The organism is Mesorhizobium sp. RIZ17 (genome assembly GCF_051127865.1).
GTDB classification, from domain to species: domain Bacteria; phylum Pseudomonadota; class Alphaproteobacteria; order Rhizobiales; family Rhizobiaceae; genus Mesorhizobium; species Mesorhizobium humile.
Map to the genome: position 1 here is coordinate 4,022,648 of NZ_CP147861.1, position 56,108 is coordinate 4,078,755.

The window sequence follows — 56,108 nt, forward strand, 5'->3', positions numbered from 1 at the left end:
AAGGCGCCCCGGTCTACCGAGACGGCAAAAGGGTCGGTGTGGTGACCTGCGCCATGTATTCGCCGCTGGTCGAGAAATCGATGGGCATCGCCCGACTCGACGTCGACTGCGCGGTCAAGGACACCAAGCTCGAGATCCGCAACAAGAGCGGGTCGATCAAGGCGACGGCGCAGCCCTTGCCGTTCGACGATCCGAAAAAGACCAAGCGCACAGCGAAAGGCTGAGGCATCATCATCAACCGGGAGGGGTTTTGAGGTACCAGAGCATGATCCCGAAAAGTGGGAACCGGTTTTCGGAAAAGATCATGCTCCAACAAAGGGGTTAGAGCAGGGTGCCGATTCTACGAAACGGCATCCTGATCTAAGAAAGAATGGCAGCCAAGACGATCATCAGCCGGCCCATTTACGGAACGCTCTCTCCGCAGCCCGGCAAGCATCATCTCTTCATCGCCGATGCGGAAGGCGCGCTGGCGATCACCGACATGGCCGGCAAGGCGCCGCCCGGCTTTTTCGACGGCGCGGAAATCGTCTTCATTCCGGGACCTGAGGGCAAGCACATCGCTGCCCTCGAAACGCTGAAGCCGGCGCAGCTCCACATCGCGCCGTCCTTTGCAAGCCTGCTGCCGCGGCTGAGGCAAACGCTGACCAATGCGCATATGGGGCTGCGCCTCTATCTTGCCGGCACCGAGGGCCTGATCGGCCAGGCCATGCAGGCGGCGCTTGAAGCCGGCATCGACCACACGTCCATGCAGACCGAGCATCGTGGCTCGCTGGCGCGCCGCATGCAATGCGTGCACTGCAAGGGCATCACCGAGAATGTGACGACGCAGCCGGCCACTTGTTCGCATTGCGGCCTGCTGCTTTTGGTGCGCGATCACTATTCGCGGCGCCTCGCCGCCTTCCAGGGCGTATGCATCAACGCCGAGGATCGCTCCGACATTCCTCCGATGGAGGAGGCCTTCCCATGAGCACCGGCACCACCAAGCTCGACGTCGTCGTCAGCGACGTCGTTCCGGTCAACGATCTCGTTACCCGCTTCCATTTCCGTCGCCGCGACGGCGAGCTGCTGCCGACCTTTTCCGGCGGCGCCCATGTCGTGGTAGAGATGCGCGACGGCGACCGCACTAGGCTCAATCCCTATTCGCTGATGGGCTCGCCGCTCGACACGCGCGAGTACACGATCTCGGTGCGACGCGACGATGTCGGCCGCGGCGGCTCGCTCTTCATGCACCGGCAAGTCAAGCCCGGCCTGGAGATGGTGATCAGCTATCCGGTCAACCTGTTCTCGCTCGATCTGAGAGCCAAAAAACACCTGATGCTGGCCGGCGGCATCGGCATCACGCCCTTCATGGCGCAGACGTCGCAGCTGGCGGGATCCGGTGGCAATTTCGAATTGCACTACACCTGCCGCACCGCTTCGCTGGGCACCTATGCCGATGTGCTCAGAGAGCGCTATGGCAACCGGGTCAGGCTCTATCACGACGACCGCGAGGAGCGCATCGATCTCGACCGGCTCCTGTCCTCGCAGCCGCTCGGCACGCATCTCTATGTCTGCGGCCCGGCCGGCATGATCAACTGGGTGCGCGACCGCGCCGCCGCGCTCGGCTGGCCGCCGGAGACGGTGCATTTCGAGCATTTCGCGGCCCCGCAGCCCGGCGCGCCATTCGACGTCGAGTTGGCCGTCAGCGGCAAGACGATCCGTGTCGGCGAGCAGCAGAGCCTGCTCGAAGCTATCGAAGCCGCCGGCGTCGACCCGCCCTATCTGTGCCGCGGCGGCGTCTGCGGCCAGTGCGAGACCAATGTGATCTCCTTCGACGGCAAGTTTATCCACAACGATCACTGGCTGAGCGAGGAAGACCACCGTTCCGGCTGCAAGATCATGCCTTGCGTCTCGCGCTTCGAGGGCAAGTCGCTGGTCCTGGAAAGATAGGAGGCGTCAATGGGCATCACCTTTCGCAAGGAAACATTTCGCGACGATTTCAGCTTCAGGAACAGTCCGGAGCACATCAGGCGCTTTCCCTTCCCGTTCAACGAAGACGCCTACATGTATGCGGTCAACATCGAGCCGCATGTCGTCGGGCCGAAGGGCAGCGTGCTGGAAAACCTGATCGACGTCGACGAGCACTATGTCGCCGAGATGCAGGACCGCGCGCTGGTGCTGGCCGAGGATCCGCTGCGCTGCCAGTCGCTGCCCCATATGACGCTCGCAGGCTGGGACCTGCTCGAGCTTCTGATGGAGCAGCAGGCGCTCGGCTATCCCGAACATTTCACGCTGACGCGCGATGGCGACCGCTGGCGCTGGATCAACCGTCCGCTCGGTATCGACGACACCTTCACCTTCGGCGACACCTCGACGCTGCCTTACGGCCCCATGGAATACATCACCCGCCAGAGCCAGGGCGATTTCTGCATCCTCGACCAGCGCGACGGCAATCTGTGGATGGATGCCGGCATGGTCACCACCCAGGCCGACTGGTCGCTCGACTTCGACATCGGCATGAACTTCTTCGAATGGCACGCGCCGGTGCCGCTGGCGCACGAGAAAGGCATCTTCACCCGCGCGCTGAAATTCCTCACCAACATCCAGCAGGGCAAGCCGGCCCGGCGCCTCAACTGGACGATGACCATCAATCCGCGCCTCGACACCAGCCCCGAGAATTATCACAAATGGGGCCCTGACCGCGCCACCGTCACGCCCGAGAATGTCGGCGACAAGGTGCATCTGCGCGTCGAATTGCAAAGCTTCTGGCGGTTGCCGCGCTCCAACGGCATCGTCTTCCCGATCCGCTGCTACCTGATCAAGATGGACGAGCTGGTCACGCAGCCGAAATGGGCGCGCCGCCTGCATCGCGTCATCCGCGACCTGCCGGAAGAACTGGCCACTTACAAAGGCCTGACCCGCTACCGCCCGACGCTGGTCGAATGGCTGTCGAAGCTGGACGACGGCAGCCCGACGAGCCCGGGTTTTGGGCCGGATTAAAAGCTTGGGTTCCTCGCCCCCGCAAAGCGGGGGAGAGGTGTCCGCGAAGCGGACGGAGAGGGGGCCTTCGTAGGGCGCTCCCCTCTCCGTCTCGGCTTCGCCGAGCCACCTCTCCCCACTGCGTGGGGCGAGGAACCAAGCGGCTCACCCGGCGCTGTTCTGCGGATAGCAGATGATCGACAGATAGCGCATTGGCAGTTGCGTCAGCTCTTCCGGGCCGTGCGGCGCATCCGCGTCGAAGAACAGGCTGTCGCCCGGCTTCATCGGATAGAGGTTGTTGCCGTGCCGGTAAACGACCTCGCCTTCGAGCATGTAGAGGAACTCCATGCCCGCATGCTGGAAGGTCGGGAACACGTCCGAATTCTCGGTCAGCGTGATGAGATAGGGCTCGACGACGACGCCGCTGGTGTTGGCGCCGATATGGCCGAGCAGATTGTACTGGTGGCCGGCGCGGGTGCCGCGCCGCTCGACATCGACGCCTTCGCCCGCCTTGACGAAGACGGCGCTGTGTTCTTCCTCGAAACGGCGGAAGAAGGCGGTCACCGGAACGCCCAGCGCCCGGGACAGCGCCTGCAATGTCGTCAGCGATGGCGAAGTGATGCCGTTCTCGATCTTCGACAGCATGCCAAGCGAAATGTCGGTGGCGGTAGCGAGATCGGCGACGGTGATGCCGAGCTTCTTGCGGAAGGCACGCACCTCATGGCCGATCGCCACTTCCAGCACCTTTTCGCGCGTGTCGCGGATGGCGTGCGGGTTCTGCGTCAGCGGCGTGCGGATGGTGCGCCCGTCCGCCGAAACGCGCTTCGGCGGCGTCTTGCCTTTCGCTGCCGCATCGGTGGACCTGGTGCCGGAATTCCTGTTCGCCATGTCGCCTCCGACTCTCGCGGATTTATTTCACTCAAGGTGAACATATTCGGTGGCGATGCAAGAGCGCAACCACGACGGCAAGCCACTGTATGTCGCAGGGATCGCCGGCTTGAATGCGAGCGCCACGGCTTTTGCGCACAAAAACCGTTTCACGCAAAGCGCGTTGCCGCAGATGTTTGTTGACAGCACCGAAGACCCAATTACTGTCACTGTCAGTGAAATTTGTTTCGCTGGGGAAATCAAAAAAGGAGGCCCGCAATGAAATCTCGTGTTGCCGTCATCGGCGCCGGACCGTCCGGTCTGGCGCAGCTAAGGGCCTTCAAGTCGGCCGCCGACAAGGGCGCCGAGATCCCGGAAATCGTCTGCTTCGAGAAGCAGTCCGACTGGGGTGGCCTGTGGAACTACACCTGGCGCACCGGCCTCGACGAGCATGGCGATCCGGTGCACGGCTCGATGTACCGCTATCTCTGGTCGAACGGCCCGAAGGAATGCCTCGAATTTGCCGACTACACCTTCGAGGAGCATTTCGGCCGGCCGATCGCCTCATATCCGCCGCGCGCCGTTTTGTGGGACTACATCAAGGGCCGCGTCGAGAAGTCGGGCCTACGCGACTGGGTGCGTTTCAACAGCCCGGTGCGCATGGTGACCTATTCCGACGAGACCAAGAAATTCACCGTCACCGCGCATGATCGCAGCAAGGACGTCACCTACTCGGAAGAGTTCGACAATGTCGTTGTCGCGTCCGGCCATTTCTCGGTGCCGAACGTGCCCTTCTTCGAGGGCTTCCCCACCTTCAATGGCCGCATCCTACACAGCCACGATTTCCGCGACGCGATGGAATTCAAGGGCAAGGATATCCTCATCATCGGCCGTTCCTACTCGGCCGAGGACATCGGTTCGCAATGCTACAAATACGGAGCCAAATCGATCACTTCCAGCTACCGTTCGAAGCCGATGGGCTTCAAATGGCCAGAGAACTGGAAGGAAGTACCGCTGCTGCAGAAGGTCGTCGGCAAGACGGCGCATTTCAAGGACGGCACCACCAAGGATGTCGACGCCATCATCCTGTGCACCGGCTACCTGCATTCCTTCCCCTTCCTCACCGACGACCTCAAGCTCAAGACCGCCAACCGCATGTGGCCGCTCGATCTCTATGAAGGCGTCGTCTGGGAGAAGAACCCGAAGCTTTTCTACATCGGCATGCAGGACCAGTTCTACACCTTCAACATGTTCGACGCACAGGCCTGGTATGCCCGCGACGTCATCATGGGCCGCATCAAGCTGCCGTCGGCCGAGGCGATGGCCGAGCACGGCGCCAAGTGGCGCGCTCGCGAGGAGACGCTGGAGGACGCCGAGCAGATGATCTGGTTCCAGGGCGACTACACCAAGGAATTGATGGACCAGACCGACTATCCGGGCTTCGACGTCGAGGCGGTCAACCAGACCTTCATGGAGTGGGAGCACCACAAGATGGAAAACATCATGACCTTCCGCGACAACGCCTACCGCTCGCTGATGACCGGCACCATGGCGCCGGTGCATCATACGCCCTGGCTGCAGGCGCTGGACGATTCGATGGAAAGCTATCTCGAGGTGAAAGGCGTCGCGGCCGAGTAGCGCGGCGCACCTTCGTCCACGTTCGTTAAATCAGCAACGTGGGGTGTCTTGCGGGACACCCCATCGGTCTACCAGCAGACGTAGCCGCCATCGACGATCAGGTCGAGGCCGGTCACGAAGCTGGACGCGCGGCTGGCCAGGAACACCGTCGGCCCGACCATTTCCTCCGGCGCCGCCATGCGCCCCATCGGCGTGTCGCGCTTGAAGATCTTTATCTCCTCCGCCACTTCGGGACGCTTGTTCATCGGAGTCAGCGTGTAGCCCGGGCTGACGACATTGACGCGCAGGCCGCGATCGGCCCACTCCATGGCCAGGCTCTTCGACATGTGGATGACGGCGGCCTTGGAGGAGTTGTAGTGCGCCTGCGTCAGCCCCCGGTTGACGATGGTGCCCGACATCGAGGCGATGTTGATGATGGAGCCTGTGCGCCGGGGCAGCATGACGCGTGCTTCGGCCTGACAGGACAAAAACACGCCCGCGACATTGACGTCGTGCACCTTACGCCATTTTTCCAGCGGCATAGTCTCGGCCGCTTCCGATCCAGCAATGCCGGCATTGTTGACGGCAACGGTCAGCGCGCCGAGTTCGGCCTCGACGCGGGCGATCGCCGTCGCCAGGTCGGTTTCGGACGTCACGCTGCCCGTCAGCACCAGTGCTTTGCGGCCGTGCGCCTTGATTCTCGCAGCCGTCTCCTCAAGCCCGCCGTTCGAGGCATGACCGAAGCAGGCGACATCGGCGCCGGCCTCCGCAAGCCCGATGGCGATCGCCTGACCAATCCCGCTGCCGGCGCCCGTCACCAGCGCCACGCCGCCGTCCAGTTTGAAAAGATCCATCGCACCCTCCCTATGCGGCGAGGGTATGCGCAGTCGTGCCCTGCGATCAACCTCTTCAGAAATCGCAGGCCTTCGGGCGACGGTCGGCGGACCAGTCCTTCAACAGTACCAGCCTGAACTTGCCCTTGATCGGCTTGCCCTCTTCCAGATCCGTGGAGGCGGTGGCCTTGCCGGTGAGATAGTTGATGTCGCAATCGCCAAGCGTCGTCTCGACGCCGCTCGACGTCTGCTGGTTCCAGTCCCAGTTGCGGGTGTAGCCGCCGACCAGGAATTTTCCCCGGCGATAGACGATCGTCAGCGTCTCTTCCGTCGACTTGATGGCGCCGCAGCCGGAGCAGGAGGTGATCGCCAGCGATCCCTTGCCCTTGGCTTCAAGGTCGACGACCTGGTCTTCCGTCAGCCTTTTCTTGACAAAATCCGGTTGGCGTGGGGGATCGGGCTTTTCCACGTCGAGATAGATGTAGAGATCGGCGGGGCCGCCGGCCTCCTGCAGGATGATCGCCCGGTCGGTCTTGCCGTCCTGATCGATGTCGAGCTTCAGCTCGAAGGCGGGAGCATTCTGGGCAATCGCCGGCGTCGGCGTCGCCGGCAAGGCGACGAACCAGGGCCAAACCGCATGATGGAATGCTTTCCTCATAAGCAGGTATCCGCCGCGTGGCGCAACGTAGCACCGCCACGGACGGACGCAAACGCGAAACTCAAGCCGAGCCGGGTCTTGGCCAGTCGAGCATGAAGGCTCAGAAATAGCCGTCCGACGCCGCGGTCGCTTCCTTGGGGATCTCGACGCCGTCGACCAGGATCTTGTCGACGAGCTCGTGATGGAAGCACACCAGGCCCTTGATGCGCTCGGCCTCGTGCACCGGCTCGGGATAGTACCAGACGAGGTTCTCGTGCCGCTTCTTAGGCGTCGTCACATGGTAGTAGTTGGAGATGCCCTTGTAAGGGCAGCGCGAGATGTAGCGGCTGGGCGAAAACATATCGAGGCGCGAGTCCGAGATCGGCAGATAGTGGCGCACCGGATGTCCGGTCTCGAACAGGAACACGCCGCGCCGTGAATCGGCGACCTGCTCGCCGTCGAGGATCACCTGCACGCGCCGCGACGAAGGCAGGCAGTCGACGCGGCGGAACGGGTCGCGGGCGTGGACGAAGATCTCCTCGTCCTCTTCAAACCAGTGTGTCATCTTCGGCCAGTAGAAGGAGATGTAGTCGCCGATCGGCGGGCAGCCCTTGACCGGATCGAGGTAGCGCCAGGCGCCGTCCTCGACCAGCGTGATGCCGGTGTTCAGCGAGTAATGCGTGGCGACGCCCTTGAACGGGTCTTCCGTCGTCGTCCGGCTCGGCAGCAGGAACTCCTCGCGCACGTCGCTCATCGGGAAGTAATAGACCGGCAGGTGGTCGCTCTCCTGGAACACCAGCGCCTTGGTGGTGTCGGCGACGATCATCGGCCCGACCTGCACCCTGATCCGCTTGGGCGAGGGCATGGTGAAGGCGACATAGCCCGGCTCGAATTCATACTGCACGATGGTGTCGAGCACCGGAAAATGCGGCCCGCGGCCGCGCAGATGGGGCTTGCGAATGGTCGTCGTCCTCTTCTCGCCGTTTGCCGCCGGGTTCTTTCGCGCAGCCATGGTCATGAGGCCACCGATACTCGATCGAGCAGCAGGCCGGCGGCGATCGGCGGCACGCCGCTGACATTCTTGCGCACCGGCACCAGGAGGTCCGGGAAATAGCTGAAGATCACCGGCGTCTCGTCGAGCAGCAGCTTCTGGATATCGGAAGCGGCCTTGCGCTGGGAGTCGAGGTCGAGCGCCTTGAGATAGCCGGTGACCATCCCGTCATAGGTCGCGTTCTTGAAATGCGCCGCGTTCCACGGACCGTCGCTGACCAGCGGGCTTTTCAGGAAGACGTTCGGTACGCTGCGATGCGCGTAGTCGGTGATGCCAAGCGGGCTGTCCAGCCAGTCCGACTGGCCGAACACCGCCTTGCCGTAATATTTGTCCTGGTCCTCGATGTTGAGCGAGATGCGCGCGCCGATCTCCTTGGCGAAGTTCTGGAAGAGCTGCGCATAGCCGGGGATGTCGGAATAGCGCAGCGTCGTCAGCGTCATGTCGAAACCGTTGGCCAGGCCCGCCGCCTCCATTAGCTGCTTGCCTTTGGCGATGTCCCTGGTGCGCTGCGCCACCGTCTTGTCGGTGACCGGGAAGGCCGGCGCGAACGGGCTGTCATTGCCGGTCGCGGCCATGCCGCGGCAGAGACCGTCGACCAGTTGGGAACGGTCGATGCACAAGGCCAGCGCCTGGCGCACGCGCTTGTCGGTGAAGGGCGCCATGTCGCAGCGCATGTGGAGCTGGCGATGCGCGGTCGAGGCGACGCGCAGCACGGTGATATCAGGATTGCCCAGCACCACCTGGCTGACGTCGAGCGGGATCGCGTCGAGCACGTCGACTTCGCCCGCCTGCAGCGCGAGAATCCGCGGCTGCACGTCGCCGTAGAACTTGAATTCGAGCCGGTCGGGCAGGGCCTTCTCGCCCCAATAGTCGGGATTGCGCACGAAGCTCGCGCCGACCTTCGGCGTGTAGCTTTCGAGCCGGAACGGACCGGTGCCCTCAAAGGTCTTCTCGTAGTCGCCCTTGTAGCTCGCCGGCAGGATGACGGCGTTGTAATTGTCGATCGACACCGAATAGGGGAAGGAGCCGTTCGGCGCGTCGAGGTGGAATTCGACGGTGTGGTCGTCGACCTTGCGCGTGCCGCCCTTCGACAACAGGCCCTTGAACACCGAGAGCGCATTAGATGTGCCGCTCGGATCGGCAAGGCGATCGAAGGTTGCCACCACGTCGTCGGCTTTAAAAGCCTCGCCATTGTGGAATTTCACGCCCTTGCGCAGCTTGAAGGTCCAGACGCTGCCGTCGGCATTGGGCGACCAGCTTTCGGCAAGCACGGGCTTCAATGTCAGGTCCGGCTGCGTCACGCACAGGAACTCGGCCGTCTGGAAGACGAGCTGGTAGCTGCCGCTGTCGTAGAAGGTGACGGGATCGATGGCGCCGCCGGGCACGGCGATACCGGCGCGCACGGTGCCGCCGGGCTTGCCTTCGGCGCGCGCTTGCGGAGCGCCGAGCCCGACCGCCGAAGCGATGCCGCCGAGAAAGGGCAGCGACAGGCCGAGCACGCTGCCATGGCGCAGGAATTCGCGCCGGCCGATCCTGCCGGCGAGCAATTCGTCGATAGCGGAATTTTCGATTGCGCTGAGGGTTTTGCGGGCGGCGTCGATCGTCCTGAAATGCTTCGGCATGGCGGCATTCCTTGTTTTGTCGCGGGGGCCTTGGCATTTAGGCCATTGTTGACCTCGACCGAAAAGCGATATTTTTTGATTGGAGCCATCGGAAATTTCGATGACGAGCCACTGAAAGGCGAAAGCCATGGACACCGAGAATCTGCGCAGTTTCCTGGAGGTCGCGGCGCATGGCAGCTTCACCGTTGCCGCGCACCGACTGAACCTTGCCCAGTCGACCGTCAGCGCGCGCATTCGCGGCCTGGAGGAACAGCTGGGCCGCAAGCTGTTCGTGCGCGACAGCGACGGCGTCACGCTGACGCCGGCCGGCCGGCAGTTCCTGCCCCACGCCTCGACGATCACGCGTACCTGGGAGCAATCGCGCCAGGACATCGCCGTTCCCGATGGCTACGAGACGCTGCTGAGGCTCACCGCGCCCGCCTATCTTTGGGACAGCATCACTTCGCCCTGGATCGACTGGATGCGGGCGAAGCGGCCGAATGTGGCGCTGCGTCTGGAAGGCAGCTTCCCGGACCTGGCGATCGACCAGATGGCAGAAGGCCTGCTCGATATCTGCATCCTCTATCTGCCCAAGCCGCATCCCGGCGTCGTCTATGAGAGTTTGGCTGTCGATCAGATCGTGCTCGTCCAGCACACGGCGCAAGCCGGGCCGTGGATGGACAATTACATCCTGATGGACTGGGGGCTGGAGTTCCGCGTCGAGCACGACCGTGCCTTTGCCGGCATGGTGAAGCCGGCGATCTCGGCCGGGCTGGTGTTCATCGGCCTGCAGCACGTCCTGTCGCAGAAGGCGGCTGCTTACCTACCGCTGAGTGCGGTAAGCAGCCATATCGAGCGTGGCGAGTTGCGGCGCGTCGAGGATACGCCGGTGTTCCAGCGCCCGATCTACCTTGCCTATCCCGAGAACCCTGCCTCTTCCGACGCGCTAGACGTTGCGCTGACCGGCCTGCGTACGCTCGCCAGGAACCTGTCCGGCGATCAGGCCTTCGCGGAAAGCGACCGCGCCTTCAGTATGGCAGGCGTGTCTCCCGAAAGTGGGAACCGGTTTCGGGACAAAGACATGCCTAAAGTCATAACCTAAAGCGCATGGAGCGATCTGAAAGATCGCGACGCGCTTTAGGCGCGGCGGCATTTTGATCACGCCGGCTCCACGATCTTCGGCTTCTGCAGCCTTGCCAGTTCGGCGTAGGGGATGTGGCAGCGGATCGTGTGCCCCGGCTGGGCCTCGGTGAGCTCGGGCTCTTGCGTTTCGCAGATGGCGCCGATCTTGCGCGGGCAGCGTGTGTGGAAGACGCAGCCCGTCGGCGGATTGGCCGCGCTCGGGATTTCGCCGTCGAGACGGATGCGCGAGCTCTCGGTGCGGTCGAGTTTCGGCACGGCTGACAGCAGCGCTTCGGTGTAGGGATGATGCGGGCCGGAAAACACCGCTTCCGACGGTCCGAACTCCATGATGCGGCCGAGATAGAGCACGGCGATCTTGTCGGAGAGATAGCGCACCACGCCAAGGTCGTGCGAGATGAAGATGTAGCTGACATCCTGCCTCGACTGCAGGTCGGCCAGAAGGTTGAGGATCGCCGCCTGCACCGAGACGTCGAGCGCCGAGGTCGGCTCGTCGCAGACCACGATGCGCGGATCGCCGGCGAAGGCGCGCGCGATCGCCACGCGCTGCTTCAGGCCGCCCGAAAGCTGCCGCGGCTTGACCGCGAGATGCCGGTCGGTAAGCCGCACCGAACGGACCAGCTCTTCGAGGCGTGTATCCAGCGTCTTGCCGCTGAGCCCGCCCAGCCGCTTCAGGGCGCGGCTCAGGATATGGCGGATCGAATGCGATCGGTTGAGCGCCGAATCCGGGTTCTGGAAGACGATCTGCACCGCCTTGACCTGGTCCTCCGAGCGGCTGGCGAGCCGCGGCGCCAACTGCTTGCCTTCGAGCTCTATCGAGCCGCCATCGTCCGGCGCGACAAGGCCGAGCAGGAGCCTGGCAAAGGTGGTCTTGCCGCTGCCGGATTCGCCGACCAGGCCGAGCGTCTCGCCGGGCCTCAGGCTGACCGAGACGTCCTTCACCGCCCGCAGCGGACGGCCGTGGCTGGCATAGGTCTTGTTAAGCCCCTCGACCTGCAGCACCGGTGGCGCCTGCTTGGGTGCTGTGGCAGCGATCTCGGCGGGCGTGGCGCGCGGCAGCGACTGCGCCTTGTCGTGATAATGGCAGCGCGACAGCCGGCCGTCGCCGAGTTCGTAGAGCGGCGGCGGCTCGGCGCGGCAGCGCTCGGTCGCCAGCGCGCAGCGGTCGGCGAAGGCGCAGCCGACGATGTTGGCGCCGATGCCCGGCAGGAAGCCCGGGATGGTGTCGAGCCGGCCCTGGTCCTTGCGCTGGCCGCCGCGCGGCAGGCAGCGCAGCAGCGCCACCGTGTAAGGATGGCGCGGATCGTTGAAGACGTCCTTCGTCGAGCCTTCCTCGACCAGCATGCCGGCATAGAGCACGCCGACGCGGTCGCACATGTTGGAGACGACGGCGAGATTGTGGCTGATGAACAGGATCGAGGCCGACAGCTCGCGCCGCAACTGGCCGATCAGGTCGAGCACTTCGGCTTCGACCGTGGCGTCGAGGCCTGTGGTCGGCTCGTCGAGGATCAGCATCGAGGGGTCGTTGGCCAGGGCCATGGCGATCGCCACGCGCTGCTGCATGCCGCCGGAAAGCTGGTGCGGATAACGCTGCATGACGCTCGCCGGATCGGAGATCCGCACGCGGTTCAGCATGGCGACTGCCTTGTCTTCAGCCGCCTGTCCGGTGACGCCGGCAAGCTCGAAGATTTCGGTCAGCTGCCGGCCGATGCGCAGCGACGGGTTGAGCGCCTTGCCGGGGTCCTGGTAGACCATCGACACGCTGTCGGCGCGAGCGCGCCTGAGCGCTTCGGCGTCGAGCTTCATCACATCCTTGCCGTCGAGCGCAATCGAGCCGCCGGTGATGGAGCCGTTGCGCGGCAGGTAGCGCACCACCGAAAGCGCCACGGTGGATTTGCCGCAGCCGGATTCGCCGACCAGCCCATAGGCCTCGCCGGCCTTGATGGTCAGGTTGACGTTGCGCAGCACCGCGCGGTTGCGGCGGCCGACGCGATAGGCGACCGAGAGGTCTTTCAGTTCAAGTGCGTTCTTGTCAGTCATTGAACGCTCCATGCACGCCGTCGGCCACCAGATTGACGCCGATCACCAGCGAGGCGATGGCCAGGGCGTCGAACAGCACCGTCCACCAGAAGCCGCCGCCGATCATGCCGTAATTGGAGGAGATCGACAGGCCCCAGTCCGGCGAGGGCGGCTGGATGCCGAAGCCCATGAAGGAGAGCGTGGCGACCGCGAAGATGGCGTAGCCCAGCCGCACTGTCGTCTCGACCAGGATCGGCGGGATGACGTTGGGCAGGATCTCGACGAACATCGTGTGCAGCGCGCCTTCGTGGCGCAGCTTCGCCGCGGCCACATAGTCGAGCTCGCGTTCGGCCAGTACCGCCGAGCGCACCGTGCGCGCGATGATCGGCGCGAAGCTCAAGCCGATGACGACGATGACGGTGATCTTGGACGTGCCGAGCGCGACGATGGCGAGCAGCGCGATGATCACCACCGGGATCGCCATGAAGGCTTCCAGCACGCGGCTGACGATGTCGTCGACGATGCCGCGGAAATAGCCGATGACGAGGCCGAGCGCGGTGCCGGCGATGGTCGCCAGGATGGTCGCCAGCGGCGCCACCGTCAGGATGTCGCGCGAGCCGACGATGACGCGCGAGAACACGTCGCGGCCGAGCTGGTCGGTGCCGAACCAGTGATCGGCCGCCGGCGGCGTGAGCGCGTCGATGATGTCGCTTGCCAGCGGATCGTAGGGAACGAAGTGCTGGCCGAACAGCGCGCAGACGACCCAGAACAAAAGGATGAAAAGCCCGGTGAGGAAGGTGCCGGACCTGGAGAGCGAATGCAGCACCTCACCCCAGGGGCTCCGCTGTGTGGTGTCAGGCGCCGGTGCGGGCGCCGGCAGGCTGGCGGGAGTGTCCGTCGCGCTCATTGCTCTGCTCCCAGCCGGATACGCGGATTGAGCACGGAATAGAGGAAGTCGGCGATCAGGGTCGCCACCGCATAGACGATGCCGATGGTGAGGATGCCGGCCTCGAGCATCGGAAAATCCTTGCCGCGCGCGGCAGTGAAGATCAGCGAGCCGATGCCCTGATAACGGAACAGCGTCTCGATGACGACCAGGCCGCCGATCAGATAGCCGGTCTGGGTGGCGATCACGGTGATGGTCGGTAACAGCGCATTGCGCAGCACATGGCGCCAGATCACCGTTCGCCAGGGCAAGCCTTTCAGCACGGCGGTGCGCGTATAGTCGGAATCCAGCGCCTCGATCATGCCGGAGCGTGCCATGCGCGCGATATAGCCGAACAGCACCAGAAACAGCGGCAGCGCGGGCAGGATGAGATGGTAGAGCTGGGTGAGGACACCGGCGCCCTTCGGCCAGGCGGCGGCGATCGGCAGCCAGCGCAGCCAGACCCCGAAGATCAGGATCAGGATGATGCCGGTGACGAACTCGGGCAGCACCGTGACCGACAGGCCGCCGAGGCTGATGATGCGATCGAGCGGCCGGTTGAAATTGAGCGCGGCGATGACCCCGCCGAGGATGCCGATCGGCACCACCAGCACGAAGGCGACCAGCGCCAGCTTCATCGAGTTGCCCAAGGCGTCGATGACGAAGGGCGCCACCGGCGCGCGGAAGACATAGGACGTGCCCATGTCGCCGTGGAGAAAATTCCAGATCCAGCTTCCGTACTGGACGAGCAGCGGCCGGTCGACGCCGAGCGAATGGTTCAGCGCATCCACCGCGCGCTGGTCGGCGAACGGCCCCAGGATGGCTCGCCCGACATTGCCGGGCAGCACCTGGCCGCCAAGGAAAACCATGACGCTGAGCAAAAACAGCGTGACGAGCGACAGTGCCAGGCGCCGGACGAGGAAGACGAGGATGGCGAATACTCCTATAGGAGCCGGCTCTCCATGGAGAGCCGGCTATTAGGGATAAGCTTGTCCGCTCTCGTCAGCCTTTCGACGCCTTGTCGAGGAACAACTGCGACATTGCGGTGGGCTGCACGCCCGCCACGCCTTTCGCCGTCGCCGTCAGATAGTCGTAGAAGTAGCCGAAGACCACCGGTGTTTCCTCGAGCAGCAGCTTCTGGATCTTGCTGGCAGTGGCCTTCTGCGCCTCGAGGTCGAGGGCAGCGATATAGCTTGCCGCCATCTGGTCGTAGTCCTTGTTCTTGAAGTGGGCGGCATTCCAGGTGCCGTCGCTCTTCAAAGGTGCCGCCAGATAGACGTTAGGCACGCCCCGGTGGCCGTAGTCGGTGATGCCCATCGCCGAATCCAGCCAGTTCGACTTGCCGAACACCGCGTCGCCGTAATAGGCGCTCTGGTCGAGGATGTTGAGCTCAAGCTCGATGCCGATTTCCTTGACCCAGTTCTGGATGAGCTGGGCGTATTCCGGGATTTCCAGATAGCGCTCGGTGGTGAGCGTCATCTTGAAGCCCTGGCCGACGCCGGCCGCTTCCATCAGCTGCTTGGCCTGGGCAATATCCTGCTTGCGTTGCGGCACGCTGGTGTCGGTCGAGGGGTAGACGGCGGCGAACGGGCTGTCATTGCCGAGCGCCGAGCGTCCCTTCATCAGGCCGGCGGCGAGCTTCTCGCGGTCGAGGCAGAGCGCGATGGCGCGGCGCACGCGGGCGTCCTTCGTCGGGCCTTCGTCGCAATGCATATGCAACTGCTGATGCGCCGACGACTTCAGGCTGATGATGTCGACATTCGGGTCGTTGAGCACGGCAACGCCCGCCAGCACCGGCATCTGGTTGATGATGTCGATCTGGTCGCCCTGCAGCGCCAGGATCTGCGGCTGGATGTCGGTGAAGAAGGTGAATTCGGTACGGTCCGGCAGAGCCTTCTCGCCCCAGTAATCGTCGTTGCGCACGAAGGAGGCGCCGACCTTCGGGGTGTACTTCTCCAGCTTGAACGGCCCGGTGCCGTCGAAGCTCTGTTCATAGCCGCCCTTGTAGCTCGCCGGAATGATGACGGCGTTGTAGTTGTCCGACGACACCATGTACGGGAAGTTGCCGTTCGGCGCGTCGAGATGGAATTCGACGGTGTAGTCGTCGACCTTCTTGGTGTTGCCCTTCTGCAGGATGCCGGTGAACACCGACAGCGCGTTCGACGAATTGGCCGGGTCGGCGAGCCGGTCGATGCTGGCCACCACGTCTTCGGCCTTCATCTCGCCGCCCGAGTGGAACTTCACGCCCTTGCGCAGCTTGAAGGTCCACACCGTGCCGTCGGTGTTCGGCGACCAGCTTTCGGCCAGCGCCGGCTTCAGCACCAGGTCCGGACCGTCGACACAGAGGAATTCCGCGACCTGCTGCATGACGAGCAGGCCACCGGCGTCGGCGATGGTCACCGGATCGATCGCCGCTGCCGGCACGCTGCTGCCGACGCGGATGGTGGCGCCGGGTGCGCCGGCGCGAGCGAGCGAGGGTGCTGCGCCGAAGCCGGCGGCCATGCCGATGCGGCCGAGCAGCGGCAGCGACAAGCCGAGCAGGCTGCCGTGGCGCACGAACTCGCGGCGGCTGATACGGCCGTCGACCAGGCCGTCGATGAGGTGGTTTTCGAGCGGCGTCCGGCCGCGCCGGAGGAGATCGAGAATGCGATAGTTCTTGCTCATGGGTCTAAGCCCTTTCCCCAGTTGTTGTGGTTGGCGGGTGCATTCCAGTGAACGAGTTGCGTGGAGTTCTCCGGTCCAGGCACTCAGTATCGGTCGATGTACAGTAGCATGCGGCTCCGACCGGTCCATCCGCTCGTTGGGACGGAAAAGTCAGATTTTCTTGATGGATTGTCTGTCGGCCGGGCGACCCGTGGCCGCCCTTTTCTCGATAAGTCCTGTTTGCTTTTCGACATCCTCCTAATTCAGCGGCAGTCTGCGGTAGGTCCCGGGTTTTTCCGGGTCGTGATATTTGTTGCAGGGGCCGTTTTCGACGAAGTCGCGATGGCAGGCGGCAAGCCTTTCCTGCGACAGCGTGACCCCGAGGCCGTGGCCTTCGGGCACCCGTACGACATTGTTCTTCGGCGCGAACGGGCCTTCCTCGATGATGTCCATCGGCTGCATGCGAAACAGCGACTGGTTGGGCTCCCTGATCCAGCCGAGCGCGGCGCACAGATGCAGGTAGCAGGCGCTGCCGATGCCGGTGTCGCCGCTGTAGCACCAGTAGTCGATGCCGGCATGCTCACAGGCGCCGACGAAGCGCAGCATGCGGTTGATGCCGCCATGCGCCGTCGGGTTGCCGACGAAGGCGTCCGGCACCTTCAGCTCCATGGCACGCGCTATATCGATGTTGTGGGTCGAGAACGGGATCGAGGTGTGGCGGCGCAGTTCCCGCATCTCCTCGATGGTCGCCACTGGGTCCTCCCAGTTGCGCACGCCGAGCTCTTCCAGCGGCCGCGCCAACTGCCTGGCGGTCGCCAGCGAATAGGCCTGGTTGGAATCGATGCGGATCATCGCAGCGTCGCCGAGCTTCCTGCGGATCAGCTCGACCATCTTCAGCGACAGCTTCGGATCCTGCGTCGAGAACTTGCCCTCGAAGAAGGTCGTGCCGTGGCGCTCGTGGAGTTCGACGCAGTAGTCGGCGACCTCTTCCGGCGTCTTCTCGCCTTTGACTGTCGCTCCGTCGCCGCGCAGCGAGAAATAATCGGTGAAGGGGATGTCCTTGCGCACCGCGCCGCCGAGCAACTGATAGAGCGGCTGCTTCCAGGCTTTGCCGCGCAGGTCCCACAGCGCCATCTCGATGGCGCCGAAGGCCATGATGCGGGTGCGGTCGTTGATCGATTGCACGCCGCTCCAGAACGGCAGGCAGACTTCCTCCGCGCCGGCGATGTCGAAGGCGTCGCGCCCGGCGAGCCTCGGCGCCAGCACGTCGTTGATGACGGCGGCCGCGCCCGGCGTCGGCGCCTCGCCGATGCCGACAAGCCCGTCCTCGGTCTCGACCTCGACGATGGTCGGCGAGAAGCCGTCGAGCTCGCCGAACACCCAGACATAAGGGGCTTCCAGCCTGTAGTTGATCGGTGTCGCCTTGACGCGCCTGATCTTCATGTCAGCCGATCTCGAAGAAGGGTTCGCCGAGCAGGCCCGGGTCGACATCAATGCCGAGGCCTGGGCCGTCGGGGATGCCCATGTGGCTGCCGGTCACCGGCGGAGCGTTGGTGGCCGTGCGCACCGTCACCCATTCGTGGAAGGCAATCGCATGCAGCCGGCGCTCCGCCGGCGTCGACAGCGACAGATGCGCCATCGCGGCGGTATCGATCTCGGCGCCGCCTGTATCCTCGACCGTGATCATGAAGCCGAGATCGACGGCGACATCGCGGATCAGCCGTGTCTGCGTCACGCCGCCGAGCCGCGATATCTTCAGTGTCAGCCCGTCGGCAGCACCTCGGCGATGGATCTCCAGCATCTCGCCCAGCGAGGTGACGGATTCGTCGAGAACCATTGGCTTGTCGAGCATGCGGCGCACCGACATGTTCTCGTCGAGCGTTGTGCAAGGTTGCTCGAACGTGTAGTCGATGCCGCGCGTCGCGTCGGCGAACTGCCGCGCCTGATAGGGCGTCCAGCCGGCATTGGCGTCGCAGAAGATCACCGTGCCCTTCGGCACGGCGGCGGCCACCGTCGTCACCCGCTCGATGTCGTCATGCACATTGCCGCCGACCTTGACCTGCAGCCGCCGGCAGCCTTCGGAAATGATCCGTTTGGCAAGTGCGGCCATCTGATCGAGCGTGCCGTGGGTGACGACCCGGTAGGTCTCCGCCATATCGCTTTCGCGGCCGCCGAGCATGGTCACCAGCGGCACGTCGGCGGCGCGGGCGGCGAGATCCCAACACGCCATGTCGAGCGCCGACTTGATGTAAGGGTGGCCCTTGAACACCGTGTCCATCAGCCGGCCGATGCCGGCAAACCCACGCGGATCCTGGCCGATGAGATGCGGCGCGATCTCCGGCACGCCCGCGCGTGTTCCCGCCGGAAACGCGGCCGAATAGAAATTGCCGAGCGGCGCCATCTCGCCCCAGCCGGTCACGCCGCTGTCCGAAGTGATGGCGACGATCACCGCGTCGAAGCAGTCGGCGACGCGTCCCTTGGACATGCGGTAGGACCCATCCACGAAGGGCTGCACGACATGATAGGCCTTGATGCTCTTGATCTTCACTGTGCTGTCGTCCGCTTGTCTGTCAGTTCTTCGATGCGCGCTTTTCGAGGCCGCGCGCGTAGGCAAGAAGCTCTTCGAAATCGAGGTCGATATGCTCGCGCGCATGGCGCTGGGCGGCGCGCATGTCCGCGCCTTTGAGCAGCGCCACATAGGTTTCGTGCACGTCCTCGGCCGGCACCGGCTCGTTGCGCGCCCGCTGATGCAGCGCGAAATACATCTGCAGCCGGCTGGTCAGCCGCTGCCAGGTCTCCAGCAGCACCGAGTTTTCGGCCCACTCATAGATCAGCCCATGCAGTTGCAGCGCCGTTTCGATCTGGCGCGTGGTGTCCTTCGCGCGCGTCGCCTGCTTCACCGCTTCATGGCGGCGGTCGAGCTCGTCGAAGAAGCGCTGGTCGCGCAGCGGCCAGGTCCGCTCGATGGCGAATTCGTCCAGCACCTGGTTCAGCGAATAGGCATCGATGATGTCCTTGGCGGTGACCTCGATGACGAAGGTCCCCGCATAGGGGATGCTGGTCAGTATGCCTTCCTGCACCAGCTCGCGCATCGCTTCGCGCAATGGAGCGCGGCTCACCCGCATCTGCTCCGAAATCCTGAGCTCGTTGAGCTTCTGCCCCGGCTCCAGCTGTCCCGTCAGGATGGCCCGCCGCAGCAGGGCGACGATCTCCGCCCTGCGCGTCGTATCCGCGATCGGACTGAAATCCAGCTTTGCCATAAGTCGACTCCGAGAGGAATTCCTGCAAGACAAGCAGATTGTCGACAATCTAACAAGAGCTGATTTCCTTGAATTCCGGATTTTGAACCGGCAGCTTCATGCCGCTCGTCCGTAGAACCCGATCCGCTCCTCATCGGTGAACATGACGCCTGGACGTTCATAGTAGGAGAACACCGCGATCATGCGTTCGCGGTTGCCCTCGACGGTGGTGACGCGATGCGCGGTATTCTTGCCGCGAAAAACGTTCAGCGTGCCGGCCTTGATGCGCAGGATCTTTGCCTCGGGATCGCGCCCCTCGAGCAGCTTCGCCACACCGTCATAGTTCGGATCGTCGTCCGAGCGCAGGTCGGTGCGGTATTCGAAATCGCCGCCGATATCCGGCGCCTGCAAGAGCAGCGTCGTGGTGAATTCCGAGCGGTCGAAATGCCAGTTGAGTGCCTCGCCGGCGCGATAGCCCATGACATTGGCGCGGGCCAGCGGATCCTGCATGACATGAAGCTGCGGCTTGTCCATCGTCGCCGCCAGGAACCGCACCAGCGGTGCATATTCGTAGATCGACAAAACGGTGCTTCTCGGGATCTGGTCGGCGCAGACCGTATGGCTGATCGTTTCGACCTTGCGTAGCGCCGGATGATCCGGCGAAAGCTCCGGGATCGACGGCTTGAAGTAGATGTTGTGCAAGCGTCTGTGGACATGCGAGCGCGTGTCCATTACCGGCCGGATCTCGGCGACGGCCCGTTCGGCCATGCCGGGACGCAGGAAGCCTTCCAGGTTGAACATGCCGCTGGCCGCGAGCGCGGCCTTGGACTCGTCTACCAGCTTCTGCCACTCAGGGCTGCCTTCGCGGTCGAGCGGATAGCGGTCCAGGTCGAGAATGTTTTCGATCATAGCGTCCTCCAAAAATCCTGTTGTCACTACACGGCAAGGAAATCTTTGCCGCAACGCAGAAAATTGTTAGGCTCTCACAAGAAAAACTTTCGAGGATGGTATGGACAAGCTTCCGCCGTTGAACGCGATGAGAACCTTCGAGGTCGCGGCTCGCGCCGGCAGCTTCACGCTCGCCGCCTCCGAGCTAGGTGTCTCGTCGGCCGCGGTCAGCCAGCAGATCCGCAATCTGGAAGATTGGTTCGGCAAGCAGCTCTTCATGCGCAACGGCAACCGCATCGCGCTGACCGATGCCGGCCACGCCATTTATCCGCAGACGGCGCATGCGCTGGGCGAGATCGCGGCGGTCGGCCGGCGCATGCTGGAAGGCGGCTTGCGCACGTGCCTTGTGGTGAGCGTGCCGTTCTCCCTGGCGGAGCTTTGGCTGGCGCCAAGGCTCGCGGTGCTGCTCGACGGTTTTCCGCGGATGGCGATCGACGTCCGGGTCGAGGATGATCCCGTCGACGTGGTGCGCCAGAACATCGATCTGCGCATCTCCTATGGCGACTATCACTACCCGGCGCTCAAGATGGCGCGCCTCGTTCATGACGACGTCCTGCCGGTCGCATCGCCTGAGTTCTGGCGGCGCCACGGCAACGGTGCCGCCGGCCTGGCCGACGTGCATGAGAGCCACTTCATTCACACCAATTGGGGGCCGAACTATGCCTCGCACCCGAGCTGGGCGGATTGGTTCGCCGCTGCCGGCGGCAGCCGCGCGCCGGACCCCTCGCATGGCCGCCGCGTCGGCCTGTCCAGCCTGGCGATCGGTGCGGCGCGGCTGGGGTTGGGGATAGCGCTCGGCCAGAGGGTGATGGCGAGTGCCGACCTTGAGGCGGGCCGATTGATCGCCCTGTCGTCCGTCTCGGTTCGTCTCGGCCAGCCCTACTGCGCCTTCATGCTGCCGGCCAAGGCGGAACGCGCCGACATCGCCGGATTGGTCGAACTGCTTGCAAGCAATCCCGCGAAGCCGCGCACGGAGTCGGCGTCGGGAGCCGTCTGAACCCTCATGGCAAAACGGCGCCCTCGACGTGGGTGTCGAGGGCGCCGTCGGACCGGAAACTGATGGGGGTTATCAGCTGGCCGGTTTCGGTTGCGGCAAGGGAGAAACCGGCATTCCGGGTCCGATCTTCTGCAGATTGCCCGTGATCACCTGGTCGGTCTCGGAGATACCGGAGGTCACGGAAATCAGGTCGCCGTCGGTAGGCCCAAGCGACACCAGCTTCTGGTCGACGGTGTTGCCTTTGCCGACGACATAGAGGTACTTGCCGAGCTGGCTGGAACCCAGCGCCACTTGCGGCACCATCAGCGTGTTGGGCTGTTCCTTCACATGCAGCCGCACCCGCACATACTGTCCGGGCAGCAGCGTGAACTTGGCGTTGCCGATCGTGGCGCGCGCCGTGATCGTGCCTGTCGAGTGGTCGATCGTGTTGTCGATGAAGGTAAGCTCGCCCTTCTGGCTGGGCTGGGTCTCGCCGGGCAGCAGCACATCGACGGCGATCGGACCGTTGGCCTTCGCCTGCTCGATCTGGATGAGATCGGTCTCGCTCGGATTGAAGGTCACATAGATCGGATCGAGCTGCACCAGCGTGTTGAGCACCGTGCCGGCGACGCTGACCAGCGTGCCGACCGAAGCCTGGTTACGGCCGATACGCCCCGAGAACGGCGCCTTGATCTCGGCATAGCCGAGGTTGAGCTCGGCCGTCCGCACCGTTGCCTGGTCGACGGCAAGGGCGGCTTGCGCCGCGCGCAGGTTGCTGGTGCGCTGGTCGAAGCTGTCCTTGTCGAGGTAACCGGCCTTGGCAAGATCGGTGCCGCGGCCGAGATTGGACTTTGCATATTCGAGCGTCGCGCTATCGCGCTGCACCTGGGCCTTCGCCTGGTCCAGCGCGGCCTGATAGTCATCCGGCGCGATGCGGTAGAGCATGTCGCCCTGCTTGACGTCGCTGCCGTCGGCCGCGGTCTGCTCCTGCAGATAGCCCGGCACGCGGGCCTGCAGCGTGATGTTGCGGATCGATTCCACCCGCGCGGCGTAGTCGAGATAGATCGGCAGCGTCTTTTTCACGACATTCACCACCGGCACCGGCATGACGAAGGCTGCCGGCGCGGGTGCTGCGCCCGCCGTGCCGCCGCTCAAATTGCCCATGTCGAGAAAGTGCACGCTGGCCACCGAGATTGCGCCCAGCGCGACGGCCGACCCTAAAGCGATTTTCCATCTACGCATAATTGATCTCCAATCCTATTCGGCCGCCTGCGCGAGCGGCTGAAGCGCCGGCTCGGCGGTCGGTTCAATTTCCTCCTGCCGAGGGGCGTCGTGATGCCCCGTGGCAGGTTCTTTCCCGCCGCGGCGTTCGCGCAGCTGTTCGATCACCGCGTAGAAGACCGGCACGAAGACCAGCGACAGGATGGTCGCCGCAACCATGCCGCCGAAGACGGTGGTGCCGATCGACTGCCGGCTGGCGGCACCTGCACCCGTCGCGAACATTAGCGGCAGCACGCCGAGGATGAAGGCGAAGGCCGTCATCAGGATCGGCCGCAGCCTCAGCCGCGCGGCTTCCATCGACGCTTCGACGATGGTGAGACCCTCCTCGCGCCGTCGCCTTGCGAACTCGACGATCAGGATCGCGTTCTTCGCCGCCAGGCCGATCAGCATGACGAAGCCGATCTGCGAGTAGACGTCGATCTGCATACCGCGCAGCAGGAGCACCACGAAGGCGCCGAACAAGGCGAGCGGCACGGCGAGCAGCACCATGAATGGCATCGCCCAGCTTTCATACTGCGCCGCCAGGATCAGGAAGACGAAGACGATCGCCAGCCCGAACACGACAGACGCGATCGATCCGGCCTTGAGCTCCTGGAATGTGATGCCGGTCCATTCGTAGCCGAAGTCGCGCGGCAGCACGTTCGCCGCCGCCCGCTCCATGGCTGCCACCGCCTGTCCGGACGAGAAGCCGGGGGCAGCGCCGCCATTGATCAGCGCCGAGGCGTTGTTGTTGTAATGCGGCACGGTCTCAGGTCCGACAATCGGCACAAGCTTGCCCAGCGTGCTCAGCGGCACCATGCCGCCCGACGCATTGCGCACATAAAGCCTGGAGATGTCGGTGGCGTCGGCGCGCGCGTCCTTGTCGGCCTGGATCGTCACGCGGAAGGTGCGGCCGAACAGGTTGAAGTCGTTGACGTAGAGCGAGCCGAGATAGATCTGCAGCGTGTTGAAGACGTCCGGCAGGTTGAGGCCGAGAAGCTTCGCCTTGCTGCGGTCGAGGTCGTAGTTGAACTGCGGCGTCGAGGTCGAGAAGGACGAGAACAGCTGCTGCGGGTTGAGCTCCGGCTGCTTGCGCGCCTCGGCGAGCAGCGCCTGCGTGACGTCGTTCAGCGCCGCGCTGCCTCGGCCCGACAGGTCCTCCACCTGGAACTCGAAGCCGCCGGTGGTGCCGATGCCCGGGATCGAGGGCGGATCGAAGGAGAGCGCGAACGCGTCCGGCATCTGCAGGAGCTTGCCGCGCACCTGCTCGACGAGCTTCGAGGCGCTCTGATCGGGTCCGCGCTCGTCCCACGGCTTCAGGATGGCGAACTCGACCGCCGAGTTCGACTGTGCAGCGCTGGTGAGGAAGTTCAGGCCACTGATCGAGCCGACGATGTCGACGCCGGGCGTGCTCTGCAGGATGTCGCGCGCCTTCTGCGCCACGGCATCGGTGCGCTCGAGCGAAGCGCCGTCCGGCAACTGGATGACGACGAAGAAATAGCCCTGGTCCTCGACCGGCAGGAAGGTCGAAGGCAGCTTCTGCCAGACGAAGTAGGTGGCGACGAGACCGGCCGCGAACAGGCCGAGCATGATCCAGCGCAGTTTGATCAGGATGCGCACGCCATGCGCATAGGCATGCGACAGCCAGTCGAAGCCGGCGTTGAACCAGCGGAACAGCACGAACTGTGTCTCGCCGCGATGGCGCAGGAAGGCGGCGCTCAGCGCCGGGCTCAGCGTCAGCGAGTTGAAGGCCGAGATGCCGACCGAGATCGCCACGGTCAACGCGAACTGATTGTAGAGCCGGCCGGAAACGCCGGGGATGAAGGCGACCGGGATGAACACCGCCATCAGCACCGCGGTGGTGGCGATGATCGGCCCGGTCACCTCGGCCATCGCCGCGCGCGTCGCGGCAAGCGGCTTGAGCCCTGCCTCCAGTTGTCGCTCGACGTTTTCGACGACGACGATCGCATCGTCGACGACAAGGCCGATCGCCAGCACCATGCCGAGCAGCGAGAGCATGTTGAGCGAGAAGCCCAGCATGTACATGATCGCCAATGTCGCGATCAGCGAGACGGGAATGGCGATGGTCGGGATGATGGTGGTGCGCCAGCTTTGCAGGAAGACGAACACCACTGCCACGACCAGCACCAGCGCTTCGCCGAGCGTGATCAGCACGTCATGCATCGAGGCCGACACGAAGCGCGTCGTGTCGTAATGCATGGCGTAGTGGACGCCCTTCGGGAAACGCTGCGACAGTTCCTGCATCTTGTCCTTGACCCGCTGCTGCAGGTCGAGCGCGTTGGAGCCGGGCATCTGGTAGACGGCCAAGACCACGGTCGGATCCTTGCCGAAGAAGGCGGATGACGAATATTGCAGTGCGCCGAGTTCGATGCGCGCGACGTCGCGCAGCCTGACCAGCGAGCCGTTCTGCGAATTGGCGCGCACGACGATGTCGCCGAATTCCTTCGGGTCGCTGAGACGGCCGACGGCATTGACCTGCATCTCGAAGGCGGTGCCTGCTGGCGCCGGCGACTGGCCGATCTTGCCGGCCGCCACCTGCACGTTCTGTTCGGCGATGGCGTTCTGCACATCGACGGCGGTGATGCCGAGATTGGCCAGTTTGTCCGGGTCGAGCCAGACACGCATCGAATAGCGGCGCTCGCCGAAGATCTGCACGTCGCCGACGCCGGGCAGGCGCTTGAGCGGATCGACCACCTGCAGATAGGCGAGGTTGCTCAGCGCCACCGGATCGACCGAGCCGTCAGGCGAGGTGAGGTCGACGATCAGCACGAAATTGGGGTTCTGCTTCTTGATCGTCACGCCGCCCTGGTTGACGATCGCCGGCAGGGAGGACGCCGCTTGGCTGACGCGATTCTGCACGTCGACGGCCGCCGTGCTCAGCGGATAGCCGACGTCGAAGGTGATGGTGATGGTCGAGGAGCCGTCATTCGAGCTCGTCGACGACATGTAGGTCATGCCTTGCACGCCATTGATCTGCTGCTCGAGCGGCGTGGTGACCGTATCGGCCACGACCTGCGCGCTGGCGCCCGGATAATGGGCGCTGACCACGACCTGCGGGGGCGTGATGTCGGGGAACTGCGAGACCGGCAAAAGGAAATACGCGATCGCACCGGCGAGCACCATGATGATGGCGATCGCCGACGCGAAGATCGGGCGGTGGATGAAGAAGTTCACCATGATGCGGACGCCTCGCCGAACGGTTTTGCGAAATGGCGCAGGCGCCGGGCCCGGCCGGAGCCGGAATCCGCCAGGAAGGATGGCGGGATATCTTCGCCCAGCGCCTGTTCGGCCGCGCGCGAGCGCAGCATCCGTTCGAAGGCTTTGGGGTCGATCCCGTCCGCCTTCATCACCAGCCGGATCATCGGATCCCGGATGGCTTCGTCGATCGTCAGGTCTTTGCGCTTTTGCATAGGAGTGGCTCCTTGCTCGGCCCGCATCGATTGACCACGGGCCGATTTTTCTCGAATTCACCGGCCGAAGCCGCATGACAGGCAGGTTTTCTGGCCTATCTCACTCTGGCAGGGCTATCGGAGGGCCTTGTCGTTTGACGACGAGTGATATAGGTGTTACCAGTAAGTAACATGCTGGAAGTTACAGACCGGTAACACCCTAGTCAAGAGGTGGCGACGGTTTTTTTGGAAACGACAAAAGGAGATCATCATGACTGACGGCGTCGCGGAGCGTTCCCGCCCCCGGGATCGAATCCTGGAGACGGCGCAGGACATGTTCCACAAGCACGGCATTAAAGGTGTGGGCGTCGACGCCATCACCGAGGCTGCCGGCACGAACAAGATGACGCTTTACCGTCACTTCGAATCCAAGGACGAGCTGATCATCGAGTGCCTGCGCGCCACGGCGGCGAAGGCTTCAAGGATTTGGGACGAGTTCGAGGCCCAGCATCCCGGCGACAAGCTCGCCCAGCTGCATGCCTGGGTCCAGAAGGCTTCGCAACTGCTCAGCGCCGACAGCCGCGGCTGCGACATGGCCAATGCCGCCGTCGAGCTCACCGAGACCGATCATCCGGCCAGGCGCGTCATCAAGGAACTGAAAGAGGCCCAGCGCGAGAAGCTGGTCGCGCTTTGCCGCGATGCCGGCATCGGCCAGGCGGAGCTCCTCGCCGACACGCTGTCGCTGCTGCTCGAAGGCGCGCGCGTCTCGATGCAGAGCGTCGGCGCCGAAGGTCCGAGCGCGCAATTCGTGCGCATGGCCGAAAGCCTGATCGCCTCATTCCGGGCGCGCTGACTTCCTCTCCCCTCGGGGAGAGGTCGGATTGCCCGAATTGCAAAGCAATTCGACTTGGCAATCCGGGTGAGGGGGCGCTCCGCCTCATTGCGCGCAAAGAAAAAGCCCGCTGCCGGGAGGAGGTGGCAGCGGGCTTCGATTTCGAATACGGCACGGGAGGAGGTGTACCGTATTCAGCGTCGGCATCACATCTGGGAGGAGGAGACGGCCGACACCCAGATGTCTACGAGTTGCCCAACGATTCGGCAATTGCGAAACGTGCATAGCTGCTGTGCAGATTTGCCGGATCAATCATCAGACAAATCCTGGGAATCGCTGTCCGCGCACTACTGCACCGGCACGTTTTCCTTGAAGATCAACCGCGGCTCGATGAATTTCTTGGTCAGGTAGGGCGCCGACGAGGCGATCGAGCCGAGCAGGCGGATCACCGACTGCTCGGCGATCAGCCGTGCATTCTGGTCGATCACGACGTCGGCGAGATCGTCGACGAGATAGCGGCGCGTTTCCTTGGTCAGGTCGTGGCAGATGAAGACCGGCTTCCTGCGCGGCTTGACCTCGAGCAAGGCCTTGGCCACGCCGGACCGTCCGGCGCCGACGCAGTAGATGCCGAGCAGCTCCGGTTCGTTGTGCAGCGCCTTGATGGTCGCGCGGTAGCTGGCGTCAGGGTCGTCATTGCTCTCGGCGGCGCTGGAAACTGTGAGGTTGGGGAACTCCTCGCTCAACACCGAACGAAAACCCATCTCGCGCTCCTCGTGACCGCGATAGGAGCGCGAGCCGACCACCATCGCCAGATGTCCGGTCCGGCCGCCAAGGAACCGGCCCATCAGCAGCGCCGCCGTGCGGCCCGCCACCCGGTTGTCGATGCCGACATAGGCCGAGCGGGGCGCGGCCGGCACATCCGAGATCAGCGTGACCAGCCTGATCCCGGCATCGACCAGCTCGCGCAGGATGTTGCGCGTGCGCGGGTGGTCGACGGCAATGATGCCGACGCCATTGGCCTTCAGCGAAAGATTCTCCACCGCGCTTTGCAGCGCGCCCGGCGAAATGCCGGCAAGGTTGTGGATGCGGCAGGAGGCGACCAGGGGCAGGCGCGCCGCATAATCCTCGATGTGATGGGCGAGATCGGCCATGAAGGCGTTGGACCCGATCGGCAGGAAGAATTCGAGATGCGCTGGCTTCGAGGGCAGCACCACCTGGTCGAGCGTCGGCAGGTAGCCGAGCTGCTTGGCCGCCTCCATCACGCGCTGCCGGTTGGCCGCGCTCGCGCCCGGGCGGTTGTTCAGCACCCGGTCGACGGTCGCGGTCGACAGGCCGCAGCTCTTGGCGATGTCGGCTACGGTGGCTTTCATGGGTCCAGTCATAGGCGCTGATGCAATCCTGTGCCAGCGGCGGGCAAATGGCCGCGTCGCCGATGCGATCCGCCCTTCAGCAGTCAGCCATGCGCTTCCCGGCCATCGGCGATTGCGTCCCGGATCTCCTTGTCCGACATGCCGGTGATGACGCGCTCGACCTCGGCGACGGTGGTCTTTTTCGGATCGATGTCGTCGGCCACCACCTTGCCCCGGCGCATCACCACGATGCGGTCGACCACCTGGAAGACGTGATGGATGTTGTGCGCGATGAAGATGCAGGAATGGCCGGAATCACGGGCGCTGCGCACGAAGCTCAGCACCCCTTGCGTCTCGGCGACGCCGAGATTGTTGGTAGGCTCGTCGAGGATGATCAGGTCGCTGTCGAAATGCATGGCCCGCGCGATCGCCACCGCCTGCCGCTCGCCGCCCGACAGTGAGCCGATCGGCGTCGTCGGCGGGATGTTCTTGGTGATGCCGACCTGCCGCAGAAGGTCGCGCGCCACCGCGTTCATCGCCTCCTGGTCCATGCGGTTCAGGAAGCGCGGCTGCTTGATCGGCTCGCGCCCGAGAAACAGGTTGCGCGCGATCGACAGCTGCGTGACCAGCGCCGAGTCCTGGTAGATGGTCTCGATGCCATGCGCGATGGCGTCGCTGGTCGAGCGCAAAGTCACCTTCTTGCCGCGGATGTAGATGTCGCCGCTGGTCAATGGCACGGCACCCGACAACACCTTGATCAATGTCGACTTGCCGGCGCCATTGTCGCCGAGCAGGCCGACGATCTCCTTTTCGTTGACGTGGAAATTGGCGTCCACCAGCGCCTGCACGCGCCCGTAGGACTTGCGGATGTTTTCCATGCGGATGAGCGGTTCGGCCATGGTTCTAAGTCCCTGCCTGGTGACGGCGCTCGAGCCATGAATGCAGCGCCATCATGCCGAGGATGATCGCGCCGATGAAGATGTTGTAGGCAAGTCCAGGCACGCCGATCAGCACGATGCCGTTGCGCATGACGCGCAGGATCAGGATGCCGAGCACCGTGCCGATGATGGTGCCGCGTCCGCCGGTCAGCGCCGTGCCGCCGATCACCACCATGGCGATGACTTCGAGCTCGTAGCCGGTGCCGCTGTTGGGGTTGGCCGCGGAGGTGCGCAGCGAGGAGATCACGCCGGCCAGCGAAGCCATCACCGCCGACAGGATGAACAGGCCGACCTTGACGCGGCTGACGTTGACGCCGCGCGCGCGGGCGGCGTTCGGATTGCCGCCGGCAGCCTGGATCCAGTTGCCGGTGCGGCTCTGCGTCAGCACATAGCCGAGGATGATTGCCGCACCGATAAACCAGAACAGCGATGCATAGATGCGGAACGGGCCGATATAGAAATCGCCGACCAGTATGTTCGCCAGCCAGCTGCCTTCAGCGCTCCAGGTGCGCTGCGGGAAGCCGTCGGTGACGAACAGCGCCGTGCCGCGCACGACAAGCAGCATGCCGAGCGTCACCAGGAAGGACGGGATCTTGAGCTGGGTGACGAACCAGCCATTGACCAGCCCGATCGCGGCCGCGACCAGCAATGCGATCAGCAGGCCGACTTCCAGCGAGGTGACGCCGCTGTTGTAGAGCGTCCACATCAGCACCGGCGAGAAGCCGAACAGCGAGCCCACCGACAGGTCGAATTCACCTGATGTCATCAACAGCGTCATCGCCAGCGCGATCAGGCCGAGCTCGACGGTGAAGGCCAGGATGTTGGAGATGTTCTGCGCCGACAGGAAGTCGGGATTGATGCCCCAGAATACGACCAACTCGATGACGAGCAGGACGAGGGGGCCGAATTCCGATCTGCCGATCAGGCGCTGGATGAAGGAACGATTTTCCACGAGATACCCGCGATACGATTGGACTGGCCGGGCCTTCGCCTCGACTGGCGGCAAGCTCCGACGACTATAGCATCCAGCGCCGCGCCTAAGGTGGAAAGCGCGGCGCCGGTGAATGCGCGGGACTTATTTGCCGGACAGGATCTTGTCGTAGACGCCGGCGGTGTCCTTCTCATAGAGCGCGCCGGTGATGACGTTGAAGCCCGGAGGAATGCCGCTGGCGGCCATATTAGCCAGCGACAGGGCCACATAGCTGGTCGCCTGCGGGTCTTGCCACTGCGCGGCGTTGACATAGCCGTTCAGCACTTCCTGGGTGGTGTCGAGAGAGTTGCCCCAGCCGACGACCGGGATTTCGCCCGGCTTGACGCCGACCTGGTCGAAGACGCGCTTGATCGAGCCGGTGACGAGGTCGCCGAGGCCGATGATGGCCTTCACCTTGCCTTTGTGCGCGGTGAGATAGTCGGACATGCGGCTGATCACTTCGGCCTGGTCGAGCGTCGCCTCGGTGATCTCATAGGTGATGCCGGCGGGGCCGAACACGCTCTTGATGCCTTCCTCTTCCTGCACGCCGTAGGTGGCGCCGGGCACCTCGACCGGCATCCACACGAAGTCGCCCTTCTTCACCAGGCCCTTGTCGACCAGGTACTGCGCCCAGTGCTTGCCGAAGGTGACGTTGTCTCCGCCGACATAGGCGTTGAAGTTGGCCTTCGGATCGGGCGTGTTGAAGTTGATGATCGGGATGTTGGCCGCCCGCGCTTCCTTGGCCAGCTCGATCAGGCTGCCCGGATCGGGACTGGTGGTGACGATGCCGTCGGCCTTGGCCGAAATGGCGGCGCGGATCGCCTCCTGCTGCGAGGCGACGTCGCCATTGTGGAACGAGGTGTTCACCTTGTTGCCGGTGTCCGTCGCCCATTGCTTGGCGCCGGCCAGGAAGTAGGTCCAGACCGGATCGGCCGGGCCGCCATGCGAAATCCAGTAGAATGTCTTGGCTTGGGCCATCGCCGGAATGGCGATGACCGCGATCAAGCCAAGCACGAGCAGTCTTAGCCGCGAAAGCATTCGATTTCCTCCCATGTTGAAACGTTCCTCCTTGATCAGGCGCGATGCGGCCTTGGGCCGCATCTCTCGCCAGCGCCGACCGGAACGTCTAGAGCATTCTCTTTTTCGGGCGGTGGCAAGCCTCCATCGCCAGTGGATGTTGGGTGAGGCGCGCACGCCATCAGCAATCCCATCAGATTGCATCAGCTGCGGCGATATTTTCCCGGGCACGCGGCACCGTCGCCCTCATGTTGCGTAGACGTTGGACAACGCCACTCGTGGTGCGGCCCTAGATCAGATTAGCCCTGGCCAGGTCGCGCATGAGGTGGCTGGCGCCGTAGGTCCAGTGCGGGCAGTCCGGCGACAGGCGCACGCGGTTGGTGAGCGCGCCGAGCTTTTCCGACGAGATGGTGACGATGTCGCCGACCTTGTGGGTAAAACCCTTGCCCTTCTCGCCGCGATCCTTCGACGGCACGAACATGGTGCCGAGATAGAGCGCCAGCCCGTCGGGATACTGGTGATGCGGCCCCATTGCCGCCTTGACCAGCTCCTCCGGCGTGCGGCTGATTTCCGCCATCGAGCTCGCGCCCTGCAGCGAGAAGCCATCCTCGCCCTCGACGCTGAGCCGCACCGTGGCGCGCTTCACGTCGGCGATGGAAAACGTCTCGTCGAACAGCCGGATGAAGGGGCCGAGCGAGGCGGAGGCATTGTTGTCCTTGGCCTTGCCGAGCAGCAGTGCCGAGCGCCCCTCGACGTCGCGCAGATTGACGTCGTTGCCGAGCGTGGCGCCGACGATGCGGCCTGAGCTATCGGCGATCATGGCGATCTCTGGCTCCGGATTGTTCCAGGTGGAGACCGGGTGCAGCCCGACATCGGCGCCGAAGCCGACCGAGGCCATAGGCTGGCATTTGGTGAAGATCTCGGCATCCGGGCCGATGCCCACTTCCAGATATTGCGACCAGGCGCCGCGCGAAATCAGCTTGGCCTTGATTTCCATCGCTTCCGGTGAGCCGGGCTTCAACTTCGACAGGTCATGGCCGATCAGCCCGGCGATGTCGGCGCGGATGGCGTCCGCCTTTTCGGCCGAACCGCGCGCCTGTTCCTCGATGACGCGCTCGAGCAGGCTGACGACGAAGGTGACGCCGGAAGCCTTCACCGCCTGCAGGTCGACGGGCGAAAGCAGCATCGGCTTTTTGGCGTCGCGTTCGGCTTCGAAGCTGTTCGCCGCGATGTCGGCAAGCGCGCCGATCGCCTTGCCCTGTGCCGAGCGCAGATAGCCGGCCGGATCGTGCAGCTCGCAGACATCGCGCACCGTAGGCGCCGCGCTCGACGTGATGTCGATGACCTCGCCGTCACGCACCGTGACCACCAGCGGATGGGACGCTTCGCTTGTCCTGGCGCGGCCGACGAAAAGTCCGTCGGCGGGCAGGCGGGTCGGGTCGGTCATGGTGATGCATCCTCTCGATCTTTCGCGCGCGGCACTTTTCCCCGATTTCGCGGAAACGTCTATCCCGCCGGCCGCAACATTTATGGTCATCCGTGTGCTGTCACACAGCCACGGCTGGACTGGCCCATCGAAGCGCTCTTTCAAATCTGTGAAATCGACAATAGGATTTTCACGAAGCTCCAGCGCTAGGTGACCTCTTGCCCGCAGCCTTTTCCGATCCGATCTGGCGAAAGCCACAGGTAGCCCCGGTATTTCAGTCTGAGTTGTCGAGTGGTGGCACGCTCGACGCGGTCATCGTTGGCGGCGGCATCATGGGCCTTTCCACCGCGCTGCACGCGGCGCGCGCGGGTCTTTCCGTTCAGGTGCTTGACGCCGGCGCGATCGGGCAGGGCGCTTCAGGCCTCAATGGCGGCCAGGTCATTCCAGGCCTCAAATACGATCCGGAATGGCTGCTCAGGCACTTCGGCAAGGAGCGCGGCGAAGCCCTGGTCGAGTTCGCCGCAGCGACGGCCGACGCCGTGTTCGATGTGATCCGCGACGAGAAGCTGGCCGTGCCTTTCACCCGCAATGGCTGGATCCAGGCGTCGCATACCGAGACCGCTTTGGCAGCGGCAGCAAACCGCGATCGCCAATGGCGCTCGCGCGGCGCCGACGTCAAGCTGCTCGACCAGGCGGAGGTTGCTGCGATGACCGGCGCGAGGGGCTATCTCGGCGGCTGGCTAGATCGCCGCGCCGGCGTCATCGATCCGCTGTCCTACACGCTGGAACTCGCCCGCGTCGCCTCGGCCGCCGGCGCCAGCATCGCCGAGCGGCGGCGGGTGGTGAAGCTCCGCAGGGATGTCGGCGCCTGGCGGGTTTCGACAGAAGGAGACGCCGAATTACGTGCCAAAGCGGTCGTGCTCGCCACCAATGCCTATACGGATGGCCTGTTGCCTGGCCTCGCCCAGACGATCGTGCCGCTGCATTCCTTCCAGATCGCCACCGCACCGCTGCCGGCGGAGCTTGCCGCCAGCATTCTGCCGGGAGGCCAGGCGGTTTCGGATTCCCGCCGCATTCTGGTCTATTACCGCAAAAGCGCTGACGGTCGGATGGTGCTGGGCGGGCGGGGCCGCATGGCGCGGCCTTCCAGTCCCGCGGACTGGGCGCATTGCGAACGCGCGCTCATCCGCCTCTATCCGGCGCTTACCGGCATCGCCATCGAAAAGCGCTGGTTCGGTCGCGTGGCGCTGACGCCGGATCATCTGCCGCATTTGCACGAGCCGGAAAAGGGCCTGCTCGCGGTCGTCGGCTGCCAGGGCAGGGGCGTCGGGCTGATGAGCGCGCTGGGCAGGCGGATGGCGAACTACCTTGCAAGCGGTGACGCCAGGCAATTGCCATTCCCGCTGTCGCCGATCCGGCCAATCCCATTCCACGCCTTCCGCCAAGTCGGCGTTGCCGCGGCAATCACCTGGTACCGCATGCTCGACGCCTTCGAGCGCTGACGCCGAACGCGTGCGGCGCACAAGCGATTCAGCTTGACAGTTTCATGAACATGAAAAATCATTAGGAGATTTCAGAATTTCGATGGGCAGTTCGATGTCGTCGACCATCGTCGCAACACGGCCATTGCCGGAAAACCGCATCTCGCCAGTGTTCCGCTTCGCCATGCTGCTGCCTGGCGGGCTGGTCACATTCTTCCTCATCCTGTTCGCGCTCGGCCTCGTGGTCTTCCTCGCCTTTAGGGGCAATGACGGCTCGTTGCTCGGCGTCGGCCTGACGGTCGCAAACTTTTTCACCGTCGCCACCGATCCGCTTTACTGGACGGTGACGCTGCGCTCGCTGGTCATCGCCGGCCTTGTGACGCTCGCCACCGTCGCGACTGCATATCCGGTCGCTTATTACCTTGCCTTCCATGCCGGCCGCCGGCGCAACCTGCTGCTCTTCCTGGTCACGCTGCCGTTCTGGACCAGCTACCTTTTGCGCGTCTTCGCCTGGAAGATCGTGCTCGCCTATAACGGCGTGCTGAACTCTGCCTTCATCGAGACCGGCCTGTGGTCGCAGCCGACGCTGGCCTTCCTTAACACGCCGGCGGCAGTCGTGGTGACGCTCGCCCACGCCTACGCGCCTTTCGCCATCCTGCCGATCTATGTGGCGCTGGACACGATCCCGAAATCGCTGCTCGAAGCCGCGTCCGACCTCGGCGCGCGGCCGTTCACCAGCTTCCGCCGCGTCGTGCTGCCGAATTCCATGCCGGGTGTGCTGGCGGCAGCACTTGTCGTCTTCGTGCCGACGGTCGGCGACTATGTCACGCCGGCCATGGTCGGCGGCCCGGCCAGCACCATGATCGGCACGCTGATCCAGTCGCAGTTCGGCAAGGCCAATGACTGGCCGTTCGGCGCAGCCCTCTCGGTCTGCGTCATGCTGGTCATTCTTTGCGTGGTGCTGGTCGCGCGCGGTGCCGACCGCCGGTTTGGCAGCCGCACATGAGCGCGCGGACCGACATCAATGCGGACGGCCACTGGCTCGGCCTCTATGTGCTCGGCTATCTCGTCTTCCTCTATCTGCCGGTGCTTTTGATTCCGCTGTTTTCCTTCAACAACTCGATCCAGGCGGCGTTTCCGCTGCAGGGCTTCACGCTGGAATGGTACCGCACGCTCTATGGCAACCCGGCGCTCTCCGGCGCCCTGGCCAACAGCCTGGTCATCGGCGTCGTCGCCGCCTCCGGCGCGACGCTCTGCGGCATCACCGTCTCCTATATGGATCTTTACGGCCGCTCGCCGCTCGCCGCCACCATCAGCGCCATCGCCAGGCTGCCGATCTTGATCCCCGGCGTCATCGTCGGCATTTCGCTGCTCATCCTGGTCAACCTCATCGGCCTCGGCCCATCGCGCGTTTCCATCGTGCTCGGTCACATCCTCGTTGCGCTGCCGACGACGGTGGTGGTGATGCGCAGCCGCTTCGCCGCCATCCCGAAGACCATTCGCGAGGCCGCGCTCGACCTCGGCGCTTCCGACTGGACGACGTTCCGGCGCGTCATGCTGCCGCTGAGTGCGCCGGCCGTGCTGTCGGCCTTCATGCTCTCTTTCCTGATTTCCTTCGACGAGTTCATCGTCGTCTTCTTCCTCGCCGGCACCGAGCCGACGCTGCCGCTCTACATCTGGAGCCAACTGCGCTTCCCGCGCTCGCTGCCGACCGTGATGGCGCTGGGAACGGTGATCCTCGGCGTCTCCTTCGTCATCGCCGGCACCGCCGAAATCCTTCGCCATCGCGGCCTCGGCGCCGCGCGCCGCAATCCAGCCTGAACCACAACAAAGAAGAGGAGAACGAGAATGACATTCCACCTGAAATCGATCACTGGCCGCAAAGCCTTGGCGGGCCTCACGGCGCTCGCCATGGCGCTGTCGTCGACGGTCGCTCTTGCCGCCGACAAGCTGCAATATTTCACCTGGTCGGGCTATGAATTGCCCGACTTCAACAAGAGCTTCCTTGCCGCGCATCCGGACGGCGTCGAGGCGACGATCTTCGGCGACGACGACGACGCCTTCACCAAGGTCAAGGCCGGCTTCCGCCCCGACATCGCGCATCCCTGCTACGACAAGGTGGCGCGCTGGAACAAGGAAGGCCTGCTGCAGCCGATCGACACCAAGCGCATCAAGAACTGGGATTCGATCTTCCCGGTGTTCAAGAACCTGCCAGACCTGCAGGCCGGCGACGGCAAGGTGTGGATGGTGCCGTGGGACTGGGGCAACACCTCGATCCTCTACCGCACCGATCTGGTGAAGAACCCGGAGGCGAGCTGGAACCTTCTGTGGGACAAGCAATATGCCGGCCGCATGGCGACCATCGACGCCGTGCATGACACGCCGATCGTCGCAGCGCTGCTCGCCGGCGTGAACCCGTTCGACATGACGCCGGACCAGATGGAGAAGGTCGCCGCGAAATTGCGCGAGCAGCGGCCGCTGCTGTCGAGCTACACCACCGACATGACCTCGGTCGAGCAGGCGCTGGCAAGCGGCCAGCTGGTCGCCGCCATGACCTGGAACGCGTCGGCCACCTCGCTGAAGAAGCAGGGTGTTCCGGTCGAGTTCATGAAGCCGAAGGAAGGCATGCTCACCTGGGCCTGCGGCTTCGTCATGCTTAAGGACGCCAAGAACGTCGATCTCGCCTATGACTTCATCAACAGCCGGCTCGACGCCGACTCGGGCAAGTTCCTGATCCAGTCCTACGGCTATGGCAGCTCGCTCTCGACCGCCTTCGCCGGCGTGTCGAAGGAGGAGCTGGACAAGCTGCAGCTGCCGGCGGATCCGGACGTGATGCTGAAGAGCACCATCTTCACCGGGCCGATGAAGCAGAATGACGATATGGCGAAGATGTTCGAGAAGGTGAAGGCGGGCGGCTGAGCGCCCCTTACCTTCTCCCCTTGTGGGAGAAGGTGGATCGGCGCGCAGCGCCGAGACGGATGAGGGGTGTTGGACGGGTCGCCGTCCTTGCCAAGCTGGAGCACCCCTCATTCGTCGCCTTCGGCGACACCTTCTCCCACAAGGGGAGAAGGGGGAGCCTGGCGGCGCTGCGCCGCACCGGTGGAAAGACAACGAGGACCGATGCATGGATGTTCTTGACGAAGCGGCGACGAAACCAAAGGACGATGCCGACATCCGCGTCGGCCGGCGCGTGCGGGCGCTCAGGCTTGAGCGCAAGCTGTCGCTGGCCGAGCTCGCGGCCAAGGCCGGCATCTCCATCGGCGCGCTCAGCCAGATCGAGCGCGGCATGTCCTCGCTGCGCGTCAAGGTGATCTGGCCGCTGGCAGCCGCGCTCGACATCGAACCGTCGGCGTTGATCGCCGACGGCAACGAGGCGGTCAACGATCTCTATTGCGTGCGCGCCGACAAGCGCCGGTCGATCCCGGTGAAATCCGAGGGCATCGCCAAGGCGTTGCTGTCGCCGCCCGCCGCGACGCTCACCGGCATGCTGGTGACGGTCGAGGCCGGCGGCGGCACGGCGGAAGCCTATGCCCATGCCGGCCATGAATTCGGCTTCGTGATGACGGGCGAGGTCGAGCTGGTGGTGGACGCGACAACCTATGTGCTCAAGGCCGGCGACAGCTTCGCCTTCAAGAGCACGCTGCTGCACGCCTTCCGCAATCCCGGCGCCGAGCGCTGCCAGATCCTGTGGGTCAACACGACAAAACCGTCCGAGGTGCGCGATGGCGCCTGATGCTCCAAAGCAATTCCAGGAAAAGTGTGAAGCGGTTTTCCGTTCGGAATTGCGAGAACCATTAGTTCGACTGCAGAAAGTCTCGAAAGTCTTCCCTGGCGGCATTGTTGGTCTTGATAGCGTCGATCTCGACATCGCCGCAGGCGAGTTCCTGACCCTGCTCGGCCCCTCCGGCTGCGGCAAGACGACGAGCCTGCGCGTCATCGCCGGCTTCGAAAGCCCGACCAGCGGCAATGTCCTGCTCGACGGCCGCGACATCACAGGCCTGCGGCCCTTCGACCGCCCGGTCAACACCGTTTTCCAGGACTATGCGCTGTTCCCGCATATGGATGTCGCGGCCAATGTCGGCTTCGGCCTGTCGCTGCGCAAACTCACCGGCGCCGAACAGGCAAAACGGGTTCGCGAGGCGCTCGACATGGTCGGGCTCGCCGACAAGCTGCGCGCCCGCGTCTCCGAGCTTTCCGGCGGCCAACGCCAGCGCGTCGCTTTGGCCCGCGCCATCGTCTGCGAGCCGCGCGTGCTTTTGCTCGACGAGCCGCTGTCGGCGCTCGATGCGCATCTGCGCGAGCAGATGCAGGTGGAATTGAAGCGGCTGCAGTCGCGGCTCGGCACCACCTTCGTCATGGTCACCCACGACCAGACCGAGGCGCTGTCGATCTCCGACCGCATCGTCGTCATGAACAAGGGCCGTATCGAGCAGACCGCTGCGCCGGCCACGCTCTACGACCGGCCCGCGACGCGCTTCGTCGCCTCCTTCATCGGCACGATGAACTTGCTGCAGTCACGCTTCCTTGGCCGCGACGGCGAGCGGCTGCGCTTCGCCGCAGGCGAACTGCCGCTGGAGGCCACTTCCGACAACGGCGAGACGCCGGCCGCCGGCGACACGCGCACCATCGGCGTGCGCCCGGAGGATCTTCTGGCGGCCGGCGAGGCCGCCGAGGGAACCGCGCCGGCGCGGGTGAGCGGCGTTGTCTTCCATGGCCGCACGCTGCGCCTTCACGCCGAGCTGGGTGAGGGGACCGCGATCGTCATCGACGCCCCGCGCCGCGCCGACGGTTCTCAATTCAGCGTCGGCGACGTCGCGCATGTCAGCCTGCGGCGCGGCGCCAATTGCCCCATGCTTTCCGGTTGATATGATAGCGCTTGTTCAGGACGCCTTTGCGAAGAATCCCTGATAGTCGGACTTGGCCTGCAGCAGGCGCAGGATGTTCTCGCGCGAGCCGCGCACATGCGAACGGGCGCGCTCGCCGGCCAGCGTGACATCGCCGGCGCAGATCGCGTCGACGATGCCGGCATGTTCCTCGCGGGTGAGCTTCCATTCGTCCAGCCACAGAAGCTCCGTCCAGACATATTGCTGGCACTTGTCGAGGATGCCGCAAAGCATGCCGTAGAGCATCTCGTTGCCGCTGATCTCGGCGATCACCCGGTGCAGGTCGATGCCGACCTGCAGCTCCTCGAATTTCTCCCTGGTGCTGCGATCCGGGATCGCCGCCAGCCGCTCGCATTCGGCCAGCATGCCGCGCAGCCTCGCCTTGTCGGCGGCGGTCGCATTGGCCGCCGCGAGCTCCGTCGCGCGCCCGTCGAGCAGCTCGCGGATGTCGAAGGCCTCGCGGAACATGGTCAGGTTGAACTCGGCCACCACATAGCCCTGGCGCGGGCGCCCGATCACCAGCCCGTCGCGCTCCAGCCGGTTGAAGGCCTCGCGCACCGGCGTGCGGCTGACCTTCAGGCGCTCGGCGATCTCGTTTTCGGTCACACGGCCGCCCGGCGGGATCTGGCCGGTGATGATCAACGCCTTCAGCTTCTCGAACACCGAGTCGCGCAGCGTGTTCTTTCTCTCCTTGCTCAAACGTCCCGCCTCCAACGGTCTGCCATGGAATCGCAGTTTAGTGCCTTTTAGCGCCTGCTTGAAACAGAGCAGTTCGACGGGAACAAACGCCGCGAGCCCAGTCTCGATGCACCCCCCCAAAAACCGCCCGTACCATGTTGACAACGGCTTCCGGCGAATTACACTCAAAATTGTATACAAATTCGCATACCAAATCAACGATAACGGGAACACCGGTTGGAGAAGCGAAAATGACGAAGAGACTTTGTATTCATGGCATGGCCGTCGCCGGCCTGCTCGCCGTCGCCGTTCCGGCGTCGGCTGCCGACACCATCACCGTCGCCTCATGGGGCGGCACCTATCAGGAAGCGCAGACCAAGGCCTTCTTCGATCCGACGGCCAAGGATCTCGGCATCACCATCAAGCAGGATACCACCAACGGCCTCGACGACGTGCGGTTGCAGGTCACCGGCAATGCCGTCAAATGGGACATCACCGAGCTTGGCGCCGACGAATGCGCGCGCGGCTCCAAGGAAGGCCTGTTCGAGAAACTCGACTACAACGTCATCGACAAGAGCGGCATCAACCCGAAGCTTGTCCACGACGACTGGGTCGGCATCTCCTACACCTCCGTGGTGCTGATCTACCGCACCGATGTCTTCGGCGACAAAGGCCCGAAGACCTGGGCCGATTTCTGGAACGTCGAAAAATTCCCGGGCCGCCGCGCGCTCTCGGGCAGCCAGGCGACGGAGACGCTGAGCGTCGCCGCCCTCGCCAAGGGCATTCCGATCGACAAGGTTTATCCGGTCGACATCGACGGCGCCTTGCAATCCGTCGACAAGGTCAAGGGCCATATCGACGCCTGGTGGACCTCCGGCGCGCAGGCCATGCAACTCGTCAAGGATGGCGAGGTCGACATGGCGAGCATCTGGAACGGCCGCGCCGGCACCTTGAAGAAGTCCGGCGCGCCGGTCAGCTTCTCCTTCGACCAGGGCGTGCTGACCGCCGACTGCATGGTCATCCCGAAGGGGTCGAAGAACAAGGACATCGCCATGAAGGCGCTGGCCAAGTTCGTCAGCCCCGATCTCCAGGCCAATCTGCCGCTCTATGTCGACAATGGCCCGGCCAACGAGAAGGCCTTCGAGACCGGCAAGATCCCGCCGGAGCGGATCAAGGACATCAATTCCGCCCCCGAGAACGTCAAGAAGCAGGTGCTGCAGGACCCGGCCTTCTGGCGCGACACGCTCGTCGAGGCGACGGAGAAATTCAACAACCTGATCCAGCAATGACGAACCTGTGCGGAGCGGCGCAAAATGCGCCGCTCCGCAGCGTTTCGCGAAAAATGATCCGGAGTTGAAGGAGATGCTCTTGTCTCTCGCGCAGACCGCGCTTCCCATCGGCATCAGCGGTATCGAGAAGCGCTTTGGCGGCGTGTCTGTGCTGCATGATCTCGGCCTCGATGTCGCGCCGGGCGAATTCCTGACGCTGCTCGGGCCGTCTGGCTCGGGAAAGACGACGCTGCTGATGATCCTGGCCGGCTTCGTGCGGGCCAATGCCGGCTCCATCAAGGTCGGCGGCGAGGAGATCATCGCCATGCCGCCGCACAAGCGCAACATCGGCATGGTGTTCCAGAGCTACGCGCTGTTCCCGCATATGAACGTCTTCCACAACATCGCTTTTCCGCTGAAGCAGCGGCGCGTATCGGCGGCCGAAACCGCTGAACGCGTGGAAAGGGCGCTGGACCTCGTGCAACTGAAAGGCCTCGGCGAGCGCCGTGTCGACCAGCTCTCCGGCGGCCAGCGGCAACGCGTGGCCTTGGCCCGCGCCATCGTCTTCGAGCCGCGCATCGTTTTGATGGACGAGCCGCTGTCGGCGCTCGACAAGAGCCTGCGCGAGCATATGCAGATCGAGCTGCGCAACTTGCATCGAAGGCTCGGCATGACGACGGTCTACGTCACGCATGACCAGCGCGAGGCGATCACCATGTCGGACCGCGTCGCCGTCATGAATGCCGGACGCATCGAGCAGATCGACCAGCCCGAGATCCTCTACGCCAGGCCGAAGACCAAGTTCGTTGCCGGCTTCATCGGCGAGTCGAGCTTCATTCCCGTCGAATGCCGCAATGGCAGTGTCTGGTATGAGGACAGGAAGCTTCGCATGACGGCAGTCGCACCGTCCGCCGGTCGGCACCTGATGGTGGTGCGGCCGGAGAAGCTGCGCCTGATCGCCGGCGAACCCACCGGCGACGTCAACGCGCTGCCGGCGACCGTCGGCGATGTCATCTATCAGGGCGACAGTTTTGTCTGCTACGCAACGCTCAGGGACGGTCGCCAGGTGACTTTGCGCGACTATTGCCGCTCCGACGTGCTGGCGAAACTGCCGGCGCCGGGCGAGCCGATAACCCTCGGCATCGATGCGCAGGACGTCGTGCTGGTGGCGGACCAATGAGCATCGCGTCCGCCAGCCTCGATCATGCCGGCCGGCCCGATGGGGCGCTCAATGCCGATGCCTTGCGCGCCGACGCGCGGCGGGAATCGCGTGGCATGCTCGCGCTTCTGTCGCCCGGACTGCTGCTCGTCTTCACCGTCATCATCGTGCCGATCGGCTGGCTGTTCTGGCTTTCGCTGTTCGATGAGGCCGGCCAGTTCAGCGCCGCCAATTATGCGCGCTTCTTCGAGCAGGCCTCCTACATCAAGACCTTCGTCACCACCTTCAAGGTGGCTTTCTTCGTCACCGGCGCCTGCGTACTCTCCGGCTATCCGCTGGCCTATATGCTCTCGCAACTGCCGCGCCGCGCCGCCGGGGTCTGCCTGATCTTCGTCATCCTGCCGTTCTGGACCTCGGTGCTGGTGCGCACCTATGCCTGGCTGGTCATCCTGCAGCGCAAGGGCCTGGTAAACACATGGCTGATGGATCTCGGCGTCATCGGCCAGCCGCTGCCGCTCGCCAACAATTTCGCCGGCGTGGTCATCGGCATGACCCACATCATGCTGCCCTTCCTGGTGCTGCCTCTCTACGCCTCGATGAAGACGATCGACACCGACTGCCTGCGCGCCGGCATGAATCTCGGCGCCAGCCCGGCCGCCACCTTCCGGCAGATTTTCCTGCCGCTGTCGCTGCCGGGTCTGGCCTCGGGCGTGGTCATCGTCTTCGTGCTCTGCCTCGGCTTCTTCGTCACCCCGGCGCTGATGGGCGGCGGCAAGGTGATCATGTGGGCGATGCGCATGGAGCAGACCACCAGCCTCTATTCCAACTGGGGTGCTGGCGCCGCGCTTGGCGTCGTGCTGCTTGGCGTCACGCTGGCCCTGCTTGGCCTCTTCCAGTGGCTGCTCGGCGCCCGCGCCACCGGGGTCTGGAGTGAGCGATGAGCGTGGAAAACAGCCTGCCCATCTCGCATCGGCAACGCTTGTGGCTGTACGCGCTCGGCGGCCTTGTCATGCTGTTCCTGATCGCCCCGTCGGTGATCATCGTCATCATGTCCTTCTCCGGCTCGACACTCCTGCAGTTCCCGCCGCAGGAATGGTCGCTGCGCTGGTATGAAAGCTATTTGGGCTCCGTCGAATGGCGCGACGCCACCATCGTCTCGGTCAAGGTCGCGGTGATGACGGCGATCGTCGCGACGGTGCTCGGCACCGCCGCGGCCTACGCCATCAACGCCCGCACGCTGAGGCTGACCGGCGCCATCAACGCGCTGCTCACGGCATCGCTGATCATCCCGGTCATCCTGATCGGCATCGGCACCTTCTTTCTCTATGCCCGCATCGGCCTCAACAACACGCTGACCGGCCTCGTCATCGCGCACACCGTGCAGGCGCTGCCGCTGGTGGTGCTGACCGTGCTCTCGGGCTTGCGGTCCTATGACATGAGCCAGGAGATGGTCGCGCGCAGCCTCGGCGCCGGCCGCTTCTCCGCCTTCTTCCAGGTGACGATGCCGCAGATAAGATTCTCGATCGTCTCGGGCGCGCTGTTTGCCTTCATCACGTCCTTCGACGAGGTGGTGGTCTCGCTGTTCATCTCCGGCGGCGAGACCACGACGCTGACGCGCCGCATGTTCAATGCGCTGCGCGACCAGATCGATCCGACGATCGCCGCCATTTCCACTTGCTTGATCGTGCTATCGATCGTCTTGTTGTCCGCCGCCCAGCTTTTCGGCCGCGGACGTTGATTTGAGGGATACCAAAACCAGCATGCGTGACTTCCAGTTTCCCGGCCGCTCGCCGGTCCGCGCTACCGAGGCGATGGCCGCGACCTCTCATCCTTTGTCGACGCTTGCCGCGATCGACATGCTGCGCTCCGGCGGCAACGCGATGGACGCAGCGGTCTGCGCGGCCGCGGTGCAGGCCGTGGTCGAGCCGCAATCGACCGGCATCGGCGGCGACTGCTTCGTCCTCTATTGCCCGAAGGGCGACGGCAATGTGCTCGCCTTCAACGGCTCGGGCCGCGCGCCCGGGGCCGCGACGGTCGACTGGTATCTGGACAAGGGGTTCAACGAACTGCCGAAACAGGGCCCGCACGCAGTCACCATCCCAGGCGCCATCGACGCCTGGTGCCGCTTGCTGGACGATCACGGCCGCAAGGGGTTGGCGGACGCGCTCGCGCCGGCCATCCATTACGCGGAAAACGGCTATGTCGTGCACGACCGCGTCGCCTTCGACTGGGAGGATCCCGAGACCGACCTGTCGGCGGACGAGGTGGCGACGCGCATCTTCCTGCCGGGCGGAAAGGCGCCAAAGGCGGGTGACATCCACCGCCAGCCGGAACTGGCGGAGACGCTGCGCATCATCGCCAGGAAAGGTCGCGCCGGCTTCTACGAAGGCGCGGTGGCCGAGGACATTGTCGGACGGCTTCGCGCGCTCGGCGGCCTGCACACGCTCGACGATTTCGCCGCCACCAAGGGCGATTACCAAACCCCGGTCAGCACCTCCTATCGCGGCTACGACATCCACCAGATGCCGCCGAACAACCAGGGCCTGACCGCGCTTCTGATGCTGAACCTGCTCTCGGGCTTCGAGCTGGGCAAGCTCGATCCCGACGGCGCCGCGCGTCTGCACCTCGAGATCGAGGCGGGCCGGCTCGCCTATCAGGACCGCGATGCGTTTTTCGCCGATCAGGATCATGTCGACGTGCCGGTCAAGGCGCTGCTTTCCGGCGCCTATGCCGACCGCTTGCGTTCAGCGATCGATCCCGAGCGCGCCATGACCGACCTGCCGAGGCTCGATCTTCCCGGCAGCGACACGGTGTATATCAGCGTCGTCGACCGCGACCGCAACGCGGTGAGCTTCATCAACTCGACCTATTATTCCTTCGGCAGCGGCGTCGTCGGCCCGAAGACCGGGGTCGTGCTGCAGAATCGTGGCTCCAGCTTCCGCCTCGATCCGAAGCATCCGAACGCGATCGCGCCCGGCAAGCGGCCGATGCACACGATCATGCCAGGCATGATGACCAGGAACGGCCGCGCTTTGATGCCCTTCGGCGTGATGGGCGGCGGCTACCAGCCCTTCGGCCATGTGCATCTTTTGACCAACATGATCGACTTCGGCATGGACCCGCAGCAGGCGATCGATGCGGCTCGGGTTTTCTACAACCACGACGCCGTCGAGGCCGAGCGAAGCGTGCGTCCAGATGCCATCGAGGGCCTGCGTCGCCGTGGCCATCGCGTCGTCGAGCCCGATCATCCGCTGGGCGGAGGGCAGGCGGTGCTGATCGATTGGGAAAGGGGCACGCTGACCGGCGCCTCCGATCCGCGCAAGGACGGGCTGGCGCTCGGATATTGAGCAGCCCATTGCTGGACATAAGCCGATCGTTCGAAACATAGTCTGGAACCATGACGAACAGCCAAAACGCCACCGATCTCGCCCATCGCCTCGCACCTGGCGCCGACGACGCGCCGGCCATCGCCGCGCCCGAGCGAACGACCCTCTCGCATGGCGGGCTGCGCCGCCTGATCAGCGATACCGTGGCCCGGCTCAACGCGCTGGGCATCGGCCGCGGCGACCGTGTCGCCATCGTGCTGCCGAACGGCCCGGAAATGGCGACGGCCTTCATCGCCGTGGCGGCCGCAGCGTCCACCGCGCCGCTCAATCCGGCCTACCGGGCCGACGAGCTCGATTTCTATCTGAGCGATATCGGCGTCAAGGCGATCCTTGTCGGCAAGGACGAGCAGGGCCCTTCGGTCGAAGTCGCCGGGCGCCTCGGCATTCCGGTGCTGCGGCTGGTGGTGCCGGAAGGCGCGCCGTCTGGCGTCTTCGCGATCGAGGGCGATCCCGTCGGGCCGCCGGTCGCATCCGGTCTCGCCGCCGATGGCGATGTCGCGCTCCTTTTGCACACCTCCGGCACCACCTCTCGCCCGAAACTGGTGCCGCTCAGCCACGCCAACCTCGCGGCGTCGGCAGCGCATATCGGCGCGACGCTCGGCCTGACGCCGGCCGACCGTTGCCTCAACATCATGCCGCTGTTCCACATCCATGGCCTGATCGCTGCCGTGCTGTCCTCGCTCGCGGCCGGCGCCAGCGTCTTCTGCACGCCGGGCTTCAACGCGCTGCGTTTCTTCCAATGGCTCTCCGAGGCGAAGCCAAGCTGGTACACGGCGGTGCCGACCATGCATCAGGCGATCCTGCCGCGCGCCGCGCGCAATCCCGAGCAGCTCGCCGAGGCCAGGCTTCGCTTCATCCGCTCGTCGTCGGCTTCGCTGCCGGCGCAGGTGATGGCTGAATTGGAAGCGACCTTCGGCTGCCCGGTGATCGAATCCTACGGCATGACCGAGGCCGCGCACCAGATGGCCTCCAACCGCCTGCCGCCCGGACTGCGCAAGCCAGGCAGCGTCGGCGCGTCGGCCGGGCCGGAAGTCGCCGTCATGGCGCCGGACGGGCGACTGCTCAAACCCGGCGAGATCGGTGAGATCGTCATTCGCGGTCCGAACGTCACCGCCGGCTATGAGAAGAACCCGCAAGCCAATGCCAGCGCCTTCGCTCATGGCTGGTTCCACACCGGCGACCAGGGCGTGCTCGATGAGGACAGCTACCTGCGCGTCACCGGCCGGCTGAAGGAGATCATCAATCGCGGCGGCGAAAAGATTTCGCCGCTCGAGGTCGACGACGTGCTGATGGATCATCCGGCGGTGGCGCAGGTCGTCACCTTCGCCATGCCGCATGACAAGCTGGGTGAAGAAGTGGCGTCCGCGGTCGTGCTGCACGAAGGCCAGAGCGCCAGCGAGGCCGACATCCGCGGCTTCGCCGCGACTCGGCTCGCCGATTTCAAGGTGCCGCGCAAGGTGCTGATCCTTGACGAGATTCCCAAGGGCGCGACCGGCAAGCTGCAGCGCATCGGCCTCGCGGCCAAGCTCGGGCTCGGCTGATGCGCGTAACAGTCTTCGGCGCCGGCGCCATCGGCGGCTACCTCGCCGCCAAGCTCGCGATCGCCGGCAATGTCGATCTCTCGGTCGTGGCGCGCGGCGCGCATCTGGAGGCGATCAAGGCCGATGGCCTTCGCCTGATCGAGGACGGCAAGGAAAAGGTGGCGCAGGTCAGGGCTGCCTCCCGCGCCGACGAACTCGGCGTGCAGGACTATGTCGTGCTGGCGCTGAAGGCGCATTCGCTGGCGCCGGCCCTTGATCAGATCGCGCCGCTGCTGGGCGAGGGGACAGCCGTCGTCACCATGCAGAACGGCGTGCCCTGGTGGTATTTCCACAAGGCGGGCGGCGCGCTCGAAGGCACGCGGCTCGTCGCGGTCGATCCAGGCGGTGCGATCTGGCAGCGCATCGGACCGGAGCGCGTCATCGGCTCCGTCGTCTATCCGGCCGTCGAGGTCGACGCGCCCGGCCTGATCCGCCATGTCGAAGGCACGCGCTTTTCGCTGGGTGAGCCTTCGGGCGAAAAGAGCGAGCGGGCCACCGCGCTTGCCCGCGAAATGGTCAAGGCCGGGCTGCAAGCGCCGGTGCGCGAGGACATCCGCTCGGAAATCTGGGTGAAGCTTTGGGGCAATCTTTCCTTCAACCCGATCTCGGCGCTGACCGGCAGCACGCTTGCGGCAATCGTTGCCGACGAAGGCACGCGCGCCACCGCCCGCGCCATGATGCTGGAAGCGCAGGCGATCGGTGAGAGCCTCGGCGTGCGCTTCCTCATTCCCGTCGACCGGCGCATCAAGGGCGCCGGCGACGTCGGCGAGCACAAGACCTCGATGCTGCAGGATCTCGAGCGCGGCCGCCCGATGGAGATAGACGCGCTGGTCACGGCGGTTCAGGAGCTCGGCCGCCTGACCGGACAGCCGACGCCGACGATCGACACCGTGCTGGCGCTGGTGCGGCGGCTGGCGGTCGAGCGCGGGTGTTATTAGAGGAACGCGCGTCCTGAAGATCCGTCGCTTCACTCCGATAGCTCTAACCGCCACAATGAACAAAAATAGAACAAAAGGGTCCAGGTTGAATTGACTCTGCGAGGAACATTTTCCTATCTCGTAGGCCATGCCGGAACCGAGCAGCAGAACCCGACGCGTCGTTCAGACACTGAGCCGAGCCCACGAAATCGGGCAGTTAATCCGCGTCCGCTGCATCAACTGCAACATCACCCATCACTACCTCCCCGGAGATCTCCTCAAGCTCATGGGGGACATTCCGTTCTGGGACGTCGAGCGGCATATGCGGTGCGAGCGCTGCAAGCGGCGGGAGTTCGACGTGGACATTCTGCTGCCCAGCGCCGTCCAGGGCGTGAAGATACGCGTGAGGCGGCTTGTAGGGGTCCGTATGGTACGGCGCGTGATCTGGCGTGATGAAAAAGAGTGATAGATCATCTCCCCGCCGGGTCTGAGCCGGGTCAAAGTAATGACATTTGGCCACCCGCCGCATCCCCGGCATGCGGGAACTTGATCTGTGTGGCCGGCTTCTCGACTATCACCAAGGCATCGTCGGGCGCTGTCCGCTGCATGTGCCGCGCTTCTGACCACGGGGCGGTGAGCCAGGTTTCCACCTCCTCCCGGGTGGTGAGGATTACCGGCATGGCCTTCTCGTGGATGGGTGCTATGAGGGCGTTGGGCTTGGTCGTGAGGAAGCCGTAAAGCTCGAAGTCCCCCGGCCCGTCTTTGACCCTGCGGACACCCTGCCAGCGCGTCCACATGCCGGCGAAGAAGAAAAGCGGCCGGTCCTCGCTTCGTGCGAACCAGTAGTTCCGCTGTATACGTGTCTCCGGGTCCTTGTCGTTGGGCGTGGGGCTTGGCTCTGCGAAGCTCGTGACGGGCACCACACAGCGGTTCTCCACGCCAACATATTGCTGCCAGTGCCCATACTGCGGATTGCGGATGTTGGTGGTGCCATAGTCCACCTTGCCTTTCACCCGCTCTGCCGGGGTCGGCATTCCCCACAGCAGCTTGGCAAGCTCCCGCTGTCCGTCCGGGGCATTGCGGACCACAGCGCCCGGCATGTTGGGGTAGATATCCAGCGAGGGCTCAAGGTTGCCCGTGATGTCCCGCATGGCGCGGGTCCACTCGCGGATGGCGGCTTGGCTGGTTGTGATGTTGTAGAGGTTGCACATCTGCACAGGATGCCTCAGCGATTGCTCGTTATCCAGAAACAAAAAATGGCCGACGGACCTGTACTGGTGGTCGAGCATACCCGCATCTCGAACCTCTCTAAGGTCTGTCGGGTTTCTGCGTGGCTAGCCAACTGGCCGAGCACCATGGCCCATGGCTGCAAGGCGCTGGCGGGAACTGGATCGTTGGGCTCTGATGGCGCGGCATCGCCATCCTGACACGAATTGTCACCTGCGAAGCGAGCCAGCGGTGGCAAGCGCGCAATCGGTTCCTACTTGACGTCTGGTCCAACCCGGGAGGATCCCATGACCATTGCCGAAATTGCCAAGGATTTCACCGAACTCCTCAAGCGGGGCGACAGCCATAGCGCCGCCGCGAAGTACAATGCCGACGACATCGTCAGCTACGAGGCGATGGAAGGTCCGATGGCCGTGTGCAACGGCAAGGAAGCCGTCAAGCAGAAAAGCGCGTGGTGGGAAGGGAACCACGAGGTCCATGGCGGCTCGGTCGAGGGTCCCTATGTCAATGGCGACCAGTTCGCCTTGCGCTTCAGCTTCGACATTACGCCGAAATCCACCGGCGAACGTGTCAAAATGGACGAGGTCGGCCTCTACACGGTCAAGAACGGCAAGATCAGCGAAGAGCGGTTCTACTACTAGTTCCTTAACACAGAAGTTTTGATCGGTTGGCTATGCGTGCGTTGGCAGGCGGCATGCCTTGGCGATTGGCCGAGACGCCTATCGCGGTCGTCATCCACGGGCGGAGCAAGGAGCGAAGCGACGCGCGCAGACCCGAGGATCCATGCCGTGACTTGGAAGCGCCGCGGCGGTCCAGAAATTCTGCACCCTTGCACCCTTCGGTCCAGGTAACGGAATGGATTCCAGGGTCTGCGCGCGTCGCTTCGCTCCTTGCTCCGCCCTGGAATGACGAGGTTCAGGAGCCTTCGCAAGTCGGTCGGCCAACTTGCCCCAGCCGTCGGGGGGATGCGTGTGCCTTTGCCTCTTGCGCTGGCAAAGCCGCGGCGGCGGGCTTAGGGTTCGCTCAGATTCGCAACCCCATCCGCCCGAGGCCTGCCTTGACCATCACCATGTACGGCATCACCACCTGCGACACGATAAAGAAGGCGCGCGTCTGGCTGGAAAGCCATGACGTTCCGTATCGCTTCCATGATTACCGCGCCGAAGGGATCGAGGCTGACAAACTGAGCGGCTGGGTCGGTAAGGTCGGCTGGGAAAAGCTGCTCAACAAGGGCAGCACCACGTTTCGCGAGCTGCCGGAGAAGGACAAGGAAGCGCTCGACGAGAAGAAGGCGAAGAAGCTGATGTTGGCCAAGCCGACGATGATCAAGCGGCCGGTGCTGGAGGTGGGCGATCGGATTTTGGTGGGGTTCAAGCCGGAGGTTTACGAGGAGGCGGTGGGAGGAAAATAGGCTCGACTGCTTACGCCGAGTTCCTTCGCCCCCCTCTCTGTCCTGCCGGACATCTCCCCCTCAAGGGGGGAGATTGGCAGCTTTGGCGCCTCGCTAATTCCTGCGACGTTGGCGATTGGCGAAAGCCGGCGCGACGGCTGATCTCCCCCCTTGAGGGGGAGATGGCCGGCAGGCCAGAGAGGGGGCCAGGGAACTCGACATCTCAACAATTATGCGTGGTCTCGCAAATACGCCGCCAGCGCCACCGCATTGTTGTGCGCTTCGTCATGCGCGCCGTAGAGCAGCGTCACCTTGCCCTCGCGCAACAGGCCACGCAGCTGCGCGACCGCCTCCTTGTTCGCATCAAGCTCGGCCCGATACCGCTTCTGGAATTCCGCCCAGCGCTCCGGCTCGTGCCCGAACCATTTGCGCAGCTCGTCGCTCGGCGCGATCTCCTTCAGCCAAAGCGCCAGTTCGGCATCCTTCTTGCTGACACCCCGCGGCCAGAGGCGATCGACCAGAACCCGCTGCCCGTCGGCTTTCGCCGGCGGCTCATAGACGCGCTTCACCGCTATGTCGAAGGCCATTACGCCTCTCTCAGGCCCATTCGCCCTTGCGCATCACCGGCACGCGGCCGCCGCCCTTGGCGACGCCGTCGATGTCGATCTTGTCCGAGCCGATCATCCAGTCGATGTGGATGAAGCTCTTGTTGCCGCCGCGCTCGGCGATCTCGTCCTGGCTGAGCGAGGCGCCGTTGACGAAGCACTTCGAATAGCACTGCCCGAGCGCGATGTGGCAGGCGGCGTTCTCGTCGAACAGCGTGTTGAAGAACAACAGCCCACTCCGCGAGATCGGCGAGGAATGCGGCACCAGCGCCACTTCGCCGAGGCGACGCGCGCCCTCGTCGGTGTCGAGCACCTTCTTCAGCACGTCCTCGCCCTTCGAGGCCTTGGCCTCGACGATCCGCCCGCCCTCGAAGCGCACGGAAATCTCGTCGATCAGCGTGCCCTGGTAGGAGAGCGGCTTGGTCGAGGAGACATGGCCTTCGACGCGCCTTGCATGCGGCGTGGTGAAGACTTCCTCGGTCGGGATGTTCGGGTTGCAGGTGACGCCGTTCTTCGCCGTCGAGGCGCCGCCCATCCATTCATGGCCTTCCGCCAGCCCGACGGTGAGGTCGGTGCCCGGCCCGGTGAAATGCAGCGCGTGGAAATTATGCTCGTTCAGCCATTTCGTCCGCTCGGCCAGCGCCGCGTTGTGCGCCTTCCAGTTGCCGATCGGATCCTCGACATCCACCCGCGAGGCCGAGAAGATGGCATCGGCGAGCTTCACAACCGCGACGTCGTCCTGCTCGCCCGGAAACACCTGCTTTGCCCAGGCAAGGTCGGGATAGGCGACGATGTTCCAGTTGATGTCGAAGCCGGTGATCTTCTCCAGCGCCGGCTGGTAGGCCATCGAGTTCGCCTTGTTGGCGCGCGCCACCTTGGCCGGATCTTGCGCGGAAAGCAGCGACGGATCTTCGCCGCGCACCGCAAGCCGCGCCGCATTGTTCGAAAAGGCCTTCGCCATGCCTTCATAGAGCCAGCCGGCGGCGCGGTCGAAACCGGCATCCGCCCCATAGCGGAAACGCGCCAGCGTGATCTCGTCGTCGTTGAAGATCGGCGTCACCAGCCCGGCGCCTGCCTTGTAGGCGTGCTCGACGATGCGGCGGGTCAGCGGCAGCGCCGCGATCGACGAGGTCAGCACCAGATCCTGCCCAGGCTGCAGCTGCAGCCCGACCTTGATGGCGACTTCCGCCAGCCTGTCGAGCTTCACCGGGTCGATGCTTGCCGAGACGCCGCGCGAATGTGTGGTCATGATCCTGCCTGCCGTTTGTTGGGGTCTGGTTCTTACATAGACCGCTGCGGTTGGCCTTTCCACCGCGATCGACTGGGCCTGTTCAGAGCATGATCCCGAAAAGTGTGTAGCGGTTTTTGCTGCGCTGACCTTCGGTTCGGAAAAGATCATGCTCAAACAAACTCAAGCTGCGCTGTCCAACGCCCGGAACTGCGCCATGGTCGCCTCGATCTCCTCGCGGATCCAGGCCTTGAAGTCGCGCACCTTGCGGCTTTCGCTTTTGGTGGCAGAGGTCACCAACCAGTAGCCGAGCCCGCTCTCGGCCCGCACGCCGAAGGGCGCGACCAGCCGGCCGTCGGCCAGCGCGTCGGCGGTGAGCAATTGCCAGGCGAGCATCACGCCATGACCGGCGATCGCCGATTCCAGGCAAAGCATCGGATCGGTGAAGCGCGCGCCCTTCTGGAAGGTGACCGGCTCGACGCCGGCCGCCTCGAACCAGCCGTCCCAGCTGAACATCGCCCGCTCGTCGGTGATGGCACAGGTCTGCGCCAGGTCGCCGATCGACTTCAGCCTGGCCGCGATCGAGGGCGCGCAGACCGGAAACACTTCCTGGGTAAGCAGAAGCTCGGCGCGGTCGCCCGGCCATTTGCCGTCGCCGAGCCGGATGGCGATATCGATGTCGGACCGGTCGAGGTCGGCGATCCGGGCCGAGGCGTCGATGCGCAAAAGCACGTTCGGATGGCGCGCGAAGTGTCGCGACAGCCTGGGCAGCAGCCATTTCGAGGCGAAAGCAGGCGCCACCGAGACGACCAGCGTGCACTCGTTTGCCTCGTCGGCCAGCGCCACCGCCTGCGCGAGTTCACGGAAGCCGGCGCTGAGCCGGACCGTGAAGGCGGCGCCGAATTCGGTCGGCACCAGCCCGCCAGATGTGCGTTCGAACAGCGCCTGTCCCAGCTGCTTTTCCGTGCGCTTGACCTGCTGGCTGACGGCGCTGACCGAGACGTTCAGTTCCGCCGCCGCTCCCGCCAGCGATCCCAGCCGGGCGACGGATTCCACGGCGCGCAGGCCGTTGAGATGGACGCGATTGAGCATAGCCATTCAGTTTTTCTAAAGTGGAGGGATCGAAATCTCAATTGAATCCGACAAGAAAGCGCAGAATTTAACTGGAACAGCCTTGAGCCAGGAGATGGTCCCATGAAGATTTTATCCCTGCTGAAAGGGCTTTCCGGCGCCGAGGCGAGGCCGCGCGATGACGATGAGATGGCCCGCTGGATCACCGATCCGCTGTCGCATCCGGTGCTCGACACCATGTCGGAGCGCGAGCTTGGCGACATGCCCTTCCGGCTGACAGCCCGCCGCACCGCATATGAAACGATGGGTGCGGCCGGCCGCTGACTCCATCGGCGCCGTTACGTCCCGTTGGCCCAACGCAAGCGCATTGTTTCGCGGACGCACATTCTTATTGTGCGCCGCAATGAACGCCTCGCCATCTCCCTTGCGTCTTGCTCTCGCCGGCATGGTCTCACTCGCCGTCGCCCAGGGCATCGGCCGCTTCGTCTATACGCCGATCCTGCCGGGCATGATGGAGGGACTGCACCTGACGCCGACCGATGCCGGCTGGATCGCATCCGCCAACTATCTCGGCTACCTCATCGGCGCGCTCGCCGCGGCCGGCGACTGGGCGCATGGCCGCGAGCGCATGCTGACGTTCGCCGGCCTCGCCGCCACCGCCGTGCTCGCGGGCCTCATGGGGCTCAACGAAACGATGGCCGCCTTCCTCGTCATCCGCTTCCTCGCCGGCCTCGCCAGCGCCTTCGTCATGGTGTTCATGGCCTCGATCGTCTTCAGCCATCTGGCGATGGCCGGCCGCGGCGATTTGCAGGCGCTGCATTTCGGCGGCGTGGGCCTCGGCATAGCGGCGTCCTCAGCGCTGCTGGCGATCCTCGTCTCCGAACACGCGGGTTGGGCCGACGGCTGGCTCTGGTCCGGAGCGCTTTCGGCGGTGGGTCTCATCGTCGTCGCGCTGCTTGCCGGCTCGACCACGCCGGCCAATGTCGCCGACGGGCGCGAGCCGGCGCTGCCCAAGGACGGGTCCCTGGTAAAGATGATCGTCGCCTATGGACTGTTCGGCTTCGGCTATGTGGTGACCGCCACCTTCCTGGTCGCCATCGTGCGCCAGGGCGGTGGCGGGCGCGTCTTCGAGGCCACCGTCTGGATGGTTGCCGGCCTTGCCGGCTTTCCCTCGACTTGGGCGTGGCAAAAGCTTGCCGGCCGGATCGGGCTCTATGCCGCTTATGCCTTGAGCTGCCTGATCGAGGTGGTCGGCGTCACCGCCAGCGTCGCCGTCAAGGGCGCCGCCGGGCCGCTGATCGCCGGCGTGCTCCTTGGCGGCACCTTCATTGCCATCACGGCGCTGGGCATACAGATGGGCAGGCAACTCGCGCCGCGAGCGCCGCGTCGCATCTTCGCGGTGATGACGGCAGCCTTCGGCCTCGGCCAGATCGTCGGTCCGATTGCCGCCGGCCTGCTCGCCCAGGCCTCGGGCAATTACACCCTTGCCTCGATCATGGCGGCGGCGGCACTGCTGCTCTCCGGCGTCGTCGCTTGGTCGGCCGCGCCAAAATCGCCATGATTTGCGGCCTTGTTCGATGCCGGGCATCGGGCAAGGCATTTTCTTTCCCACTAATGTGTGACCTTATGCCCGCCAAACAGCAACGCCGCTGATTTGCGGTCAGACCGAGGAAATCCGCCACAGTGTTCGTATCCTTCTTCCCGCAGCCGAAGCTCTTTTTCACCTCGGCCGCCGTCTGGAGCCTTGCGGCGATCTTGTTCTGGTTCTTCGGCGGCGAGCAGCTGGGCGCCATCTTCGGCCTGCCGCCGGCAGCCGCCGGGACGCCGCCGATCATTGGTATCGCGGTGCTGTGGTCGAAGCCTTTCCTGTGGTTCTACATCTACTTCGTGGCGTGCGTGGCGGTCTTCTACGCCTTCTGGAGCTGGTACGCTCCGCACCCGTGGCAGAACTGGTCGATCCTGATGACCGCCGTCATCCTGTTCTTCATCTATTTCAACGTGCAGATCTCGGTCGCGGTCAACAACTGGTACGGTCCTTTCTTCGACTATGTTCAGGGCCTGATGTCGGGAACGACTCCCTCGACCAACACGGAATTCTACAAGGGATTGGCCGATTTCTCCTGGCTGGCGCTGGTCGGCATGAATGTGCAGGTGGTCAATGCCTTCATCGTCAGCCATTGGATCTTCCGTTGGCGCACCGCGATGAACGATTACTTCATGGCCAACTGGAGCCGGCTGCGCCACATCGAGGGTGCCTCGCAGCGTATCCAGGAAGACACGATGCGTTTCTCGCAGATCATGGAAGATCTCGGCTCGACCTTCGTTCAGTCGATCATGACCCTGATCGCCTTCCTGCCGGTCTTGATTCAACTGCAGGCTCACATCACCGAATTGCCGATCATCGGCACGGTCCCGCAGCCACTGGTCATTGCTGCATTGGGCTGGTGTCTGTTCGGAACGATTTCCGTCATGGTGGCGGGTCTCAAGCTGCCGGGCCTGCAGTTCCGCAACCAGCGTGTCGAGGCAGCCTATCGTAAGGAGCTTGTCTACGGCGAAGATCATGCCGACCGGGCTCAGCC

Annotated in this window: 53 protein-coding genes (2 of these 53 running past the window's edge); 27 read left to right on the top strand and 26 right to left on the bottom strand. The window is 64.3% G+C overall.

What is annotated here, in order from left to right; genetic code table 11:
* The 4 genes from WDX12_RS19155 to WDX12_RS19170 all read left to right on the top strand — a co-directional run.
* Positions 1-224, top strand: partial view of an aminomethyltransferase family protein gene (locus WDX12_RS19155; protein WP_320294641.1) — the end only. 910 nt of this gene lie to the left of the window's left edge; the window shows 224 of its 1,134 coding nt (coding positions 911-1,134); its start codon lies beyond the left edge, outside the window; its stop codon occupies positions 222-224.
* A gap of 146 nt (positions 225-370) precedes the next feature.
* Positions 371-967 carry a dimethylamine monooxygenase subunit DmmA family protein gene (locus WDX12_RS19160; RefSeq protein WP_320294642.1) on the top strand — a complete coding sequence of 199 codons (597 nt, stop codon included), beginning with the start codon at positions 371-373 and terminating at the stop codon, positions 965-967.
* A complete protein-coding gene (locus WDX12_RS19165; protein ID WP_434721611.1) occupies positions 964-1,929 on the top strand; it encodes a PDR/VanB family oxidoreductase in 966 nt (321 codons plus the stop codon). The genes WDX12_RS19160 and WDX12_RS19165 overlap by 4 nt, the downstream gene beginning before the upstream one ends.
* A 9-nt stretch (positions 1,930-1,938) precedes the next feature.
* Positions 1,939-2,979, top strand: a complete 1,041-nt coding sequence (locus WDX12_RS19170; protein ID WP_434721612.1) for a heme-dependent oxidative N-demethylase family protein — start codon at positions 1,939-1,941, stop codon at positions 2,977-2,979.
* 144 nt (positions 2,980-3,123) lie between these two features.
* Here the strand turns inward: WDX12_RS19170 and WDX12_RS19175 are convergent, their stop codons facing one another.
* Entirely contained in the window at positions 3,124-3,846 is a 723-nt protein-coding gene (locus WDX12_RS19175) for a helix-turn-helix domain-containing protein (protein ID WP_320294645.1), read from the bottom strand.
* Between the two features lie 49 nt (positions 3,847-3,895).
* On the opposite strand from WDX12_RS19175, the gene WDX12_RS19180 reads away from it, so the two are divergent.
* Positions 3,896-4,108, top strand: a complete 213-nt coding sequence (locus WDX12_RS19180) for a hypothetical protein (protein ID WP_320294646.1) — start codon at positions 3,896-3,898, stop codon at positions 4,106-4,108.
* Positions 4,105-5,463, top strand: coding sequence for an NAD(P)-binding domain-containing protein (locus WDX12_RS19185; protein WP_434721613.1), 1,359 nt, complete (start codon positions 4,105-4,107; stop codon positions 5,461-5,463). Before WDX12_RS19180 ends, WDX12_RS19185 begins: the two co-directional genes overlap by 4 nt.
* 68 nt (positions 5,464-5,531) lie before the next feature.
* Here WDX12_RS19185 and WDX12_RS19190 read toward each other — a convergent pair whose 3' ends face one another.
* The 4 genes from WDX12_RS19190 to WDX12_RS19205 form a co-directional block, all read right to left on the bottom strand.
* The gene (locus WDX12_RS19190; protein ID WP_434721614.1) at positions 5,532-6,296 is read right to left on the bottom strand and encodes an SDR family oxidoreductase; all 765 of its coding nucleotides are present in this window, start codon (positions 6,294-6,296) and stop codon (positions 5,532-5,534) included.
* A 55-nt stretch (positions 6,297-6,351) separates the two neighbouring features.
* On the bottom strand, positions 6,352-6,933 hold the full coding sequence (locus WDX12_RS19195; protein ID WP_434721615.1) for a hypothetical protein: 582 nt from the start codon (positions 6,931-6,933) through the stop codon (positions 6,352-6,354).
* 100 nt (positions 6,934-7,033) lie between these two features.
* Positions 7,034-7,924, bottom strand: coding sequence for a DUF427 domain-containing protein (locus WDX12_RS19200; RefSeq protein WP_434725675.1), 891 nt, complete (start codon positions 7,922-7,924; stop codon positions 7,034-7,036).
* Positions 7,925-7,926: 2 nt separating this feature from the next.
* Entirely contained in the window at positions 7,927-9,585 is a 1,659-nt protein-coding gene (locus WDX12_RS19205) for an ABC transporter substrate-binding protein (protein WP_434721616.1), read from the bottom strand.
* 127 nt (positions 9,586-9,712) lie between these two features.
* On the opposite strand from WDX12_RS19205, the gene WDX12_RS19210 reads away from it, so the two are divergent.
* A complete protein-coding gene (locus tag WDX12_RS19210) occupies positions 9,713-10,666 on the top strand; it encodes a LysR family transcriptional regulator (protein ID WP_434721617.1) in 954 nt (317 codons plus the stop codon).
* Between the two features lie 56 nt (positions 10,667-10,722).
* Here the strand turns inward: WDX12_RS19210 and WDX12_RS19215 are convergent, their stop codons facing one another.
* The 8 genes from WDX12_RS19215 to WDX12_RS19250 form a co-directional block, all read right to left on the bottom strand.
* Entirely contained in the window at positions 10,723-12,744 is a 2,022-nt protein-coding gene (locus WDX12_RS19215; RefSeq protein WP_320294653.1) for an ABC transporter ATP-binding protein, read from the bottom strand.
* Complete coding sequence (locus WDX12_RS19220) at positions 12,737-13,630, bottom strand: ABC transporter permease (protein WP_434721618.1); 894 nt, start codon at positions 13,628-13,630, stop codon at positions 12,737-12,739. Before WDX12_RS19220 ends, WDX12_RS19215 begins: the two co-directional genes overlap by 8 nt.
* Positions 13,627-14,517, bottom strand: a complete 891-nt coding sequence (locus tag WDX12_RS19225) for an ABC transporter permease (protein ID WP_434721619.1) — start codon at positions 14,515-14,517, stop codon at positions 13,627-13,629. Before WDX12_RS19225 ends, WDX12_RS19220 begins: the two co-directional genes overlap by 4 nt.
* A 133-nt stretch (positions 14,518-14,650) precedes the next feature.
* Positions 14,651-16,312 (bottom strand): ABC transporter substrate-binding protein, encoded by a 1,662-nt coding sequence (locus tag WDX12_RS19230; protein WP_434721620.1) that lies wholly within the window; start codon positions 16,310-16,312, stop codon positions 14,651-14,653.
* 237 nt (positions 16,313-16,549) lie between these two features.
* Positions 16,550-17,734 carry a mandelate racemase/muconate lactonizing enzyme family protein gene (locus tag WDX12_RS19235; protein WP_434721621.1) on the bottom strand — a complete coding sequence of 395 codons (1,185 nt, stop codon included), beginning with the start codon at positions 17,732-17,734 and terminating at the stop codon, positions 16,550-16,552.
* Between the two features lies 1 nt (position 17,735).
* On the bottom strand, positions 17,736-18,839 hold the full coding sequence (locus WDX12_RS19240) for a mandelate racemase/muconate lactonizing enzyme family protein (RefSeq protein ID WP_434721622.1): 1,104 nt from the start codon (positions 18,837-18,839) through the stop codon (positions 17,736-17,738).
* A 22-nt stretch (positions 18,840-18,861) separates the two neighbouring features.
* Positions 18,862-19,551 carry a GntR family transcriptional regulator gene (locus tag WDX12_RS19245; protein WP_434721623.1) on the bottom strand — a complete coding sequence of 230 codons (690 nt, stop codon included), beginning with the start codon at positions 19,549-19,551 and terminating at the stop codon, positions 18,862-18,864.
* A 96-nt stretch (positions 19,552-19,647) separates the two neighbouring features.
* Positions 19,648-20,439 (bottom strand): HalD/BesD family halogenase, encoded by a 792-nt coding sequence (locus WDX12_RS19250; RefSeq protein ID WP_434721624.1) that lies wholly within the window; start codon positions 20,437-20,439, stop codon positions 19,648-19,650.
* Positions 20,440-20,539: 100 nt separating this feature from the next.
* On the opposite strand from WDX12_RS19250, the gene WDX12_RS19255 reads away from it, so the two are divergent.
* Positions 20,540-21,475, top strand: coding sequence for a LysR family transcriptional regulator (locus tag WDX12_RS19255; protein ID WP_434721625.1), 936 nt, complete (start codon positions 20,540-20,542; stop codon positions 21,473-21,475).
* Between the two features lie 72 nt (positions 21,476-21,547).
* On the opposite strand, the gene WDX12_RS19260 is transcribed toward WDX12_RS19255, so the two are convergent.
* Genes WDX12_RS19260 through WDX12_RS19270 form a run of 3 tightly spaced genes read right to left on the bottom strand, consistent with a single transcriptional unit; the run spans position 21,548 to position 26,145 of the window.
* A complete protein-coding gene (locus WDX12_RS19260; protein ID WP_434721626.1) occupies positions 21,548-22,696 on the bottom strand; it encodes an efflux RND transporter periplasmic adaptor subunit in 1,149 nt (382 codons plus the stop codon).
* A gap of 15 nt (positions 22,697-22,711) precedes the next feature.
* The gene (locus WDX12_RS19265; RefSeq protein ID WP_434721627.1) at positions 22,712-25,912 is read right to left on the bottom strand and encodes an efflux RND transporter permease subunit; all 3,201 of its coding nucleotides are present in this window, start codon (positions 25,910-25,912) and stop codon (positions 22,712-22,714) included.
* Positions 25,906-26,145 (bottom strand): hypothetical protein, encoded by a 240-nt coding sequence (locus WDX12_RS19270; RefSeq protein ID WP_320295027.1) that lies wholly within the window; start codon positions 26,143-26,145, stop codon positions 25,906-25,908. The genes WDX12_RS19265 and WDX12_RS19270 overlap by 7 nt, the downstream gene beginning before the upstream one ends.
* A 250-nt stretch (positions 26,146-26,395) precedes the next feature.
* On the opposite strand from WDX12_RS19270, the gene WDX12_RS19275 reads away from it, so the two are divergent.
* Positions 26,396-26,977, top strand: coding sequence for a TetR/AcrR family transcriptional regulator (locus tag WDX12_RS19275; RefSeq protein WP_320294662.1), 582 nt, complete (start codon positions 26,396-26,398; stop codon positions 26,975-26,977).
* A 326-nt stretch (positions 26,978-27,303) separates the two neighbouring features.
* Here WDX12_RS19275 and WDX12_RS19280 read toward each other — a convergent pair whose 3' ends face one another.
* The 5 genes from WDX12_RS19280 to WDX12_RS19300 form a co-directional block, all read right to left on the bottom strand.
* Positions 27,304-28,326 carry a LacI family DNA-binding transcriptional regulator gene (locus tag WDX12_RS19280; protein WP_320294663.1) on the bottom strand — a complete coding sequence of 341 codons (1,023 nt, stop codon included), beginning with the start codon at positions 28,324-28,326 and terminating at the stop codon, positions 27,304-27,306.
* Between the two features lie 83 nt (positions 28,327-28,409).
* Complete coding sequence (locus tag WDX12_RS19285) at positions 28,410-29,204, bottom strand: ATP-binding cassette domain-containing protein (protein WP_320294664.1); 795 nt, start codon at positions 29,202-29,204, stop codon at positions 28,410-28,412.
* A gap of 4 nt (positions 29,205-29,208) precedes the next feature.
* Complete coding sequence (locus tag WDX12_RS19290; protein ID WP_320294665.1) at positions 29,209-30,195, bottom strand: ABC transporter permease; 987 nt, start codon at positions 30,193-30,195, stop codon at positions 29,209-29,211.
* 123 nt (positions 30,196-30,318) lie between these two features.
* Entirely contained in the window at positions 30,319-31,251 is a 933-nt protein-coding gene (locus WDX12_RS19295) for a sugar ABC transporter substrate-binding protein (RefSeq protein WP_320294666.1), read from the bottom strand.
* 268 nt (positions 31,252-31,519) lie between these two features.
* Complete coding sequence (locus tag WDX12_RS19300) at positions 31,520-32,677, bottom strand: fumarylacetoacetate hydrolase family protein (protein ID WP_434721628.1); 1,158 nt, start codon at positions 32,675-32,677, stop codon at positions 31,520-31,522.
* 197 nt (positions 32,678-32,874) lie between these two features.
* Between WDX12_RS19300 and WDX12_RS19305 the strand changes: the two genes are divergently transcribed.
* From WDX12_RS19305 to WDX12_RS19330, 6 genes are all read left to right on the top strand, one after another.
* A complete protein-coding gene (locus WDX12_RS19305) occupies positions 32,875-34,158 on the top strand; it encodes an NAD(P)/FAD-dependent oxidoreductase (protein WP_434721629.1) in 1,284 nt (427 codons plus the stop codon).
* 82 nt (positions 34,159-34,240) lie between these two features.
* Positions 34,241-35,143 (top strand): ABC transporter permease, encoded by a 903-nt coding sequence (locus WDX12_RS19310; protein WP_430699233.1) that lies wholly within the window; start codon positions 34,241-34,243, stop codon positions 35,141-35,143.
* Positions 35,140-35,958, top strand: coding sequence for an ABC transporter permease (locus tag WDX12_RS19315; RefSeq protein WP_434721630.1), 819 nt, complete (start codon positions 35,140-35,142; stop codon positions 35,956-35,958). The genes WDX12_RS19310 and WDX12_RS19315 overlap by 4 nt, the downstream gene beginning before the upstream one ends.
* 27 nt (positions 35,959-35,985) lie before the next feature.
* Positions 35,986-37,056, top strand: coding sequence for an ABC transporter substrate-binding protein (locus WDX12_RS19320; RefSeq protein WP_320294670.1), 1,071 nt, complete (start codon positions 35,986-35,988; stop codon positions 37,054-37,056).
* Between the two features lie 205 nt (positions 37,057-37,261).
* Positions 37,262-37,870 carry a cupin domain-containing protein gene (locus WDX12_RS19325; protein ID WP_434721631.1) on the top strand — a complete coding sequence of 203 codons (609 nt, stop codon included), beginning with the start codon at positions 37,262-37,264 and terminating at the stop codon, positions 37,868-37,870.
* A complete protein-coding gene (locus WDX12_RS19330; RefSeq protein ID WP_320294672.1) occupies positions 37,860-39,002 on the top strand; it encodes an ABC transporter ATP-binding protein in 1,143 nt (380 codons plus the stop codon). Before WDX12_RS19325 ends, WDX12_RS19330 begins: the two co-directional genes overlap by 11 nt.
* Before the next feature lie 15 nt (positions 39,003-39,017).
* Here the strand turns inward: WDX12_RS19330 and WDX12_RS19335 are convergent, their stop codons facing one another.
* On the bottom strand, positions 39,018-39,719 hold the full coding sequence (locus tag WDX12_RS19335) for a GntR family transcriptional regulator (RefSeq protein ID WP_434721632.1): 702 nt from the start codon (positions 39,717-39,719) through the stop codon (positions 39,018-39,020).
* 230 nt (positions 39,720-39,949) lie between these two features.
* Between WDX12_RS19335 and WDX12_RS19340 the strand changes: the two genes are divergently transcribed.
* From WDX12_RS19340 to WDX12_RS19370, 7 genes are all read left to right on the top strand, one after another.
* Complete coding sequence (locus WDX12_RS19340; protein WP_434721633.1) at positions 39,950-40,987, top strand: ABC transporter substrate-binding protein; 1,038 nt, start codon at positions 39,950-39,952, stop codon at positions 40,985-40,987.
* 79 nt (positions 40,988-41,066) lie between these two features.
* Positions 41,067-42,146: an ABC transporter ATP-binding protein gene (locus WDX12_RS19345; protein ID WP_434721634.1), complete on the top strand. Its 1,080-nt coding sequence runs from the start codon at positions 41,067-41,069 to the stop codon at positions 42,144-42,146.
* Positions 42,143-43,066: an ABC transporter permease gene (locus tag WDX12_RS19350; RefSeq protein ID WP_434721635.1), complete on the top strand. Its 924-nt coding sequence runs from the start codon at positions 42,143-42,145 to the stop codon at positions 43,064-43,066. Before WDX12_RS19345 ends, WDX12_RS19350 begins: the two co-directional genes overlap by 4 nt.
* Positions 43,063-43,863 (top strand): ABC transporter permease, encoded by an 801-nt coding sequence (locus WDX12_RS19355; protein WP_434721636.1) that lies wholly within the window; start codon positions 43,063-43,065, stop codon positions 43,861-43,863. Before WDX12_RS19350 ends, WDX12_RS19355 begins: the two co-directional genes overlap by 4 nt.
* 22 nt (positions 43,864-43,885) lie before the next feature.
* Complete coding sequence (gene ggt / locus WDX12_RS19360; protein ID WP_434721637.1) at positions 43,886-45,472, top strand: gamma-glutamyltransferase; 1,587 nt, start codon at positions 43,886-43,888, stop codon at positions 45,470-45,472.
* Positions 45,473-45,522: 50 nt separating this feature from the next.
* Positions 45,523-47,052 carry an acyl--CoA ligase gene (locus WDX12_RS19365; RefSeq protein ID WP_434721638.1) on the top strand — a complete coding sequence of 510 codons (1,530 nt, stop codon included), beginning with the start codon at positions 45,523-45,525 and terminating at the stop codon, positions 47,050-47,052.
* Positions 47,052-48,029, top strand: coding sequence for a 2-dehydropantoate 2-reductase (locus WDX12_RS19370; protein ID WP_434721639.1), 978 nt, complete (start codon positions 47,052-47,054; stop codon positions 48,027-48,029). Before WDX12_RS19365 ends, WDX12_RS19370 begins: the two co-directional genes overlap by 1 nt.
* Positions 48,030-48,505: 476 nt before the next feature.
* On the opposite strand, the gene WDX12_RS19375 is transcribed toward WDX12_RS19370, so the two are convergent.
* Positions 48,506-49,219 (bottom strand): SOS response-associated peptidase, encoded by a 714-nt coding sequence (locus tag WDX12_RS19375; protein WP_320295029.1) that lies wholly within the window; start codon positions 49,217-49,219, stop codon positions 48,506-48,508.
* 303 nt (positions 49,220-49,522) lie between these two features.
* Here WDX12_RS19375 and WDX12_RS19380 point away from each other — a divergent pair, with 303 nt between their 5' ends.
* A complete protein-coding gene (locus WDX12_RS19380) occupies positions 49,523-49,876 on the top strand; it encodes a SnoaL-like domain-containing protein (protein ID WP_434721640.1) in 354 nt (117 codons plus the stop codon).
* A gap of 416 nt (positions 49,877-50,292) precedes the next feature.
* Complete coding sequence (locus WDX12_RS19385) at positions 50,293-50,646, top strand: ArsC family reductase (RefSeq protein ID WP_434721641.1); 354 nt, start codon at positions 50,293-50,295, stop codon at positions 50,644-50,646.
* Between the two features lie 209 nt (positions 50,647-50,855).
* Here WDX12_RS19385 and WDX12_RS19390 read toward each other — a convergent pair whose 3' ends face one another.
* The 3 genes from WDX12_RS19390 to WDX12_RS19400 all read right to left on the bottom strand — a co-directional run bounded on the left by WDX12_RS19390 (position 50,856) and on the right by WDX12_RS19400 (position 53,556).
* The gene (locus WDX12_RS19390; RefSeq protein WP_320294683.1) at positions 50,856-51,212 is read right to left on the bottom strand and encodes a DUF488 domain-containing protein; all 357 of its coding nucleotides are present in this window, start codon (positions 51,210-51,212) and stop codon (positions 50,856-50,858) included.
* A 10-nt stretch (positions 51,213-51,222) separates the two neighbouring features.
* The gene (locus WDX12_RS19395) at positions 51,223-52,479 is read right to left on the bottom strand and encodes an aminopeptidase (RefSeq protein ID WP_434721642.1); all 1,257 of its coding nucleotides are present in this window, start codon (positions 52,477-52,479) and stop codon (positions 51,223-51,225) included.
* A 162-nt stretch (positions 52,480-52,641) separates the two neighbouring features.
* On the bottom strand, positions 52,642-53,556 hold the full coding sequence (locus WDX12_RS19400; protein ID WP_434721643.1) for a LysR substrate-binding domain-containing protein: 915 nt from the start codon (positions 53,554-53,556) through the stop codon (positions 52,642-52,644).
* 96 nt (positions 53,557-53,652) lie between these two features.
* Here WDX12_RS19400 and WDX12_RS19405 point away from each other — a divergent pair, with 96 nt between their 5' ends.
* The 3 genes from WDX12_RS19405 to sbmA form a co-directional block, all read left to right on the top strand.
* On the top strand, positions 53,653-53,853 hold the full coding sequence (locus WDX12_RS19405; protein WP_434721644.1) for a hypothetical protein: 201 nt from the start codon (positions 53,653-53,655) through the stop codon (positions 53,851-53,853).
* A gap of 121 nt (positions 53,854-53,974) precedes the next feature.
* On the top strand, positions 53,975-55,090 hold the full coding sequence (locus WDX12_RS19410; protein ID WP_434725676.1) for a YbfB/YjiJ family MFS transporter: 1,116 nt from the start codon (positions 53,975-53,977) through the stop codon (positions 55,088-55,090).
* A 122-nt stretch (positions 55,091-55,212) separates the two neighbouring features.
* Positions 55,213-56,108 carry the 5' portion of a peptide antibiotic transporter SbmA gene (sbmA, locus tag WDX12_RS19415; RefSeq protein WP_320294687.1) on the top strand. It continues 382 nt past the right edge of the window, so 896 of the gene's 1,278 nt are visible here — the first part of the coding sequence; the start codon lies at positions 55,213-55,215; its stop codon lies beyond the right edge, outside the window.

What these genes read in the sequence shown, in the direction of transcription:
- WDX12_RS19160 (WP_320294642.1), top strand. Translation starts at nt 371, where the DNA reads ATGGCAGCCAAGACGATCATCAGCCGGCCCATTTACGGAACGCTCTCT.
- WDX12_RS19165 (WP_434721611.1), top strand. Translation starts at nt 964, where the DNA reads ATGAGCACCGGCACCACCAAGCTCGACGTCGTCGTCAGCGACGTCGTT.
- WDX12_RS19170 (WP_434721612.1), top strand. Translation starts at nt 1,939, where the DNA reads ATGGGCATCACCTTTCGCAAGGAAACATTTCGCGACGATTTCAGCTTC.
- WDX12_RS19175 (WP_320294645.1), bottom strand. Translation starts at nt 3,846, where the DNA reads ATGGCGAACAGGAATTCCGGCACCAGGTCCACCGATGCGGCAGCGAAA.
- WDX12_RS19185 (WP_434721613.1), top strand. Translation starts at nt 4,105, where the DNA reads ATGAAATCTCGTGTTGCCGTCATCGGCGCCGGACCGTCCGGTCTGGCG.
- WDX12_RS19190 (WP_434721614.1), bottom strand. Translation starts at nt 6,296, where the DNA reads ATGGATCTTTTCAAACTGGACGGCGGCGTGGCGCTGGTGACGGGCGCC.
- WDX12_RS19195 (WP_434721615.1), bottom strand. Translation starts at nt 6,933, where the DNA reads ATGAGGAAAGCATTCCATCATGCGGTTTGGCCCTGGTTCGTCGCCTTG.
- WDX12_RS19200 (WP_434725675.1), bottom strand. Translation starts at nt 7,924, where the DNA reads ATGGCTGCGCGAAAGAACCCGGCGGCAAACGGCGAGAAGAGGACGACG.
- WDX12_RS19205 (WP_434721616.1), bottom strand. Translation starts at nt 9,585, where the DNA reads ATGCCGAAGCATTTCAGGACGATCGACGCCGCCCGCAAAACCCTCAGC.
- WDX12_RS19210 (WP_434721617.1), top strand. Translation starts at nt 9,713, where the DNA reads ATGGACACCGAGAATCTGCGCAGTTTCCTGGAGGTCGCGGCGCATGGC.
- WDX12_RS19215 (WP_320294653.1), bottom strand. Translation starts at nt 12,744, where the DNA reads ATGACTGACAAGAACGCACTTGAACTGAAAGACCTCTCGGTCGCCTAT.
- WDX12_RS19220 (WP_434721618.1), bottom strand. Translation starts at nt 13,630, where the DNA reads ATGAGCGCGACGGACACTCCCGCCAGCCTGCCGGCGCCCGCACCGGCG.
- WDX12_RS19225 (WP_434721619.1), bottom strand. Translation starts at nt 14,517, where the DNA reads ATGGTTTTCCTTGGCGGCCAGGTGCTGCCCGGCAATGTCGGGCGAGCC.
- WDX12_RS19230 (WP_434721620.1), bottom strand. Translation starts at nt 16,312, where the DNA reads ATGAGCAAGAACTATCGCATTCTCGATCTCCTCCGGCGCGGCCGGACG.
- WDX12_RS19235 (WP_434721621.1), bottom strand. Translation starts at nt 17,734, where the DNA reads ATGAAGATCAGGCGCGTCAAGGCGACACCGATCAACTACAGGCTGGAA.
- WDX12_RS19245 (WP_434721623.1), bottom strand. Translation starts at nt 19,551, where the DNA reads ATGGCAAAGCTGGATTTCAGTCCGATCGCGGATACGACGCGCAGGGCG.
- WDX12_RS19250 (WP_434721624.1), bottom strand. Translation starts at nt 20,439, where the DNA reads ATGATCGAAAACATTCTCGACCTGGACCGCTATCCGCTCGACCGCGAA.
- WDX12_RS19255 (WP_434721625.1), top strand. Translation starts at nt 20,540, where the DNA reads ATGGACAAGCTTCCGCCGTTGAACGCGATGAGAACCTTCGAGGTCGCG.
- WDX12_RS19260 (WP_434721626.1), bottom strand. Translation starts at nt 22,696, where the DNA reads ATGCGTAGATGGAAAATCGCTTTAGGGTCGGCCGTCGCGCTGGGCGCA.
- WDX12_RS19265 (WP_434721627.1), bottom strand. Translation starts at nt 25,912, where the DNA reads ATGGTGAACTTCTTCATCCACCGCCCGATCTTCGCGTCGGCGATCGCC.
- WDX12_RS19270 (WP_320295027.1), bottom strand. Translation starts at nt 26,145, where the DNA reads ATGCAAAAGCGCAAAGACCTGACGATCGACGAAGCCATCCGGGATCCG.
- WDX12_RS19275 (WP_320294662.1), top strand. Translation starts at nt 26,396, where the DNA reads ATGACTGACGGCGTCGCGGAGCGTTCCCGCCCCCGGGATCGAATCCTG.
- WDX12_RS19280 (WP_320294663.1), bottom strand. Translation starts at nt 28,326, where the DNA reads ATGAAAGCCACCGTAGCCGACATCGCCAAGAGCTGCGGCCTGTCGACC.
- WDX12_RS19285 (WP_320294664.1), bottom strand. Translation starts at nt 29,204, where the DNA reads ATGGCCGAACCGCTCATCCGCATGGAAAACATCCGCAAGTCCTACGGG.
- WDX12_RS19295 (WP_320294666.1), bottom strand. Translation starts at nt 31,251, where the DNA reads ATGCTTTCGCGGCTAAGACTGCTCGTGCTTGGCTTGATCGCGGTCATC.
- WDX12_RS19300 (WP_434721628.1), bottom strand. Translation starts at nt 32,677, where the DNA reads ATGACCGACCCGACCCGCCTGCCCGCCGACGGACTTTTCGTCGGCCGC.
- WDX12_RS19310 (WP_430699233.1), top strand. Translation starts at nt 34,241, where the DNA reads ATGGGCAGTTCGATGTCGTCGACCATCGTCGCAACACGGCCATTGCCG.
- WDX12_RS19315 (WP_434721630.1), top strand. Translation starts at nt 35,140, where the DNA reads ATGAGCGCGCGGACCGACATCAATGCGGACGGCCACTGGCTCGGCCTC.
- WDX12_RS19320 (WP_320294670.1), top strand. Translation starts at nt 35,986, where the DNA reads ATGACATTCCACCTGAAATCGATCACTGGCCGCAAAGCCTTGGCGGGC.
- WDX12_RS19325 (WP_434721631.1), top strand. Translation starts at nt 37,262, where the DNA reads ATGGATGTTCTTGACGAAGCGGCGACGAAACCAAAGGACGATGCCGAC.
- WDX12_RS19330 (WP_320294672.1), top strand. Translation starts at nt 37,860, where the DNA reads ATGGCGCCTGATGCTCCAAAGCAATTCCAGGAAAAGTGTGAAGCGGTT.
- WDX12_RS19340 (WP_434721633.1), top strand. Translation starts at nt 39,950, where the DNA reads ATGACGAAGAGACTTTGTATTCATGGCATGGCCGTCGCCGGCCTGCTC.
- WDX12_RS19350 (WP_434721635.1), top strand. Translation starts at nt 42,143, where the DNA reads ATGAGCATCGCGTCCGCCAGCCTCGATCATGCCGGCCGGCCCGATGGG.
- WDX12_RS19355 (WP_434721636.1), top strand. Translation starts at nt 43,063, where the DNA reads ATGAGCGTGGAAAACAGCCTGCCCATCTCGCATCGGCAACGCTTGTGG.
- ggt (WP_434721637.1), top strand. Translation starts at nt 43,886, where the DNA reads ATGCGTGACTTCCAGTTTCCCGGCCGCTCGCCGGTCCGCGCTACCGAG.
- WDX12_RS19365 (WP_434721638.1), top strand. Translation starts at nt 45,523, where the DNA reads ATGACGAACAGCCAAAACGCCACCGATCTCGCCCATCGCCTCGCACCT.
- WDX12_RS19370 (WP_434721639.1), top strand. Translation starts at nt 47,052, where the DNA reads ATGCGCGTAACAGTCTTCGGCGCCGGCGCCATCGGCGGCTACCTCGCC.
- WDX12_RS19375 (WP_320295029.1), bottom strand. Translation starts at nt 49,219, where the DNA reads ATGTGCAACCTCTACAACATCACAACCAGCCAAGCCGCCATCCGCGAG.
- WDX12_RS19380 (WP_434721640.1), top strand. Translation starts at nt 49,523, where the DNA reads ATGACCATTGCCGAAATTGCCAAGGATTTCACCGAACTCCTCAAGCGG.
- WDX12_RS19390 (WP_320294683.1), bottom strand. Translation starts at nt 51,212, where the DNA reads ATGGCCTTCGACATAGCGGTGAAGCGCGTCTATGAGCCGCCGGCGAAA.
- WDX12_RS19395 (WP_434721642.1), bottom strand. Translation starts at nt 52,479, where the DNA reads ATGACCACACATTCGCGCGGCGTCTCGGCAAGCATCGACCCGGTGAAG.
- WDX12_RS19400 (WP_434721643.1), bottom strand. Translation starts at nt 53,556, where the DNA reads ATGGCTATGCTCAATCGCGTCCATCTCAACGGCCTGCGCGCCGTGGAA.
- WDX12_RS19405 (WP_434721644.1), top strand. Translation starts at nt 53,653, where the DNA reads ATGAAGATTTTATCCCTGCTGAAAGGGCTTTCCGGCGCCGAGGCGAGG.
- WDX12_RS19410 (WP_434725676.1), top strand. Translation starts at nt 53,975, where the DNA reads ATGGTCTCACTCGCCGTCGCCCAGGGCATCGGCCGCTTCGTCTATACG.